The organism is Type-F symbiont of Plautia stali (assembly GCF_059731105.1).
The window spans coordinates 3365440-3423110 of the sequence record NZ_AP035909.1 but is presented as its reverse complement, the minus strand read 5'-3'; the positions used below and the strand labels follow the sequence as shown (position 1 = coordinate 3423110).

Sequence of the window (57671 nt, the reverse complement as noted above, 5' to 3'; positions counted from 1 at the left end):
ATAGGGAACGGTATTGCTGAAATTGGGCAGCTTCAGGTTGCGGGTGGTGGTGTAGTTATTGCCCTGATTGATGCTCATGCTCAGCGTGGTGCCGGGTGTGCAGGCGAGATTGATGGTCGTGCTCTGCAGAAAGCTGGCGTTGACGGTCGCTGTCGCCACGCCAGACTGCGTGCCGAAATTGAGCGTGCCGAAAACGCCGGTATTGGTACCGGATATCACGCAGCCTGCCACGATCGATGCGGAGACCTGAAAGGTGCTGGTGGGCAGCCCCCAGGCGCTGACGCTCCCTGTCAGCAGAGGCAAAGCACGTGCGATCATCAGGCAGGATCGCCAGAGAACCACCCTCATTGACCTGCGGCTGCAGTTAATAATTCACGGCGACGTTAATGGTATCGGTGTAGGTTCCGGCCGGAATCAGCGGGTTAAAGCCGCCGCCGACCACCCGGCCATAGATGGCGTAGTTGGTGCCCAGCGTCGGATCGTTGGTGCCGCTGGCGGCAATCGGCGTATTGTTGGCGATCGCGGTAGTGAAGGAGGCATCGCTGTAGAGGGTATAGGCGATGCCCTGCGCATTGTCCGATCCCAGCAGCAAATAGCGCGGTGACGCAGAGGCGGTGCCATAGATAGTCGCTGGCGCCGCGTTGCTGCTGGTCACCACCACGTTATAGTCCTGACCGGTGGTGCAGCGCACGTAGATGCCGTTACCGGCGGCGCCCACCAGGGTGGCGTTCAGCGTATCAAAGGTGGCGGCGCTGCTACCAAAGTTCAGCGTACCGAAGTTAACACCTGCCGTGGCGGACTGACCGTTGACCAGGCAACCGGTGGTCAGCGTGAGGGTGGCATTGATGGTCCCGGAGGTGGTTGCCGCCTGGGTTAAGGTCGGAAGTGACAGCGTTAATCCCGCAGCAGCACACAGAAAAAGCTTGAGTTTCATAATATTTCCTTACGGATTATCAGGAGTCAGTGCTTTTTCACCTGGTATTAATTAACGATTTGGCCCAAAAATAAGAAATAAATAAAGCAGTGCCCGCAACGGGGCTGTCTTAAGAAAAATCTTAGACTTAAGGGTGCTGATTTATATCAGTTTTACTTACTATAGAACAGTTAACGCGTCTGGCGAAGTGCTCCTGATTATTTTTCACTAATCTAATGGTCACTTCAGCCGATAACCCAGTAATAGCAAGGTGTGTAAGCGTAACGGGAAAGCAGAAATTCCTGTTTTTTTCCTCGCGTACAGGCTTTCCGCTTCGGTAATATGTTGCTGTATCAATCAGACATAATAACGATTAACCGGCTCGCTTAGCGGATGCGGGAACAGGATGCTGCGCATCGTTCTCCTGCGCTGGCGGGCGGGTTTTGCCGGAAATAATCCCTGGCGAAATACCGGCATTAAATAACTTTCACCCCCGCGGGGGTTTTCAGATGACTTATCAGACTTTACACAGCACCCGTTCAGCACGGGTGGTGAGGAGTGGCACATGCTGCATATCACCTGGGATAACGTCCTGATCGGCATTTCGCTGATCGTGGCGTTTGTTGCCTCTTTTACAGCCCTGGATACCGCCGGACGTGTGGCGGTCTCCCAGGGCTGGCCTGCCCGATTCTGGCTGCTGGTCGGCGGCACCGCCATGGGAATTGGCATCTGGGCCATGCACTTTATCGGCATGCTGGCGATGATGATGCCGATGACGATGCGCTATGACGTACCGCTGACGGCAGGCTCGCTGCTGGTGGCGATTCTGGCCGCCATGCTGGCTTTCGGACAGACGGTGGGAGGCGTACATCTCACCCGTTTCCGGCTGCTGCGCGGCAGTCTGATCCTGGGCGCGGGGGTGGTGGTCATGCACTATCTCGGCATGTCTGCGCTGCTGATTGAACCGGGACCTGACTGGAATCCTCTGCTGGTCGCCCTCTCTGTGCTGATCGCCTTTGTGGCCTCTGCGCTGGCGTTGTGGCTGGCGTTTCATCTGCGCCAGGGGGAGCAGCATCTGCTGCTGATGCGCAGTCTGGCTTCCCTGGTGATGGGGATCGCCATCGCCGGTATGCACTACGTGGGCATGGCCGCCGCACGGTTCAGCCCGAGCAGCACCATGCAGCCGCATGGCCTCAGCAATCCGGGGCTGGCGGTATGGGTAACGCTGATTACCCTGCTTATTCTGAGCGTCACGCTGCTGAGTTCCATGCTGGATGCTCAGCTGCGCGCGGCACGGCTGGCGGCGCGGCTCAATCGTGCCAACCAGGAGCTGCGCCAGCTGGCGATGCACGACAACCTGACCGCGCTGCCGAACCGGGTCATGCTGGAGCAGCAGCTCGATCTGGCGATTAAGCAGGCGATGCTGCAGGAGAGCCGCTTTGCCGTGTTCTATATGGATCTGGATGGCTTCAAAGCGGTGAATGACACCTGGGGACATCACGTCGGTGACCGCCTGCTGGTCGCAGTCGCGGAGCGGCTGCGCAGCCAGCTCACGACCACGATGCTGCTGGTGCGTCTGGGCGGCGATGAGTTTGTGCTGATGGCAGAGGCGCTGGATATCACGCCAGCCCGTCAGCTGGCGCAAAAGCTGGTTAAGGTGATCAGCACCCCCTTTGAACTTGACCGCTATGTGCTGCACGTATCACTCAGCGCCGGCATTGCAATCTTTCCGCTGCACGGACGAAACCGGCATGAGCTGCTGTTTAATGCGGATGCGGCGATGTATCACACCAAACACAACGGGCGCAATGGCTGGTGCCTGTTTGAACCGGCGATGAGCGATGCGACTCAGCATCAGCTGGAGCTGGCGAACGATCTGTGGGAGGCGATAGAGCGCCAGCAGATGCGCCTGTTCTATCAGCCCAAATTCAGTTCCGGCGGCACCCTGTTACTGGGATTCGAGGCGCTGCTGCGCTGGCAGCATCCGCTGCGCGGGTTACTGACGCCGGAGCTGTTTCTGCCGCGCGCCGAAAAGACCGGCCAGATCGTCGCGCTTGGCAACTGGGTGATCGAGGAGACCTGCCGCCAGCTGAGAAGCTGGCACAATCAGGGCCACAGTGACTGGACGGTGTCGGTGAACCTCTCCGCCCTGCAGTTTCATCAGCGCGATCTGCTGACCACGCTGACCCGGACGCTGGCGCACTTCCAGCTGCCAGCCAGCGCGCTGATGCTGGAGATCACCGAAACGATAGCCATGCGTGACCCGCTGTTCAGCCAGCAGCGCATCCGCGAACTGCAGCAGGCGGGTATCAGCGTCGCCATTGATAATTTTGGCATCGGCTATGCCAACCTGCTGCATCTCAAAGATCTGGATGCCTGCGAACTCAAAATCGACCGCAGCTTTATCAACTGCCTGCGGCCCGGCAGTGAAGATGCAACGGTGGTCAGCGCCATGCTGACGCTGGCGCAGAGTCTCAACCTGCGGATGGTGGCGGAAGGGGTGGAAACCGAAGAGCAGCAGCATTTACTCACCAGCTTAGGCTTTGATGCCCTGCAGGGGTATCTGCTGGGTAAACCGACCCCGGCGGATCGGGTTGACGCGTTCCGTTTCGCCTCACGGCGGCAGCCGGTGGCGTCACTCTCGGGCTGAACGTCACGATAGTTTTCAGCAATCAGAGTAAGTGAAAGCACGCAGCCTGCGCGGCTCATTAACCGCCGGGCGGTGCCGATAACAAAAAAACACTGTCAGAACTCTCTGTCTAACCACAAGCACGGCTTTTCGCGGGAATGCACTATGTTAGCGACCTCATACGACTCTTTTATTGTTATCGTCTCGATTCTGGTCGCGATGCTGGCTTCGTTTACCGCGCTGGATATGGCAGGACGGGTGGTGCATTCGACCGGCAAAGTCGCGCTGGTCTGGCTGTTCGGCGGCGGTTTTTCCATGGGGATCGGCATCTGGGCGATGCACTTTATCGGCATGCTGTCGATGAACATGGATATGGTGATGAGCTACAACGCCTCACTGACCGCGCTCTCTGCCGCCATCGCGGTGTGTGCGTCGATATTTGCGCTGTGGCTGGTCTGCCATAGCGATCTGCCCTGGCCGCGGCTGGCGGGCGGCGCGCTGATCCTCGGCAGCGGCGTGGTGGCGATGCACTACACCGGCATGGCGGCCCTGATGTTCTCGCCCGGTATCGTCTGGCAGTGGGGCTGGGTAGGACTGTCGGTAGTCATCGCCCTGGCGGCTTCTGGCGCGGCGCTGTGGCTCGCCTTTAACCTGCGCGAGGGGCAGACCAGCCGGGTCACGCTGCTGCGGATTGGCGCCGCAGTGGTGATGGGGTTTGCCATTGCAGGCATGCACTACACCGGCATGATGGCCGCCGAGTTTCCCGCGCACAGTCATTCGGTGGGGCAGGGCGTCAACAGCAACTGGCTGGCGATTCTGGTCACCGTAGTCACCCTCTCTATCCTGGGAATTACCCTGCTGGTCTCCATGCTGGATGCGCGGATGCAGGCGCGCACCTCGATTCTCGCCAGCTCTCTGGCGGAGGCGAATCGCGAGCTGGCCCAGCTGGCGCTGCACGATAACCTGACACGGCTGCCAAACCGCATCCTGCTGGAAGATCGGCTGGAGCAGGCGATCAACAAAGCGAACCGTGAACAGACGCAGTTCGCCCTGATGTTTATGGATCTGGATGGCTTCAAGGCGGTTAACGACGCCTTTGGTCACCATATTGGTGACAGTCTGCTGGTTGGCGTAACCGAGAGAATGAGTCAGCAGATGACCGGCTACTACACGCTGGCGCGGCTTGGCGGCGATGAGTTCGTGCTGCTGGTGGAGATTGACGATCCCAATGATGCCGCGGCCGTCGCCGATAAGCTGGTCAAAGCGGTGGATCGTCCGTTTGATATCTCCCGCTATGAACTGGTGGTTTCCCTGAGTCTCGGAATTGCCGTCTATCCCGGCGACGGAGTGGATGAGCGGGAGCTGATGTTCAATGCGGATGCGGCGATGTACCACACCAAAAATAATGGCCGCAACGGCTATACCTTCTTTCAGCCCTCCATGAATATCCAGGCACAGAGTCAGCTGCAGCTGAATAACGATCTCTGGCAGGCGCTGGATAATGATGAGCTGCGCCTGTTCTACCAGCCAAAATTCTGCGCCCCGCGTGGTCCGATCCTCGGTTTTGAGGCGCTGCTGCGCTGGCAGCATCCGCAGCACGGCCTGCTGTCGCCCGACAAATTTCTGCCGATGGCGGAAAAGACCGGGATGATTGTCAATATCGGAAACTGGGTGATTCAGGAAGCCTGCCGCCAGCTGCGCCAGTGGCATCTGCAGGGGCACCCGCACTGGTCGGTGGCGGTTAACCTCTCGGCGTTGCAGTTTGAGCAGTCGAATCTGGTGGAGACGGTGGTTGAGGCGCTGGCAAAACATCAGATCCCGGCCGAGCTGCTGACCCTGGAGGTGACAGAAACCACCGCGATGCGCGATCCCGATGAGAGCGTGCGTATCCTGACCGAGCTGACCCGGCTGGGCGTGAAAGCCTCGATTGATGATTTCGGCACCGGCTACTCGAGCCTGCTCTATCTGAAGCGATTACCGGCCAGCGAACTGAAGATCGACCGGGCCTTTGTGAACGAGCTGCAGCATCAGAAAGAGGATGCCACCATCGTGTCGGCCATCGTGGCGCTGGCGCAGTCGCTGCAACTTAAAGTGGTGGCTGAAGGGGTAGAGACCGCCGAACAGCAGGCATTTCTGACCAGCCTGGGCTGCAATACGCTGCAGGGCTATCTGCTGGGCAAGCCGGTTCCGCCGGAGCGGGTGCCGGAGCTGACCGACTTTGTGGCGGCAGAAACTGAAGAAACGGTGGCCAGCACGGGCCTGACTGCGGATGTTGATCGGCCGCTGACGCCAGAGGTGGCAGCGGTCTGACGCACGCGTCGGGGCTGAAAAAGCGTCCCGTGCGCGTTACGTCAGTGCGACGGGGCTGTATAAGCGGTTCATGCCGCCTGTCATTGGCCGCCGCGCGTGGTAAAGTCACGCGGTCAGACAAGGAGAGATGAGCCGTGGCGAAATACCAGCGATTGATGGATGAGATTCAGCAGCAGATAGAGGCCGGCATCTGGCTGCCGGGCACACGCTTACCCTCATTGCGCCAGCAGGTGGCGCAGCAGGGCGTCAGCCTGATGACGGTGCTGCACGCCTATGAGCTGCTGGAGAGCCAGGGCTGGATCGTCTCCCGTCCCCAGTCGGGATACTACGTCGCACCCCGCGCGCTGGCACCCGCGCCCATGAGCGTGGCGATCAGCGAGCAGGTGGATATCAACGACTTTGTGTTTGATGTGCTGCAGGCAACGCGCGATCCGGCGATTGTGCCGTTTGGCTCCGCCTTTCCCGACCCCGCGCTGTTTCCGCAGCGTCAGCTGATGCGCTCGCTGGCGAATGTCTCCCATCACCTCACGCCAACCGATGCGCTGCATAACCTGCCGCCCGGTAACGCCACGCTGCGACAGCTGCTGGCGCAGCGCTATGCGCGTCAGGGCATCACGCTGTCACCGGATGAAATTGTCATCACCAGCGGAGCGCTGGAGGCGCTGAATCTCAGCCTGCAATCCCTTACCGAGCCGGGCGATTACGTGGTGATTGAGCATCCCGGTTTTTATGGCGCGCTGCAGGCGATTGAGCGGCTCAAGCTGAAAGCGCTGGCGATCCCGGTGGATGCAAAACAGGGCATCGATCTCGTTCAGCTGGAGGAGGCGCTGCAGCGCTGGCCGGTAAAAGCCTGCTGGCTGATGACCACCCTGCAGAATCCGCTCAGCGTCACCCTGACCCCGGAACGCAAACAGCAGCTGGTGGCGCTGCTGGCGCGCTATCAGGTGCCGATGATTGAAGATGATGTCTATGCCGAACTCTGGACAGGCGATGTCGCGCCGCTGCCGGCCAAAGCCTGGGATCGTCAGGGCAACGTGCTGCACTGTGGGTCATTTTCAAAATCGCTGGTGGCGGGATTTCGCGTTGGCTGGGTGGCGGCGGGACAGCATGCGCAGCGCATTCAGCGGCTGCAACTGATGAGCACGCTCTCGACCAGCGCGCCCATGCAGCTGGCACTGGCGGATTTTCTGGCGACACGGCGTTATGACACCCACCTGAAGCGCCTGCGGCAGATCCTGGCGAAGCGACAGCAGATGGTGCGCCAGGCGCTCCTGAAGGTGCTGCCACCCCAGGCCACACTCAGTGAGGCGCTCGGCGGTTATTTTCTCTGGGTGACGCTGCCGGAACGGATCAATACCACCCGGCTTTATCAGCGCGCGCTGGCGCAGGGGATCAGTATTGCACCGGGACAGTTATTTTCGGCAGGAGAGCAGTTCAGTCACTGCTTCAGGCTGAATACCGCCTGGCCGTGGGACAGCCGGGCCGAGGCGGCAATCGAAACGCTGGGTCGGTTAATGGCGGAAAGCGGGGCAGATTAAACCCGCGCCGCTTCCTGATGGCCCCAGGTCAGGTAGTAGACATCATAAAAATCGACTTCGCCTTTTTGCGACAGCAGACGCTGGATGCCGCTCTTCACCCGTTCCGGCGTCTCGGGCAGCGACAGAATCCGCGAAACGGCCTGCTCGCGCACCGGCTGAACGTAATACCATTCACCGTTGTAGCAGACGCGCAGATCGAGTGCGTCGATATCCTCAAAGCGATATTTCGGGTTGATGTCCATCAGCATCAGCAGGCTCATCACCAGGACAAAGATGGTCGCAAACCAGAAGGCGGGCCAGCCGAGCATCTCGGTCGTGAAAATCAGCGCAACGCACAGGCCATAGCACAGGTACATCACCGCCCAGAGGCCGGGATGGTTTTTCAGAAACGAGAGGCTGAAGCGCGGCAAATTGTCGCGACGTTCTTCGCGGTTAAGCGTGGCGATCTCGTCAATCAGGATTTGTTTAATAGCGTCCATTGGTTACCTCTCTGTGATCTGCTAGCGATTAGAACAGATAACAGTCAAGGATATCAGAAACAGATCTGTGCGATTTTTATATAACAGTTGAACCGTGACCAGAGTCCTGCTCCGGGCGGCCTGACATTTTGCAACATTTTACCGCAGTCAGAACCGCTTCCCGTGGTGGTGCAGGGCGGGTAACACCCTGTAGTTAACGCCGCATTTGGCTTTAGTCAGCAATATCAGTCAATTATCTCAATTCTGTCGCCTGGCGCACATTGCATTATGGCGCAGGTTTGCCACACTGATAAAAAAGCGGAGAACCTGCATGCGTACCCCATCCTCCAGTCTGTTATTGATGATGTCTTTTGCCGCTGGCACCTTTTCGGCCGGGGCGTCTGACAATCCTCAGCACCTGATGCTCGCCATTCCGTCGGGCGGCGTGCCGAATAACCCGTTACCTCTGATTATCTGGCCACGCGTGGTGCCGGAAGAGGAGGAGATCGCCGCATGGTTTGAGAAAACCTTCGAAGAAAACGGCTGGCCACCCGCCTGGCGCTATCCGATTTTTCCTTACACCCACTACCACCCCAACACCCATGAGCTGCTGGGTGTGGCTGAAGGCTGGGCGGAAGTGCTGTTTGGCGGTGACAGTGGCCGGATGGTGACGCTGCGCGCCGGCGATGCGGTGCTGATCCCGGCGGGCGTCGGCCACCGGCAGGTCAGCGCCAGTGAAGACTTTATGGTGGTCGGAGCCTATCCACGCGGGATGTCGCCCGAGACACTGCGCGATGAGCCAGCGAAACTGAAAATGGCGCAGGAGCAGGTGAAAAAAGTGCCTCTGCCGACCCAGGATCCCTTCACCGGTAAAGAGGGCGCACTGACAGAAATCTGGCAGCCGATTGCCGCCATGCAGCCGCAGCCATAAGGGAAGGTGCTTCAGACACGCTGCTGAATAACGATGCGCGAGCCCGCCTCGCGCTTTTCCCTCTCTTCCCGGAATCCCGCTCTGCGCCTTAGGCGCGCGCGCTCACCCCGATCGCGACACCATTGAACATTTGCTCACCGCTGCCGATAACTCCCCTGTTAAGATTAGTTATTCTTCTTAATACACTTGTCTTCACAGCCCATTTCCGCTGTAGTCTCCGCAGATGTATTAAGAACATTCCTAAGCCATGACCAGGCTACCGAGCAGCAGGCAAATAACAATGGATAATAACTCTGATGTCATCTATCGCATGCTGGTACAAAGCGTGATCGACTACGCGATCGCCATGCTCAAACCGGACGGAACCGTCGCCAGCTGGAATGAAGGCGGGCTGAACGTTCTGGGTTACAGGCCAGAAGAAATTATGGGTCAGCATGCCGCCGTGTTTTACAACGAAGAGGATCGTCGTCGCGGTCTGCCGCAGCGGGAACTCGATATTGCCGCCACCGTGGGACGTTATGATTACGAAGGCTGGCGCTGCCGTAAAGATGGCAGCACCTTCTGGGCGCATGTGGTGATCTATCCCATCCGCAATGATGTGGCGCAGCTGGTTGGCTTCGCTGTGGTCTGCCGCGACTGTACACGGCAGCAGGAGCAGCAGCGCAAAGAGCGGGAACAGGAGGCGCGCTTCCGTCTGCTGGTGGAGGGCGTCACCGATTACGCCATCTATATGCTGGATATCGACGGCAACGTCGTGAACTGGAACGCCGGCGCCCAGCGCGCCAAAGGCTATGTAGCCGAAGAGATTGTCGGCCAGCATTTTTCCCGTTTCTACAGCGCGCAGGATCGTCTGAATCACGTTCCCAGCCAGAACCTGCAGATCGCCTATCGCACCGGCCGGTTTGAAGATGAGGGCTGGCGCTACCGCAAAGATGGCAGCGCCTTCTGGGCGCACGTGGTGATCGACACGATCCGTGACGATCAGGGTAAGCTGCTGGGTTACGCGAAGATCACCCGCGACTGTACCGAACAGCAGCGCGTACGCAATGAGCAGCGCGAGCAGGAGCGACGCTTCCGGCTGCTGGTGGAGGGCGTCACGGATTACGCCATCTATATGCTGGATATCGACGGCGTGGTGGTGAACTGGAACGCCGGTGCCGAGCGCGCCAAAGGTTACCGGGCTGAAGAGGTCGTGGGTCAGCACTTCTCGCTGTTTTACAGCGCTCAGGAGCGGCTGAACAGAACGCCGGAAGCTAACCTCGGCATTGCGCTGAAGACCGGTCGCTTCGAAGATGAGGGGTGGCGCTACCGCAAAGATGGCAGCGCCTTCTGGGCGCACGTGGTGATCGACGCGATTCACGACGATGACGGCAAGCTGATCGGCTTCGCCAAGATCACCCGCGACCGGACGGAACGCCGTGAGCAGGAGCAGCAGGTGCTGCGCGCCCGCGATCTGGCGGAAGCCCAGAGTACCCAGAAAACGGCGCTCTCCCGCTTTCTGGATAACATCATCGCCAACATCCCCTCCTGCGTGATTGTCGAAGATGCCATTACCCGCGAGATTCTGCTGGTCAACGACCGTACCCAGCAGCTGTTTGGCCTGTCGAAATCGCTGATCGTCAACAAACGGCCGCACGAGTGTATGTCGCCTGAGTTAAGCGACTATTTCAACAATCTGGCGGATGTGGCGCTGCGCAGCGAGGGGATGCATGAGCGTGAACAGCTGCTGATGACCGCCAGCGGTGAGCGCATCCTGCACACCCGCGCCACCGCGATTAATGGTCAGGATGCACGGCGTAACTATCTGATGCTGCTGGTGGAAGATGTGACCGACCAGCGCGCCGCAGATGCCCGCATTCACCACATGGCGCACCATGACAACCTCACCAGCCTGCCGAACCGTATCCTGTTCCGCCAGCGCCTGAGTGAAGCGCTGCGCAACGCCGGTCAGACGCCGCGTCAGACCGCCGCGCTCTGCCTGGATCTGGACAATTTCAAGAATGTGAACGATGCGCTGGGCCACCAGATAGGCGATGAGCTGCTGCGCAGTGTGGCGAAGCGGCTGCGCAACGTGCTGCGCGATCAGGATACCCTGGCGCGTATCGGCGGCGATGAGTTCGCCATCGTGCTGCCGTCGGTTGCCAGCGGTGACGAGGCGAGCGTAGTCGCGCAGCGGCTGATCGAGGCCATTCGTCCGCCGGTCAACATCGAAGGTCATAACCTCTCGGTCGGGCTCAGCGTCGGTATTGCGCTCAGCACCACCATCACCAACACGCCGGAACAGCTGCTGCGCTGTGCCGACATGGCGCTGTATGAGGCCAAACGCAACGGCCGTAACCGCTTTGAGCACTTCACGCTGGAGATGGACGACGTGGCACGCAGCCGCCGCCTGATTGAAAATGATCTGCGCGATGCGATCAGCGGCGGGCATCTGCGGCTCTACTACCAGCCCATCACCAATGGCGACCACCACACCATTATTGGCTATGAAGCGCTGATGCGCTGGCATCATCCCATCCGTGGCCTGATCATGCCCAACGACTTCATTCCGATTGCGGAAGAGACCGGCCTGATTCATATGCTGGGCGCGTTTGCGCTCTATGAAGCCTGTCGTGAAGCGGCGAGCTGGGAAGGCAACCAGTCGGTGTCGGTTAACCTCTCACCGCTGCAGTTTAAAAACAGCTCGCTGGTGCCGGTGGTGGAGGGCGCACTGCAGGAATCCGGGCTGGATCCGGCGCGGCTGGAAGTGGAGATCACCGAATCGGTGCTGCTGGATGATTCGCTGGGGAATATCCGTACCCTGCAGAATCTCAAGGCGCTGGGCGTGCAGATTGCGCTGGATGATTTTGGTACCGGCTATTCGTCGCTGAGCTATCTGCGATCCTTCCCGTTCGACAAAATCAAAATCGACAAATCCTTTATTAACGACATGGGGGACAGCCGTGAGGCGCTGGCGATTATCCGGGCCATTACCGGCATGAGTCGCAGTCTGGATATCCAGATCACCGCCGAGGGGGTGGAGAGCGATGAGCAGTTTATGAAGCTGCGCGATGAGGGCTGTACGCTGTTCCAGGGCTTCCTGTTCGGGCGTCCTCAGCCGTCGGAACTGCGGCTGAAAACGCTGGGTTAGTCGTAAAGGCCATGCTGCTGAACCGGCGCATGGCTGAGGTTGTCGCGGATGCGGCGCACCGATTCGCGCACCACCAGCCGGCCATTCAGCAGCAGGGTGCCGGCCGGAGTGGCAGGATTAAGTCGCATCTCCTGCAGCACTTTCACGGCGGCGGCCCCCAGCTCATCACGCGGCACCTGCACTGAGGTCAGGGGAATATCGTGGATGGCGGCCAGGTTAAAGCCATCCATGCTCATGACCGAAATATCCTGCGGCACCCGCAGGCCCGCCTGCTCCAGCGCGCTGACCGCACCTGCGGCAATGTAATCACCGCTGGCCAGAATGGCGGTCGGGCGCAGCACGTCCGGGCAGTGGCGCAGATATTCACCGAGCCGTTCCGCCGCTTCATTGCTGCTGAAGCTGTTCAGCGTCAGCAGATGCTGACGGCTGTCGAAGCGCAGATTCATCGCATGCCAGGCGTCACGCACGCCCTGCAGCCGCTGCTCCATGGTATAGCGGCGCAGGCAGTGCAGCGACAGGATCTGCCGGTGCCCCTGCTCAAACAGGTAGCGGGCTGAAAACTCCCCAATCAGCTGATGATCCGGCGAAACCGAAGGCAGCCGCATACGGCGATCGCGGGCGTTAATCAGCACGCAGGGTTTGTTCATCTCCGCCGCCAGCTGATGAATGTGCTCATCATCAATGCCGATCAGGATTGCCGCTTCGGTCTGCTGCATCTTGTCGATAAACAGCGCCGCGTCACTCTCCACCTCTTCCAGCGGAGAGTAGCGCAGCCGCACCTCGTGCGGCTCCACCGCCTGGCTGATCCCCTGAATCACTTTGTAGTAGAAGATATCACTGCGCACGTCGAAGGCACGCGGCGGCGCGAAGACCATCAGATTATTCAGCAGCAGGCGACCGCTGTGCAGGTTATCCAGCACACCCTGCTGCTGCGCCACGGCCAGCACCTTGTCGCGGGTGGCGGGGCGGGTATTGGCTTTGCCCGCCAGTACCCGTGACACCGTGCTGATCGAAACGCCGCTCAGCGCCGCAATTTCGCTTACTTTCAGCCTTTGTTTCATTCTGTGATCGCCTTCAAATCTGCCAGTGAAAAATTTTTCATAACCTGCTGAATCGCGTCAGATGGGCGTTCCAGTGTCATTTCCTGCCGGTAATCAGCCTGCCATGAAAAGAGTTGCAAAAAAGAGGCTGTACCCACGTTTCGCACTTTTCTAAGTTCGCTAAAAGGACACGCGGTACGCCAGCAGGCGGTGTGATTTATCAATGGAAATCAGGAGTGGCACTATGAGCCTCGAATCGACAACCAAACCCGTCAGTGCTTCACGCACGGTGCGCGTGATTAAAAATTTACGCTGGTGGATGCTGGGGATGTTCCTGCTGGGTGTGACCGTTAACTACATCACCCGCAACTCACTCGGCATTCTGGCACCGGAACTCAAAACCAGCCTCAACATGAGTACCGAACAGTACTCCTGGGTGGTGGCGGCGTTCCAGCTGGCCTACACCCTGTTTCAGCCGGTCTGCGGCTGGCTGATCGATGTGATCGGCCTGAAAATGGGCTTCCTGATCTGTGCGCTGGTCTGGTCGGTCACCTGTCTGCTGCACGCCGGGGCCGGAAGCTGGCTGCATCTGGCGCTGCTGCGCTTTGTCATGGGGGCGTCTGAAGCGGCCGCCACGCCAGCTAACGCCAAAGCGATTGGTGACTGGTTCCCGAAAAAAGAGCGGCCGGTGGCAGCAGGCTGGGCGGGCGTCGGCTTCTCCATCGGGGCGATGCTGGCACCGCCCATTATCTACGTTTCCCACATCAACTTTGGCTGGCAGGGCGCCTTCCTGCTGACGGGCGGCCTGGGGCTGCTGTGGGTGCTCTTCTGGTGGTGGGGCTATCACGCTCCGCAAAGCCATCCGCGCCTTTCTGCTGAGGAGCGCGACTTTATCAATCAGGACAACGAAGCCATCGGCGAGAAGCTGCCGTTCTTCAAAGCGCTGAAAGTGATTGGTAAAGAGAAGAAGTTTTACGGTATTGCGATTCCGGCCTTTCTGGCTGAACCCGCCTGGGCGGTGCTGAGCTTCTGGGTGCCGCTCTACCTCGCCAATGAGCGCGGCATGGATCTGAAGCAGATCGTGATGTTTGCCTGGCTGCCGTTTCTCGCAGCTGACCTTGGCAGCGTCGCCAGCGGTTATCTCACCCGCATTTATGTGCGCTGGTTCGGTTTTACCCGCGTCAACTCGATTGTCGCCAGTTCGGTGACGGGCGCGCTGTTAATGGTTTCGCTGGCGCTGATGACGCTGGTGAAAGATCCCCTGCTGGCTATCGCGCTCATCTCCATCGGTGGCTTCGGGCATCAGGTCATCTCCTGCATGCTCAGTGCGCTGGTGGTAGAGCGTTTCGATCGCCGTCAGATGGCGACGGTCAACGGCATGCGCGGCTCCTGCGCCTGGATTGCCAGCTTTATCTTCTCGCTGATTATCGGCGTCACCGCCGACACCATCGGCTTTAATCCGCTGTTTGTGGCGATGGGCTTTTTTGACCTGATTGGTGCCGTTTTCCTGGTGATGCTGATCGCCGAACGACGCCAGCGCCCGGCTAACCCATAAGGATATCGTGATGAAAACCCTGAAGAACTGGACGCTGCATCAGCAGGCTGACCACTTTGTTGAACTCAAGGTCGAAGAGCGGCATCACCTGCGGCTTTACGTGCTGGAGGAGAAGCTGATGCGCGTTCTGCTGAAGCGCGATGGCGAGCTGGCGCTGGACCGCACCTGGAGCATTGCGCCGGTCACGGATGTGCCCTGGCAGGGACGGGATCGTGAGGCGCTGGACGGCTTTACGCTGCCGCCCTTTCAGGTTGAGCACGATGCCCAGCAGTTGCGCCTCAGCACGTCACGGCTGCGGGTTACGGTGCATCAGCCGCTCTGCCTGAGCTGGGAGCAGTTTGATGGTGAGAGCTGGCAGCCGCTCACCGCCGACCGTCACACCGGCGCCTATCTGCTCAATGCGCACGGGGATGGGGTGGAGCACTATCAGCGTCGTCAGCCCCAGGATCGGGTTTACGGTCTGGGCGAGAAGAGCGGCGACCTGAACCGCGTCAACCGTCGCTTTGAGATGCGCAACCTCGACGCGATGGGCTACAACGCTGCCAGCACCGACCCGCTCTATAAACATATTCCCTTTACCCTGACGCAACGCGATGGCGTCAGCTTCGGTTTGTTTTATGACAACCTCAGCAGCAGCTGGCTGGATCTCGGTAACGAACTGGATAACTACCATCTGCCTTACCGCCGCTACCGCGCTGAGGCGGGCGACCTTGATTACTATATGATGCTGGGCCCGACGCTGCTCGACGTCACCAAAGCCTTTGTCCGCCTGACCGGACGGACACTGTTTCAGCCGAAGTGGAGCCTGGGCTACAGCGGCTCGACCATGCACTACACCGACGCGCCGGATGCGCAGCAGCAGCTGCAATCCTTTATTCGCCTGTGTCACGAGCATGAGATCCCCTGCGACTCGTTCCAGCTCTCTTCCGGCTATACCTCGATCAATAACAAGCGCTACGTGTTCCACTGGAACTATGACAAAGTCCCGAATCCCGACGGCCTGAGCGCGGCGTTTCACGATGCCGGGATGAAGCTGGCGGCTAACATCAAGCCCTGTCTGTTGCAGGATCATCCACGCTATCAGGAAGTGGCGGCCCGGGGGCTGTTTATTCGGGACTCTGAGCAGGATCGCCCTGAGCGTTCGGTGTTCTGGGATGATGAGGGTTCGCACCTTGATTTTACCCATCCGGAGGCGGTGCGCTGGTGGCAGGAGAACGTCACCCGACAGCTGCTGGAAAAGGGTATCGACGCCACCTGGAACGACAATAACGAATATGAGGTGTGGGATGGCGAAGCACGCTGTCACGGCTTTGGTCAGCCGATCGCCATCAAGCATATCCGGCCGGTAATGCCGCTGCTGATGATGCGCGCCTCCATGGAAGCGCAGCAGCAGTTCGCCCCGAACAAGCGTCCCTATCTCATCTCACGTTCCGGCTGCGCCGGGATGCAGCGTTACGTGCAAACCTGGAGCGGGGATAACCGCACCAGCTGGCAAACCCTGCGCTATAACATCCGCATGGGGCTGGGCATGAGCCTGTCAGGGCTGTTTAACGTCGGACACGATGTCGGCGGATTTTCGGGCGACAAGCCCGATGCCGAGCTGTTTGTGCGCTGGGTTCAGAATGGCGTGATGCATCCGCGCTTTACCATTCACTCATGGAATGATGACCACACGGTGAACGAACCCTGGATGTACCCGGAGGTGACGCCGATGATCCGCGAGGCGATCCGGCTGCGCTATCGTCTGATGCCTTATCTCTACACGCTGGCCTGGCTCGCCAGTTCAGAAGATGAGCCGATGCTGCGTCCGACCTTCCTCGACCACGAGCAGGACCCGCGAACCTATGAGGAGTGTGATGATTTCATGCTGGGTCGTGATCTGCTGGTCGCCAGCGTGGTGGAGCAGGGCGCGCGCAGCCGTCAGGTCTATCTGCCCCGTCATACCGGTGGCTGGTATGACTGGCACAGCGGCAGGGCGTTTGCGGGCGGCGAGACGATCACACTGGATGCGCCGCTCGATCGGCTGCCTTTGCTGGTGCGGGCCGGTGCGGTTATTCCGCTGGGTGAGTGTGAAAGCACGACCGATGCGCGGCGCGACACGGTGCGGCAGTGGCAGATATGGCCTGCGCCTGAAGGGGTAACAACGCAGGGGCAAACCTTTGACGATGATGGTGAGAGTCACGGCTGGCAGCAGGGGAACGCCCTGTGGCTCAGCTGGACGTTGTGCAGCAGCGCCACGCGCATCGATCTGACGGTGGAAAAACGCGGTGATTATCAGCCTGCCTGGCGGGAGATCGCGTTGTTACTGCCTGCGGGTGAAGATCGTGAGCTGTGGGTGAATGGCGAGAAAGCGGCGAGTTACCGGCTGCAGTAGCTGTGTTGAGGTGGCAGTGAAGGAAAGTCCGGCCCCGAAGCGGGGCCGTTAAGGGCAACAGCAAAACCGGACCTGCTTCGCTGTGAGATCGTGCCTGAGCAGGAAATACGGTCAGATCGGAAAGACGCAAAAGCCGTCATCCATGACACGCTCGACCCGCGCCATCCATGGCGCGGGACGCTTTCCTCTTCTGACCGTATTCCCTGCTACCTGAGCTTTATCATGGCTTCCTGAAAGCGTACCAAGGAAGTATCAGCAGTCGGAACCGACCTGAAAGAGATTACTCTGCGTGGTTCTCGGTGCTCATGCGGCCCAGATCTTTGTCGACCAGGAAGAGACCGTTGCCGCTGTTGCTTACCAGCGCCAGTTTATCCAGCACGGTTTTAAACAGCTTCTCTTCTTCGTGCTGCTCGGCAACATACCACTGCAGAAAGTTGAAGGTGGAGTAATCCTGTGAGGTCATGGCGGCATGTGCCAGCTCATTGATTTTACGGGTGATAAGCTGCTCGTGCTCCAGCGCCTGCTCCAGAATCTCATTGAGTGAGTTAAAGGAAACCGGCGGTGCCGCGATGGTTCCCAGTACCGGCATTGCGCCGGTGTCGCTCAGGTAGTCAAACAGACGCTGCATGTGCTGCATCTCTTCACGTGAGTGCATTTTCAGGAAGGACGCGGCGCCTTCAAAGCCTTTGTCACAGCACCAGGCACTCATTTGCAGATAAAGATTGGCAGAGAAAAATTCCAGGTTCAGCTGGTCGTTTAAACGTCCAGTCATTTCAGCAGTCAGCATGGCCGAGTCCTTTTTACGAAGATGTTAATTAAACAGGCAGATGCGGCGAATTATGCATCAGATATGTTAGTAATGTGAAGCCTTTTTCGCAAAACAGGGAAATTTATCTGTTTGATTTAAATAGAATTATTCAGCAATTTGAATGCGACCAATTCTCATTTTTTATTACAGGTTATCGGCCTGAAAACAGAGGGGGGCGGCACCACGCTAGTGCATCTGTACAGCATCCTGCTGGTGCAATCGCCCTGATGGCGGCATACGAGCGCGGTTACCGGATACGGCCAGCAGGCACGCATCCGCAGCGGACACAAAAATAAATTTCCGTGCCGTCGCACATATCGCGGGGATGGAAGAGCCGGAGAGGCGAAACAGGGCAGGAATTAAGGCTGACTGTGTCAGCACTGGCATAAATCCTGCTTAGAACTCAGTTCCATATATTGAAACTTGCCCCGACAGGGAACAGGGGCAGGTCAGGTGATCAGGAGAAAATCATGTCAGATGAAACCCGCGTTACACCGATGAAAATGACGGCGACCCGAGGCAGTTATGTCGCGTTAATTTTTGCCATTCTGTTTTTTTCCGGGCTCTTTTATAACGTCGACGGCCTGAAATGGCTTGGCGCGTTTGATTTCACCACGCTGGGCGGCAGTTTTGGCACCATGAAAGATCCCGCCAGCAACACCTTTCTCGGCGCAGGCGGGCTGAGTGCCAAAGCCGGCTTCCTGTTCGCCCTGTCGCTGACGCCTACCGTCATGCTGGCGCTGGGCGTGCTGGAGATCTTTACCCACTACGGCGCGATTCGGGCGGCGCACCGGCTGCTGACGCCCTTACTCCGACCCCTGATGGGGCTGCCTGGGCATTGCGGGCTGGCACTCATCACCGACCTGCAAAGCACCGACGCGGGTGCTGCGTTAACGAAAGAGATGGCCGATCAGAAGCAGATCGGTAAGAAAGAGGTGGTGGTCATGAGCGCCTGGCAATATTCCGGGGCCGGGTTAATCAATAACTACTTCGCCATCGGTTCCGCACTCTTTGCCTCAATGACGCTGCCGATCATCATTCCGCTGTTAGTTATGTTCGCGCTGAAATTTGTCGGTGCGGCCATCACGCGCGCTGTGCTAAACAGTGTTTATAAGAAGGATTTTATCGATGGAAAATAAAAGCGTTACTGCCAGCAGCAATCCGTTTGACGTATTTGTTACCGGCGCACGGAAAGGTTTTCATATCGCCATCCACAACCTGATGCCGAATGTGGTGATGGCCTATGTGCTGGCGGAGGTGCTGAATCTGCTGGGCATCATGCAGTTCCTTGGCCATGTTTTTGCGCCGGTGATGGGGCTGTTCGGCTTGCCAGGTGAAGCGATCACGGTGCTGCTGACGGCCTGGCTCTCGTCGTCGGCGGGAACCGGCGTGGCGGTCAGCCTGCTGACCAAAGGGCTGCTGACCGGGGCAGATATCACCATCCTGGCGCCGGCGATTTTTCTGATGGGATCGCAACTGCAATATATGGGACGGCTGCTGGGTGTGGCCGATGTACCCAAAAAATACTGGCCGCTGCTGATGCTGGTCAGCATCATCAACGCGCTGATTGCCATGTCTGTTATGCGTCTGTTTATTCAGGAGTAACGTTTTGACTAAGGTACTGGAGCATTATCACACGCTGCATGAAATCCCGGAGCTCGGTTTTCAGGAGTTCAAAACCTCGGCCTATATCGCTGATCAGCTGGAGAAAGCGGGCCTGAAGGTGACGCGCAACATTAACAACACCACCGGTATCGTGGCGGAGATTGACAGCGGTGTCCCGGGGCCGGTGCTGGCGCTGCGGGCGGATATGGATGCACTGGGACACGTGATCGACGGTGTCCCCTGCGCGCGGCACACCTGCGGTCACGATGGTCACTCGTCGGTGGTGCTGACGGCGGCCGCGGCTCTGCTGCAGGAGGGCACAGTGAAACGTGGCCGGCTGAAGATCCTGTTTCAGCCCGCCGAGGAGCTGGGCGCCGGTGCGCTGTCGATGATCGAGGGGGGCGCGCTGGATGATGTAGAGATGATTCTGGGCTTCCATCTGCGTCCGCTGGAGGAGTGTGTCGTTGGGCAGGCGGTGCCTGCGGTGCTTTACTCCGCCTGCAGCACGCTGGAAGCGACGATTAAAGGCCAGCCTGCCCACGCGGCGCGTCCGCATCTGGGCGTGAATGCGCTCGATGCCGCCGTTCAGGCGGTGCAGGCGGTCAACGCCCTGCATCTCTCTCCCGGCCTGACCTGGAGCGTTAAAGCGACCCGTTTCCTGTGTGACGCCGGTGTAACGAACTCGGTGCCGGATGAAGCCCGTGTGGTGTGGGATCTGCGCTCTCAGGAGAATGGACCGATGACCCAGCTCAAAGAGCAGGTCACGCGCGCTATTACCCACAGCGTGGCGGCGCTGGGGGCCAGCGCCGAGGTCCGGGTGCTGAAAGAGATGCCTGCGGCCGAGATCGATGATGAAGCCACGGCGGTGATCCGCGCCGCTATCGTTGAGGTACTGGGCGAAGCGGGTGCACTGCCGGCCCGCACGACGCCAGGCAGCGAGGACTTTTTCTACTATCCGGTGAAGCGTCCGGGAGTGAAAGCGGGGTTCTGGGGGCTGGGTACCAACCTGACGCCAGGACTGCACCATCCCGATATGCGATTTGACCTCAGCTCACTGGAGATCGGCGTGCAGATCTTCAAAGCCTGCGTCAGAAAGGTGCTGGGATAACGAAAACAGGGCGGGCGCGGGTCAGCCCCGCCCTGAGCCACTCTTCAGCGCGCTATCTCCGCTAAATCCCGCCCCTTCCCCTGTAGGCCGCGCGCGCAAAATATTGTATGCTATGCCGCCTTAAAGCTGACCAGGTAACCGGAATTCACGCCAATGTAACTTCGCGCTGACCCGCCAGCGATAAAATATCGTTCTGGCACCGTTTACCCGCCGGTAAGGTTCTGCCGGCCACCGTGATTTATCAGCAGCGCCTGTGACCCGCGCTGCTCCATTGAGAAGAATTCATGTCTAATCCCTTTTTAGAAGAGGTGGCACGCCGCCGCACCTTCGCGATCATTTCGCATCCGGATGCCGGTAAAACCACGATTACCGAAAAAGTGCTGCTGTTCGGACAGGCTATCCAGACCGCCGGTACGGTTAAAGGCCGCGGCTCTAACCAGCACGCTAAGTCGGACTGGATGGAGATGGAGAAACAGCGTGGTATCTCCATTACGACCTCGGTGATGCAGTTCCCTTACCGTGACAGCCTGGTGAACCTGCTGGATACCCCAGGTCACGAAGATTTCTCGGAAGACACCTACCGCACCCTGACCGCCGTGGACTGCTGTCTGATGGTGATCGATGCCGCGAAAGGCGTCGAGGATCGTACCCGTAAGCTGATGGAAGTCACCCGTCTGCGCGATACGCCGATCCTGACCTTTATGAACAAACTTGACCGTGACATCCGCGATCCGATGGAGCTGCTGGATGAGGTGGAAAGCGAGCTGAAAATCGCCTGCGCACCGATCACCTGGCCGATTGGCTGCGGCAAGCTGTTCAAAGGGGTTTATCACCTCTACAAAGATGAGACCTACCTCTACCAGTCCGGTAAAGGGCACACCATTCAGGACGTGCGCATCGTGAAGGGGCTGAATAACCCGGAACTCGACAGCGCCGTCGGTGAAGATCTGGCGACGCAGCTGCGTGAAGAGCTGGAGCTGGTGCAGGGTGCCTCGCACGAGTTTGAGCAGGAAGCGTTCCTGAGCGGCGAACTCTCGCCGGTCTTCTTCGGGACCGCGCTGGGTAACTTTGGCGTGGATCATATGCTGGATGGCCTGGTCTCCTGGGCGCCGCGTCCGATGCCACGTCAGACCGACACCCGCACTGTAGAAGCGCAGGAAGAGAAGTTCACCGGCTTTGTCTTTAAGATCCAGGCAAACATGGACCCGAAACACCGTGACCGCGTCGCCTTTATGCGTGTGGTTTCCGGGAAGTATGAAAAGGGGATGAAGCTGCGTCAGGTGCGTACCGGCAAAGATGTGATGATCTCCGATGCGCTGACCTTCATGGCGGGCGACCGTTCCCATGTGGAAGAAGCCTATCCTGGCGACATCATCGGCCTGCATAACCACGGCACCATTCAGATCGGCGACACCTTTACTCAGGGTGAAAATATGAAGTTCACCGGGATTCCGAACTTCGCGCCAGAACTGTTCCGCCGTATCCGTCTGCGGGATCCGCTGAAGCAGAAACAGCTGCTGAAAGGGCTGGTTCAGCTGTCGGAAGAGGGCGCCGTGCAGGTGTTCCGCCCGGTGCACAACAACGATCTGATCGTGGGTGCGGTCGGGGTGCTGCAGTTCGACGTGGTCGTCGCACGCCTGAAGAGCGAATATAACGTCGAAGCGATCTACGAAGCGATCAACGTCTCTACGGCGCGCTGGGTTGAGTGCGACGACGTGAAAAAGTTTGATGACTTCCAGCGTAAAAACGAAGTTAACCTGGCGCTCGATGGCGGCGATAATCTGACCTATATCGCGCCTACCATGGTCAACCTCAATATTACCCAGGAACGTTATCCGGACGTTCGTTTCCGCAAAACGCGCGAGCACTGATCGCGCTGTTTCCGGGCCATTCCAGCAGGGAATGGCCCTGTTTTCCCCGCTACAGACTCCTCCTAAAAACCCTGTTTTTCTGCTGTTTTAACGTGCGATCAACCAGTTAGCCAGGCAAATCACAAAATGCCGACTATGATTATTCTATCGGACGGCGAAAGAGACTTCTCTTGTCCTTACGTCCTGTAACGCAGCGGCACCTGTGCTGCTGTTTCGCCCACAGTTTTGGGTGAGTTAACTGATAGAAGGAAGATATCGATGAACAAGACTAAGATTGCTAAAACCCTGATGGCCGCCATGATTGGCTCTGCACTGATCAGCGGCAGCGCCCTGGCTGACGAATCACTTTCTCAGAAAGCGTCTCAGACTGCCGACAGCGCGGGTTCGAAAATCGATAGTTCTATGAAAAAAGTCGATGGTTATATGGATGACAGCGGCATCACCGCCAAAGCCAAAGCGGCACTGGTGGATGACGACGCCATTAAAAGCACGGATATCTCGGTAAAAACGCATCAGGGCGTCGTGACCTTAAGCGGTTTCGTCACCTCACAGGATCAGGCTGAAAAGGCTGTGGCTGTGGTGCAGAAAATCGAAGGTGTTAAATCCGTCAGCGACAAACTACACGTCAGAGACAGCAAAACCACTTCTGTGAAAGGTTATGCGGGCGATGCCGCAACGACCAGCGAAATTAAAGCTAAGCTATTAGCGGATGACATTGTTCCGTCGCGCAACGTTAAAGTTGAAACCACCGACGGCGTTGTTCAGCTTTCAGGGCATGTGGCGAGTAAAGCACAGTCAGACCGTGCAGAAAGCATCGCTAAAGCCATTGAAGGCGTGAAAAGCGTTAAGAATGACCTGACGGTTAAATCTTAATGGCTGCAGTGCGGTCACGGTTGTGGCCGCACGAATAAAAGAGACCCATCCGGGGATGAAATAAGCAGTTCGAATTTAAATAGGGTAAGGAGAGGCTTATGTTTCGTTGGGGCATTATTTTTCTGGTGATCGCACTGATTGCTGCAGCGTTAGGTTTTGGCGGTTTAGCGGGTACAGCAGCATGGGCAGCTAAAGTTGTCTTCGTTGTTGGTATTATCCTGTTCCTCATCAGCCTGTTTACCGGCCGTAAAAAGCTTTAGCCGATGAGTCCTGCAGTGTAATGCAACGCAAAGCATAGAGCGGAGACCAGTCATCGTCAGCGACAGACGTGAAGAGAGGGACACCTTCATATCGCGACGGTGGTAAGCCTGCCTGGCAGGTTTACCGGTTAAAGGAATAGAGGACTGGTTCTCCGGAATGCTGCCGCTGCAAGCGGATTGCTCCCTCAGCCTGCCCGGAGCCCTTCTGAGGTTCGCACAGTGGGTATACGCATTCCTGTCACGCTTGGTGCCATTGAACCTCTGGCACTGATCCCCTTTAAATCGCAGAAGATTGCCCTGGTGTGTGAAGGCGGCGGTCAGCGCGGTATTTTCACCGCCGGTGTCCTGGATGAATTTCAGCGCGCCCGATTTAACCCGTTTCAGCTGATGCTTGGCACCTCTGCCGGTGCACAAAATCTCTCTGCCTATGTCTGTGGTCAGCCCGGCTATGCCCGGCGCGTCATTACCCGATATACCACCAGCAAACTCTTTTTCGATCCGCTGCGCTTTGTGCGCGGGGGAAATCTTATCGATCTCGACTGGCTGATTGAGATAACCCGCAGTGAATTTCCGCTGGCGATGAGCAGTGCAGAGCAGATGTTCTCCAGCGGCCGCGAATTTTATATGTGCGCCTGCCGCAGTGACGATTACACCCCTGGCTACTTCACGCCCACTGCCGACAACTGGCTGGATCTGATCAAAGCCTCCAGCGCCATCCCCGGCTTTTACCGGCTGGGGGTCAATCTGGAGGGGATCAGCTATCTCGACGGCGGCATCAGCGATGCCATTCCGGTGCGGGAGGCGGCCCGTCGCGGGGCTGACACCATCGTGGTGATCCGCACCGTGCCGTCGCAGATGTTCTACACGCCGAAATGGTTCAGGCGGATGGAGCGCTGGCTCAGCACCGGCGCGTTGCAGCCAATGGTGAATGTGGTCAACCGGCACGAGCAGAGCTATCGGGAAATTCAGCAGTTCATTGAGAATCCCCCCGATGATTTGCGTATCATCGAAATCTTTCCGCCGCATGCGCTGGCCAGCAGTGCGCTTGGCAGTCGCATCAGCTCACTGAATCAGGATTATCATCTGGGACGGCGCTGCGGCCGCTATTTCCTCGCGACGCTGGGGCAGTGGCTGAGCGATGCGGAACCGCTGACCTCGCCGCGCATCGTCACGCCGGCTGCCCCGGTGGCGAACGCGCCCGATACCCGCCAGATTATCACGCCGCCGCTGGCGGATAACGATGAGCATTACGACAAAGGATCGCTGGCATGAAGTTTATCGACACGCACTGCCACTTCGACTTTCCGCCGTTTGAGGGGGACATTCCCGCCAGCCTGGCGCGCGCCGCTGAGGCGGGCGTGGAGAAAATCATCGTTCCGGCGATTGATGCCAGCCGCTTTGAGCGGGTCTCTGCGCTGGCCGCGGCGCATCCGGCCTTATATGCCGCGCTGGGGCTGCATCCGATTGTGATTGAAGCGCATCAGGCCTCCCATCTCGACCAGCTTGAAACGCTGCTGCAACAGCGACCGCGTAAGCTGGTGGCGATCGGCGAGATCGGGCTGGATCTCTATCGCGACGATCCGCAGTTTGATAAGCAGCAGCGCTTTCTTGAGGCGCAGCTTAAGCTGGCGAAAACCTATCAGCTGCCGGTGATCCTGCATTCACGGCGCACGCATGACAAACTCGCGCAGATCCTGCGTCGTCACGATCTGCCGCGCCGTGGCGTGGTGCATGGTTTTGCTGGCAGCCTGCAGCAGGCGCAGGCTTTTATCCGGCTGGGCTATGCGATTGGCGTTGGCGGCACCATCACCTATGAGCGCGCCAGCAAAACCCGTCAGACCGTGGTGCAGCTGCCACTCTCTTCGCTGCTGCTGGAAACCGATGCCCCTGATATGCCGCTGCAGGGCTTTCAGGGTCAGCCCAATCGTCCTGAACGGGCGCGTCGGGTGTGGGAGGTGCTCTGTAGCCTGCGTGACGAGTCACCTGAAGAAATTGCCGATGCCCTGTGGCACAACAGCCAGCAGCTGTTCCGGCTCGATCCCGCCTTTCCGGCGCTGCGCCCATAAATGTGATAATAGTAACATCGCATCGCCTGACGTATAATGGCCATTAATCCGCGTTATCTGCGATTTTTGTCACAGCCTGCGTGGTAATATTGCACCAATTTCTTATTTCTATGTGACTGCTGGCACATATCAGGCCGCTTCAGAGTGTTATTATTGTAACATTCCGCCGGCGAGCCGGTGGGTTGCACCCCGATTCTTTGGAGAGCCTCATGACCGATATCAAACACCTCGCCCTGCGCGCCCTGAAACTGATGGATTTGACCACCCTGAATGAGGACGACACCGATGCAAAAGTGATCGCCCTGTGCCATCAGGCCAAATCCCCGGCAGGCAACACCGCCGCAATCTGCATCTATCCGCGTTTTATTCCGATTGCGCGTAAAACGCTGCGCGAGCAGGGCACGCCGGAGATTCGTATCGCCACGGTGACGAACTTCCCGCACGGCAATGATGACATCGACATTGCGCTGGCCGAGACCCGTGCCGCAATCGCCTACGGTGCCGATGAAGTGGATGTGGTGTTCCCCTATCGCGCGCTGATCGCCGGGAACAGTCAGGTCGGCTTCGATCTGGTCAAAGCCTGTAAAATGGCCTGTGCCGAAGCGAATGTGCTGCTGAAAGTGATCATCGAAACCGGTGAGCTGAAGCAGGAAGCACTGATTCGTCAGGCGTCAGAAATCGCCATCGACGCCGGTGCCGACTTTATCAAAACCTCTACCGGCAAAGTGCCGGTCAACGCGACGCCCGAAGTGGCGCAGATCATGATGAATGTGATCCGGGATAAAGGCGTCAGTGAGCAGGTTGGCTTTAAACCTGCGGGCGGCGTGCGCACCGCGGAAGATGCCGCAATCTATCTGCAAATGGCGGAAGAGACGCTGGGCGCCGACTGGGCCGATGCGCGCCATTTCCGCTTTGGTGCCTCCAGCCTGCTGGCGAGCCTGCTGAATACCCTGGGTCACGACAGCGACACCAGCAAAGCCGGTTACTGATCCTTCTGGCGGTCGCTGACCGCCTTTCCCCACCGCATCTTTTCTGAACCAGGGGGCTTTCGTGTTCCTGCCACAAGAAATTATTCGTAAAAAACGTGACGGCCATGCGCTGACTGAAGAGGAGATTCGCTTCTTCATCAACGGCGTGCGCGATAACAGCGTTTCGGAAGGCCAGATTGCTGCGCTGGCGATGACCATCTATTTTCACGATATGACCCTGCCTGAGCGGGTGGCGCTGACGATGGCGATGCGCGACTCCGGTACGGTGCTCAACTGGCAATCACTCCATCTCAACGGCCCGGTGGTGGACAAGCACTCTACCGGCGGCGTTGGCGATGTGACGTCACTGATGTTAGGACCGATGGTGGCGGCGTGCGGCGGCTATGTGCCGATGATCTCCGGGCGTGGATTGGGCCACACCGGGGGCACGCTGGATAAGCTGGAGGCGATTCCGGGCTTCGACATCTTCCCCAGCGATGACCGTTTTCGCGAGATCATTAAGCAGGTGGGTTTGGCGATTATCGGCCAGACCCGCTCGCTGGCCCCTGCGGACAAGCGTTTCTACGCCACGCGTGACATCACCGCTACCGTTGATTCCATTCCACTGATTACCGCCTCGATTCTGGCGAAGAAGCTGGCCGAGGGACTGGATGCACTGGTGATGGATGTGAAAGTCGGCTCTGGCGCATTTATGCCAACCTATGACGCCTCTGAGCAGCTGGCGCAGTCGATCGTGGGCGTCGCCAATGGCGCAGGCTGTCAGACCACAGCTTTGCTGACCGACATGAATCAGGTGCTCGCCTCCTCCGCAGGTAATGCGCTGGAAGTGCGTGAAGCGGTGCGTTTCCTCACCGGCGAGCAGCGCAATCCGCGCCTGCTCGAGGTGACGCTGGCGCTCTGCAGTGAAATGCTGATCTCCGGTAAACTGGCTGCCAGCGACGCCGAAGCGCGTCAGAAGCTGATGGCGGTGCTGGACAACGGCAGCGCGGCCGACTGCTTCGGGCGTATGGTCGCGGCTCAGCAGGGGCCGGCCGATTTTGTCGAACGCTACGACACCTATCTGCCACAGGCGATGCTGAGCAGACCGGTATATGCCGACCAGCCAGGCATCGTCAGCCGTATGGATACCCGTGCACTGGGGCTGGCCGTGGTTGCGCTGGGCGGCGGACGTCAGCGTGCCAGCGACAGTATCGATTACAGCGTCGGCCTGAGCGACATGATCACCCTGGGCGAACGGGCCGACGCACAGCGTCCTCTGGCGATGATTCACGCCAGCAGCGAAGAGCAGTGGCAGCAGGCCGCCGCCGCGGTGAAAGCCGCGCTGGTGCTGGGTGACAGCGCCCCGGCTGAGACGCCGGTTGTCTATCGCCGTGTGAGCGATATCCGCTAACTGGCCCGTAACCCGTGCCAGCCGCGATGCATTCAGGTATACTGATCTGATCGCTTTTTTTTGACTTGTCACGCGCCAATGCGCAGGAGACTTGCATGAAACGTGCTTTTATTATGGTTCTCGATTCCTTTGGAATTGGCTCCAGTAAAGATGCCGATAAGTTCGGTGACGCAGGTTCAGATACCCTTGGTCACATCGCTGAAGCCTGTTTTAAAGGTGAAGCAGACAAGGGACGTAAAGGCCCTCTGCATCTGCCTAATCTTACCGCGCTGGGTCTGGGCAAAGCCGCGGAGCTGTCGACCGGTCGCTTCCCGGCCGGTCTGGACCCTGAGGCGACGATCACCGGCGCCTACGCCTACGCCAGCGAGCTGTCGTCGGGCAAAGATACGCCGTCAGGCCACTGGGAAATCGCCGGTGTGCCGGTACTGTTTGACTGGGGCTACTTCAGCGACAAAGAGAACAGCTTCCCGCAGGATTTGCTGGACAAGCTGGTGGAGCGCGCTGACCTGCCGGGCTACCTCGGAAACTGCCACTCATCAGGCACCGTGATCCTCGATCAGCTGGGCGAAGAGCATATGAAAACCGGCAAGCCGATTTTCTATACCTCGGCAGACTCGGTGTTCCAGATCGCCTGTCATGAAGAGACCTTTGGCCTCGACCGCCTCTATGCGCTGTGTGAAATCGCCCGTGAAGAGCTGACGGAAGGGGGCTATAACATCGGCCGCGTGATTGCCCGTCCGTTTGTGGGCGACAAAGCGGGGCAGTTTGAGCGCACCGGTAACCGTCACGACCTGGCGGTTGAGCCACCTTCAGCCACCATGCTGAAAAAGCTGGTGGATGAGAAAGGCGGACATGTGATTTCCGTGGGTAAAATCGCCGATATCTATGCGGAGCAGGGCATTACCAAAAAGGTCAAAGCGACCGGTCTGGATGCGCTGTTTGACGCGACGATCCAGGAGATGAAAACGGCGCCGGATCAGGCGATTGTTTTCACCAACTTCGTGGATTTCGACTCCACCTGGGGGCATCGCCGCGATGTCGCCGGTTATGCTGGCGGCCTGGAGCTGTTTGACCGTCGCCTGCCTGAGCTGATGGCGCTGGTCGGCGAAGATGACATTCTGATCCTCACCGCGGACCACGGCTGTGACCCGACCTGGCAAGGCACCGAGCATACGCGTGAGCACATACCGATTCTGATCTACGGACCGAAGGTGGAGCCGGGCTCACTGGGCTACCGTGAGACGTTCGCCGATATTGGTCAGACAATTGCACACTACTTTGGCCTGTCCGACATGGACTATGGCAAGAACATGCTGTAAATCAGCACTTTAATAAGGATTTAAACCATGGCTACTCCTCACATCAATGCTGAAATGGGCGATTTTGCCGATGTTGTTCTGATGCCCGGCGATCCGCTGCGTGCAAAGCACATCGCAGAAACCTTCCTGGAAAACCCGGTTGAAGTGAACAATGTGCGTGGCATGCTGGGCTATACCGGCACTTACAAAGGCCGCAAAGTCTCTGTCATGGGTCACGGAATGGGTATCCCTTCCTGCTCCATCTACACCAAAGAGCTGATCACTGACTTCGGCGTGAAGAAGATCATCCGTGTTGGCTCCTGTGGTGCCGTGCGTCCTGACGTCAAACTGCGTGACATCGTGATTGGTATGGGTGCCTGCACCGATTCCAAAGTGAACCGTATGCGTTTCAAAGATCACGACTTCGCGGCGATTGCTGACTTCGACATGGTGCGCAACGCGGTGGATGCGGCGAAAAACCTGGGTGTTGAAGCGCGCGTCGGTAACATCTTCTCTGCCGACCTTTTCTACACCCCGGATCCGCAGATGTTCGACGTGATGGAAAAATATGGCATCCTCGGCGTCGAGATGGAAGCGGCAGGCATCTACGGTGTGGCCGCTGAGTTTGGCGCCAAAGCGCTGACCATCTGCACGGTATCAGACCACATCCGCACGCATGAGCAGACCACAGCGGCTGAGCGTCAGACGACGTTCAACGACATGATTAAGATCGCACTGGAATCTGTCCTGCTGGGTGATTAATCCCTCTGGCGGGCGCTGTCGTCCGCCATCTGTTCAGATCCTCTTTAACCGGAGGATCTGCCTCACTCCCCCGCGCTGTCCCGTAACATTCACATCAAATGACACACTTTTGCCGAGGCTTGTGCATCTTCGTGCTGGCACCGCCGCGAACGCGCTTTATTATGGTGCGCAACAACAGATAATAATTAATCGCCTGATAATGCCCCCTGATGAATTTTCGTAACTTCGAAGCTGAAGAGAAGCTCTTTGCCCGCCGTGCTGCAGTTGCCTTTGCTCTGGTCTGTCTCTGTTTCACTATTCTTGGCGTGAACCTTTTCCGCCTGCAGGTGCGCGATCACGGCTATTACCAGACGCGCTCCAATCAGAACGACATCAAGATGATCCCCATCGCGCCGACGCGCGGATTGATCTATGACCGCAACGGCATTCCGCTGGTGCGTAACGTCAGCTGGTACGCCATCACGCTGACGCCGTATAAAATCAGCGACATGGAAGCGACGCTGCGCGAGCTGACGCCGCTCCTGGATCTGACACCTGATGAGATCGACACCTTCCGCCATGCGCTGAAGCAGACCAGCCGCTACAAGCCGGTGGTGCTGAAAGAGGAGCTGACCGAAGAGGAGGTCGCCCGCTTTGCGGTGAATCAGTTTCGCTTCACCGGTGCCAGCCTTGAGACCTACCAGGATCGGGAATATCCCTACGGAGCCGATCTGGCACATGTGGTCGGTTATGTTTCGAAAATCAACGACAGCGACTACAAGCGCCTGAATGAAGAGGGGATCGCCGAAAACTATGCGGCGGACCATAACATCGGCAAGCAGGGCATTGAGGGCTATTACGAAGCGCTGCTGCACGGCAAGCCGGGCTATCAGGAAGTGGAAGTGGATAACCACGGCCGCATTGTCCGGGTGCTGAAAGAGGTGCCGCCGGTGGCAGGCAAGAACCTGACGCTGACGCTGGATCTCCATCTGCAGCAGTATGTGGAAAGCCGCCTGGCGGGGCAGCGTGCGGCGTTGCTGATTGAAGATCCGCACGACGGTTCGGTGCTGGCGATGGTCTCCAGCCCCAGCTATGACCCCAATCCGTTTGTCAAAGGCATCAGCTATCAGGCCTACAAAAAGCTGCTTCAGGATAAAAACCTGCCGCTGATTAACCGCGTCACGCAGGGACTCTATCCGCCCGCCTCGACGGTAAAACCTTACATGGCGATGTCGGCTCTGCTGACCCATGTGATTACGCCGCAGACGCAGTTCTTTGGCGCGCCGACCTGGACGCTGCCGGGCACCGACCGGCGCTATCGCGACTGGAAAAAGACGGGCCACGGTATGCTGGATGTGACCCGCGCCATTGAAGAGTCTGCCGACACCTTTTTCTATCAGGTGGCGTTTATGATGGGCATCGATCGCATTCACACCATGCTCAGCCAGTTCGGCTATGGCAAATCGACCGGTATCGATCTGAATGAGGAGTATAACGGCCTGCTGCCGAGCCGCGAGTGGAAACAGAAGGTGCATAAAAAGCCGTGGTATCAGGGCGATACGGTCTCCGTCGGCATTGGCCAGGGCTACTGGATTGCGACGCCGATTCAGATGGTGAAAGCGATGGTGGCGCTGATCAACAACGGCAGGGTGATTGCGCCGCATCTGCTGGAGAAAACCCAGCGCGGCACCCTGGTAGAGAACTACCATCCACCGCTGCGCGAAACACAGATTGGCGATCCCCATTCTCCCTACTGGGCGCTGGTGCGCCGTGCGATGTTTGGCATGGCGAACTCACCTAACGGCACCGGCTATAAATATTTCCACACGGCGCCTTATGGCATCGCCGCGAAAAGTGGCACCTCGCAGGTTTTCAGCCTGCGCCAGAACCAGACCTATAACGCGAAGATGATCCCGGTCCGGTTGCGTGACCATATCTTCTACACCGCCTTTGCGCCCTTTAACGACCCGAAGGTCGCAGTGGCCCTGATTCTGGAGAACGGCGGCGGGGAAGGGGTGACGGCTGCGCCGGTGATGCGGGATATTCTGGACCATATCTTTATCCCGCCCGCGCCAGAGGCGACGGTGTCCGCCACCCAGACCGCGCAGACCGTGCAGTAAAAGGGGGCAACAGCCCCCGCAGCCACTCAGGCCTTAAGCGTTCTGGCGACCTGGCCGATGGCACGCACCACATCGGTTGCGCCTTCGCGGATTTCGGCGATGACGCCGCCCGCTTCCTGGGCCAGCTGCACGCCCTGATCCGCCCGCTTCAGGTTCGATTCGATCCCCTTCAGCGCGCGGCTCGCCAGCACGTGGTTTTGCTGTATCCGGTTTTCGATGTCGGTAGTCGCGCGGTTGATGTTCGCCGCCAGCGTGCGCACTTCGTTTGCCACGACCGCAAAGCTGCGGCCATGGCTGCCCGCTCTTGCGGCCTCAATGGCGGCATTTAGTGCCAGCAGGTTGGTCTGATCGGCAATGCGCCGGATCCCTTCGACAATCGCGCCGATACGATCTGATGACTCGCTCAGGCCGGTAATATCGCCGGAGATGCCCTGCAGTTCACCCGCCAGCGCATTCATGGTCTGAACGCTGCTGGCAATCACATCGGCACCCAGCCGTGTACTCTCATCCGTCTGCAGCGCGGTGTGGTAAGCCTGCTGCGCCGCGTCATGCTCCTGCTGATTCTTTTCCACCTGAGCGGTGACATCCGTCGCGAATTTGACGATTTTGTAGAGCCGGCCCTGTTCGTCAAACACCGGGTTGTAGGTTGCGCGCAGCCAGATGGTCTCACCGGCCTTGTTGACGCGGGGAAACTGACCGGAGACAAATTCACCCCGGTTGAGCTGCTGCCAGAATTCGCTATATTCCCGGCTGTCGCGCAGCGCCTGCGAGCAGAAGTGGCTGTGATGGATACCTTCGATCTCCTCCCGGCGGTAGCCCATGGTTTTCAGAAAGTTATCATTGGCTTTGAGCACCTCGCCCTTGAGGTTAAAGGCGATCACAGCCATAGAGCGCTCAATGGCGGTCGTGATGGCGCGCTGCTCCTGGGCGTCGTTGATATGGCCGGTAATGTCGGTGGCCAGCTTAACGATTTTGATCACCCGGCCATGTCGGTTCTGCACCGGGACATAGTTGGCTTCGAGCCACACAGGGCGGCTGTTTTTGGCTACGCGCAGAAACTTGTCGCTGAAGCTCTCTCCCCGGTTCAGTCGCAGCCAGAAATCCTGATAATCTTTCGACTGTAACTGCTCTGCGGTGCAGAACAGGCTGTGGTGCTGGCCTTCTATCTCTGCCAGCGTGTAGCCCATACGCGCCAGAAACAGCGTATTGGCGCTGAGAATGGTGCCGTCAGGCGAAAATTCGATCATGGCGATAGATCCGTTAAGCGAGCTCAGCGTGGCTGCTGAGTGTGCGCGTTTCTGCCAGCTGTGACGTGCAGCGATTCCTGATGTAATGGTGGAAAACATAGCGATCCTTATTATTAGTGTGGGATTCGCCTTATTTATCGGCATCCGCGCGGCACAATGGAGTCTTTACCGCTCCGCTGACTACAATTTATCCTGACGACAGTCACGTTTTTGGTCTCAGAAGAGCCACAGCGGGCGGGTTGATGGAAAAGCGGGCAGTCGATCTGATTTTGGCGAAAAGCGTTTGACGCTGCCGGGCCGCTTTGGTTTAATGCGCCCCGTTGCCCGAATAGCTCAGTCGGTAGAGCAGGGGATTGAAAATCCCCGTGTCCCTGGTTCGATTCCGGGTTCGGGCACCAAAATTTGAAACCCTCGCTTCGGCGGGGGTTTTTGCTTTTCAGCGCCACATCCCACCTCATAACCCGCCACTGATTTGCCCGCGTTCCCTCACTCACCCGGTCACCCGCAAGAAAGATTTCACGGCGAAACTAATTTACCGTCTCGCCTCTGTGCTGTAATGCCAGGCTGCCACCGCCTGATATTCTGCTCAGCCTGCAATTGGCCGCGACTAATCGTGTTTTATACGCCTCTCTTTACAGAATCACTCTGACAGGCACAATACCCCTTTCTCAATCCTGTCTTACGGTCATGTCAGAAGAAGCGCTGCGTCTGCAGATACAGAACCTGAAAAAGCATAATGCGCGGCTGAAGCGTATAGCGCATGACGCCCGGACAAAACTCAATGCGGCGCTGGATGGCACCGGGCTGTTTCTGTGGCAACTGGACATTCCCAGCGGCAAGCTGGTGATCTTCAACCGGCGCTGGGGTGCCATGCTGGGCTTCCAGCCGAAAGAGACTGACGCCACGTTTGAATCCTGGAAAGAGAGCCTGCATCCCGATGATGCCGCCGAGGTTTTACGCGCGTTTTACGACCACATTACCGGGAAAGCGCCCTACTACGAGGCCCTGCATCGCATGATCGCTAAAAACGGCAGCATCGCCTGGGTACTGGATCGTGGCCGGGTCAGCGAGTGGAATGACGCGGGGCAGCCGGTCAAAGTAATCGGCACGCATATCGACATGACCAAAGAAAAGCAATATGAAGAGCAGCTCGCGCTGCTGGCGCTGCACGATCCCCTGACATTACTCAACAATCGTCATGCACTGCAAAGCGCCTTCTGCGACCTCAAAGCGCAGGGGCCGCTCTGTGTCGTCTTTATCGATCTGGATAACTTCAAGCACGTCAATGATACGCTGGGTCACCGCAGCGGTGACGAAGTACTCATTGAGCTGAGTCAGCGGCTGACGCAAAGCGTTCCGGAAGCGGTCATCACGGGCCGGCTCGGTGGGGATGAGTTTGTCCTGTTGCTGCCCTTTGCCATCATTCATCCGCAGGTCAGAGCGCTGGCCCATGCCTGCCTGGATGCGGTTCTGACGCCGTTTGAGATGGCAAACGGGCACGCTATGATCGGGGCTTCTGTGGGCGTATCTCAGGTACAGGCCAGCGATGATTTCGACACCGCGCTGGCGCGCGCGGATGAAGCGATGTACCGCATCAAGAAAAACGGCAAACGCGGTGTGGCTTTTGATCCTGACATTACCCGACTACTGTGACCTGATATAGCCGGCTGTGTGCGCTCTCCATCAGGCGTAACGGCACACCTCACCCGATCTTCTCTTTTACACTTCATCACACTCCTGCCTGTGACGCAGAGCGGCAGGGTTGATGCCAGCCTCCGCAGAAAACACTTTTTAGTACTATTCCGAAAGCCTCACCTTCACTGTCCACATGCTTAAATTATACCGCTTCGCTTAGTCATTAATTTCAGGGCCGGAAATGGCCTATGATTTTAATTAAAACTCTCGTTAAACCATGATAATTGATCATTTATTGATCAAATTCACCATTTTAAACCTGATGCTCATAATGCCGTGCGCTTCGCTTAATTCTGATCCTGAAAAGACGCGGCCTGGATTTATTTCGCGCTTCGCTTAGGTAAATTGATCGTTTGTTGATCATCTTCACCACCTGATATTGAAGAAGTTATGTTGCAGCCGCTTCGCTTACGATTTTTTCAATTGGACATTTTTCGAAAAAGATCGATTAATAGGGCGCGGCGAATTTGTTTATAAAGTTTTGACACGCCGTTGCGCTTTTTTGAATAGGAAAAGGCGATAGTTGAAATGCGTTATCAATCCGGATGAGGGCAGAGCCACCAATAAACCAGAGCGATGACGGATTTTTATTTGGCTCGCTTGATCGGTCCGATTTTCTGTCTACATTTAGATTGCTGAATCGGCCTGATGAAGCATTAACTGTGCAAATTCTGATTTTTAATTCAAAGAGGAACACAGAATGACTCAATATCGTGGTGGGGCCGGAAACTTTGCGGCTGACAAAGAGCGCGCGGCTGAAGCCGGGCGCAAAGGCGGCCAGAAAAGCGGCGGGAACTTTAAGAATGACCCGGAGCGGGCCATTGAAGCAGGGCGCAAAGGAGGTAAGGTCAGTCGCCGTAGCTAAACCCTTTAATGCTGTCACCACAGCAGGTTAAGAGGTTAAGCGGGCTAAAGAGATTCTCTTTAATTTTCCTTAAAGATAATTACCTCCTGAATGATGTCGCTGCTTAATGACCGGTAGCAACAGATATCCTTAATTAAACCGGATAGGTTTTCCTGTCCGGTTTTTTTATTTCCGTCTCGTTAAAGCTATACGCTTTATTAAAACTCTGTACAGGTAAAGTTTTGCCTGGTGCATTTTTTATGCGCCGGATTCCGGAAATTTATACAGTGATTTATAACCTTGTACAAATTACGATGCTGCTAGCGAAGCCGTAAGCCAGAAAAGAATTTTCAGCTAAGATGCTGCTGCAAAAAGGAAAATGCATTTTACATGCCACTTTTGTCTTAAATTCACACTGCCTGAGCGTGCGATATTAAGAATCTCCACTAGACTTTCCAGGTGTCAACGATATGACTGGCGTTGCGTTATTACTGACGCAGCTTTTTAATCAATGAGGCTATCTTATGACAGTGAAAACGTTAAACGATCTGTTCATCCATGACCTGTCCGATGTATACAGCGCTGAGAAACAGATAACCCGTGCATTGCCTAAAATGGCGCGTGCTGCCAGTGACGAAACGCTTGTTGCTGCGTTTAATCAACACCTGGAAGAGACCCGGGTGCAGATTGAACGCCTCGACGAACTGGTAGAGGTAACACCTGAAGTTAAAATTAAACGTATGAAATGCCATGCGCTTGAAGGTCTGGTTGAGGAAGCGCAGGAGATCATCGACTCGGTCGAGAAGGGCGAAGTCCGCGATCAGGGGCTGATCGGGGCAGCGCAGAAAGTTGAGCACTATGAGATTGCGACTTACGGCACCCTGCATGCGCTGGCGTTAAAGCTGGGCTACACCAAAGCCGCCGAGCTGCTGGAAGCGACACTGAATGAAGAGAAACAAACGGATGAAAAGCTGACCTCGGTCGCTGAGTCGATTACCGTCTCTTAAGGAGTGACACATGACTGCAATTGAGCATTATCATGACTGGCTGCGCGATGCGCATGCCATGGAAAAACAAGCGGAAAGCATGCTGAGCAAAATGTCGGGCCGTCTTGAACATTATCCGGCGCTGGAACAGCGCCTGGCCCAGCATCTGGACGAGACAAAACATCAGCTGACATTGCTGGAACAGCTGCTCGACAGCCACGGTATCGATCATTCCGTGATGAAAGATGCGATGGGCAAAATGGCGGCCACCGGCCAGGCCGTGGGCGGCATGTTTAACTCTGATGAAGTGGTGAAAGGCGCTATCAGCGGCTATGTGTTTGAGAATGCCGAGATCGCCAGCTATACCAGCCTGATTGCGGCGGCAGAACAGGTAGGGGATACCCAGGGTGTACGGATCCTTAGCGAAATCCGTGACCAGGAAGTGGCAATGGCAGAGTGGCTGTTGCAGCATCTGCCTGAAGTGACGCAGCAGTTCCTGCAGCGGGCGTCACAGCCAGGCACGGAAGCGAAGAAATAGCGCAGAGCAGTCTGCATAAAAAAGCCGGGATGCCCCGGCTTTTTTGCGTCAATGCTGTTCTGTGTGTCAGTCTGCCATCAGATGACCATACATCGTCATCAACTTGCGGGTTACCCCGTTGGTCCAGCCAAAGCCATCCTGTAACGGATATTCACCGCCGCCACCCGGACGGGCGCGATCGCCGCTGATGTCATATTTCTCGACCAGCTTATGGTGCAGCTGATAAAAGTTGTTGACCGTGTTGAGCCAGTTAACCGCCACTTCACTCGCCAGCGTCTCTTCGCCATAGTTATTCAGGCCAACCACGGCCATCCACTGCATCGGCGCCCAGCCGTTTGGACGGTCCCACTGCTCGCCGCTTTCAACCATAGAGGTCAGCAGACCGCCGTTGCTCAGCAGCAGATGGCGCAGCGAGATCGCCTGCAGATGTGCCTGATGCGGTGTAGCCAGCCCGACAAACAGCGGCACGACTGACGCTACCGTAAAGGCCCCAAAGCGCTCACGCCGCCAGTCATAGTCGCGGAAAACGCCTGCGGTGCTGTCCCACAGATAGCGGGTGATGGCGCGTTTACGCGCTTCCGCTTTTTTCTGCCACGCCAGCGCCGTCAGCTCTTCGCCTTTGGCATGCGAAAGCGTGGCGATCATCAGTTCCAGCTTGTAGAGAAACGCGTTGAGATCGATCGGGATGAACTGCGTCGTCCGGATGCTCGACAGCCGTTTCGGGTTACGCAGCCAGCGCGAGGAGTAATCCCAGCCCGATTCCGCCCCGGCGCGCAGGTCGCGATAGACCTCGCTGGCCGGACGTTTAGATTCACGCGCGGTTTCCACATCTTCGCTCCAGGATTCATCACGCGGCGTATCGCGGTCATCCCAGTAGCGGTTGAGCAGTGAGCCGTTTGGCATGCGCACCACATGACGATAGGCCTGGTTCGGCATCAGTGAACCGGCGCCGTCCATCCAGAACTGATACTCCTTCATCAGCTGTTCCTGATAGCGTTTGGCACCGCGCACGCCATCTTCTTCAAACAGCTCGACCATCAGGGCAAATACCGGCGGCTGAGAGCGGCTCAGGTAATAGGTGCGGTTGCCGTTAGGCACATGACCGTAGTTATCGATCAGCCACGCAAAGTTGTCCGCCATATGACGCAGCAGGTCATCGCGGCCCGATTCTGCCAGACCGAGCATCGTAAAGTAGGAGTCCCAGTAGTAGGTTTCACCAAAGCGTCCGCCGGGGACCACATAGGGTTTAGGCAGCGGCAGCAGTGATGAGTGCGGCATATGCTGCTGCGGCATTTTAGTCAGAACCGGCCACAGGTCATCGATATGCTCGTTGAGCGTTTTATCCGGGTTGGAGACATAGAAGCTTTCATTTACGCCAGGCAAATAAAAGTGATCGGCGACAAAACGCGACAGGTCGAAGTCACTGCTGCGTTTCTGCCGACGATAGCGCATCAGCACATCCAGCGGATCGTACTTTGGCGAACAGTCGGGGAAGGTTTTGCTGTCCTCGAAAATTCGCGACATCTGGACATGTTCAAACAGTTCCAGATAACGATCGGCAGGCGTCAGCGCATCCGGCGCCGGCAGGCCTTCGATCAGCTCCGGTTCCGGTTCAGAATCCTGCATGCGATCCAGTTTCAGTTCATGGGGATCGTATTGATACTCAACTTCCGCCCCGGCACGAACCTCTTCAAGTGCATTTTGTTGCTGGCGATAAGTATTAATAGCGGCCTCCTGAGCGGTCATGGTTGCACAAAGGACAAATTATAGACCTCTCAATCTGCGGAACAACAATGCAGATTGCCTATGAACGTAATAAAAATTGTCTATTAATTGAGGTTTTTGAATAAATTCCAGACAATTCAACCAAATATGCTGCTGTTCACAAAAAACGCATTTCAGATGAATCTCTTAGGTAACTAAAGAAAAAAATTTAAGCTGAAGAAAACAGGCGCCTGTTTACATTTTGTAAAGAAACCAGAGGCCCTGGCAGGGTGCAAAAAGTGGCATACCCAACGGAAGAAGGAGGGAAACGGACAGGGAGCGGAGCAGGCTGTCCGCTCCCTGCCATCAACATCACTGTTTCGCCAGCGTCGCGGCAATCACCGCCTGCCAGGTGGTCGTCGGGCGACCGATTAGCTGACTCAGCTGGCGGGAATCATCAAACAGGCCGCCTTTCTCTGCGCCGGCGTCGGAATCCGCCAGCATCTCCGCCAGGCCGTCTGGCAGACCGGCGTTTTTCAGCGCTGCGGCGAAGTCACTCTGTGAGAGATTAACGTAATCGACCTTCTCGCCGCTCTGGGCGGCAATCTCCGCAGCGAATTGCGCCAGGGTGTAGCTCTCATCACCGGCCAGTTCGTAAACCTTACCGGCCTGATCGTCACGGCTCATGACTTCTGCCGCCGCTTCCGCATAATCCTGACGGCCTGCCGAGGCGATACGGCCTTCGCCCGCCGCACCGATAAAAGCGTGGTGCGCCAGTGACGGAGGAATGCTGGCTGCATAGTTCTCGCTGTACCAGCCGTTGCGCAGCAGCGCAAAGGGGATGCCAGAGGCCTGCAGCAGCGCCTCGGTCGCGCGGTGCTCAACCGCTAACCCCAGCGGTGAGCTGTCGGCATGCAACAGACTGGTGTAAGCGATAAAACCCACACCCGCCGCCTGCGCCGCCTCGATAACGGCTTTGTGCTGCGCTTCACGCTGGCCCACTTCACTGCCGGAGATCAGCAGCAGCTTATCCACGCCCGAAAACGCGGCCCTGAGGGTTTCTGGCTTACTGTAGTCAGCCTCACGGACAGTGACACCCTGCGCCGCAAGATCCGCCGCTCTGGCGGGCGTGCGCACCGCAGCGATGATCTCTCCCGCCGGGACTTTTTTCAGTAAGGCATCGATCACGAACCGGCCCAGCTGGCCGGTAGCTCCTGTTACGGCAATCATGTTATCTCTCCTGTGACGGTTGGTGAAAATCAGACTACGGGATAGACTAATTTTTAGTAAGTACTTACAGAATTGTTAGTTTGAACGGAGCGAAGTAAATGTCTGAAAAACTGAGTGAAAGATTTAGCCGGGGTGAGCTGCTTAACGTTAACTGCCCGTCCCGTGACGTGCTGAAGCGCGTGACCAGCCGCTGGAGTGTGCTGATCCTGTTAGCGCTGCAGGGCCAGACGCTGCGCTTCAGCGCGCTGCGCCGGACGGTGGGGGGCGTCAGTGAGCGGATGCTGGCGCAGAACCTCCGCTATCTGGAAGAGGATGGCTTCGTGCAGCGTATCGCCTATGACGTGGTGCCGCCGCATGTGGAATATTGCCTGACTCCGCTGGGTCGCGAAGTCGGTGAGCAGGTTGTCGGGCTGGCCGACTGGCTGGAGCTGAACGTGAGCCGGATTCTGGCGCAGCGCGAAAAATCCGCCGCAGAGTAGTTCCCCTCTGTTTTCCGGCCTCCGTCTCCACGCGACGACTCACTCTTCAGGCGCTCGCGCAGTTCTCCGGCTGCATCCGCTGTGACAGATTCTCTTCGGTGACAAAACGGCAGAGCGCAACGGCGGCACAAATAACCCCAGCGGCCCGTTGCCGCTTATTAAACCGTTTTTTCTCGCGCGGGTCCGGAATAATCGTCGGCCTGCGTGTGACGTTTAATTCAGCTCTGCTTTTTGACTCATTTTATTAACATTTACAGCTGCGCTTAAATCGCTTTCCTCCCGGTTTTTCTATGCGGTTTTAATGGCGGTATTAGCAGGGTTATGCGAAAAAGCAAACAAAGCGGCAGAGATAAAAGCTTGCGGTTTTAACCTGTTAAAAAACCAAGCGATTTAATTTTCCCTCTCTCATTTTTGACCTTTCCCTGAGTGGGGTTTATAACAAAATAGTGTCTGAAAACAGGCTGTTGAAGACCTTTTTCATGCAGGCCTGACTCAGGCCAGTCTCTCTTTTTACGGGTGGTGTTACTGTAACATTAGCGACACATAAGTGCGCTTAAATTAACCTTTAAGCCTTATTTTTAAATAAGTAATTCCTGCTAAAAACAATGATCAGAATCAACAAATACTGTTATAGTTTTCATTCATCCCACTGTTTCTGTTTCCGCGTCGCAAATAGTTTTAAATTTGCGGCGGGAATTTCAATAAGCGCAGAGAAACCCGCGCATCAGGCTTAAGTTGTTAATTATAAGTAAATACATGGTGTTCTATGTGGCAAAGAGGTAAGCAATGTTCGGATTAGATGCCTTTCATCTGGCCAGGATTCAGTTCGCATTTACTGTGTCCTTCCATATTATCTTTCCCGCCATCACTATCGGTCTCGCCAGTTTCCTGGCCGTACTCGAAGGTATGTGGCTCAAAACCCGCGATCAGTCTTATCGCGATCTCTACCATTTCTGGTCCAAAATCTTTGCCGTTAACTTCGGTATGGGTGTGGTCTCAGGACTGGTTATGGCGTATCAGTTCGGGACTAACTGGAGTGGCTTCTCGGCTTTTGCCGGGAGTATCACCGGCCCGCTGCTGACCTATGAGGTGCTGACGGCGTTCTTCCTGGAAGCGGGTTTCCTGGGCGTGATGCTGTTTGGCTGGAATCGCGTGGGGCCGGGTCTGCACTTCTTTGCCACCTGTATGGTTGCCCTCGGAACACTGATTTCAACCTTCTGGATCCTCGCCTCTAACAGCTGGATGCATACGCCACAGGGCTACATCATTCAGAATGGCATCGTGGTTCCGCAGGACTGGTTCAAAATCGTCTTTAACCCCTCTTTCCCTTACCGGCTGTTCCATATGTCGGTGGCGGCATTCCTCGCGAGCGCGTTTTTCGTGGGATCGTCGGCGGCCTGGCATCTGCTGAAGGGCAACAACAATCCGGCTATCCGCCGTATGTTCTCGATGGCGCTGTGGATGGCACTGATTGTCGCGCCGATTCAGGCGATGATCGGTGATGCGCACGGCCTGAACACCCTGGAACATCAGCCTGCCAAAATTGCAGCGATTGAAGGGCACTGGGAAAACCCGCCGGGTGAAGCCACACCGCTGATCCTGTTCGGTATTCCCGATATGGAGCAGGAGCGGACGAAGTATGCGCTGGAGGTGCCGTACCTCGGCAGTCTGATCCTGACGCACAGCCTGGACAAGCAGGTTCCGGCGCTGAAGTCGTTCCCGAAAGAGGACCGTCCCAACTCAACCGTCATTTTCTGGTCCTTCCGCGTAATGGTGGCGCTGGGCCTGCTGATGATTACGCTGGGGGTGGTCAGCCTCTGGCTGCGTTTCAAAGGACGTCTCTATGAGTCGCGTCCTTTCCTGTGGTTTGCGCTGCTGATGGGGCCATCGGGTCTGATTGCGATTCTGGCTGGCTGGTTTACCACCGAAATTGGTCGTCAGCCGTGGGTGGTTTATGGCGTGCAGCGCACCATCGATGCGGTGTCGGCGCATGGTGACATTCACATGAGCATCAGTCTGCTGGCCTTTATTCTGGTCTACAGCTCGGTGTTCGGGGTGGGCTACCACTACATGATGCGTCTGATTAAGCAGGGACCGGTTACTGGCGAAGGTCATATCACCGAAGAGGGTGGACCCGGTCAGAAGAAAACGCCGGCGCGTCCGCTTTCGGCTGCCACCTTTAAGGATGGAGACCACTAAGATGATCGATTTTTCTATTATCTGGTTTGTGATTATCGTCTTCGCAACCCTGATGTATATCGTGATGGATGGCTTTGACCTGGGTATCGGTCTGCTCTTTCCGTTCAATAAAGATGCCGGTGAGCGCGACATGATGGTGAACACCGTCGCGCCGGTCTGGGATGGTAATGAAACCTGGCTGGTGCTGGGCGGGGCAGGCCTCTACGGCGCGTTCCCGCTGGCCTACGCGGTGATTGCCGATGCGCTGACCATCCCGCTGACCGCCATGCTGATTGGTCTGATATTCCGCGGCGTCGCCTTTGAATTCCGCTTCAAGGCGGTCGAAGGTCATCGCGCCTTCTGGGACAAATCATTTATTGCCGGTTCGATCATCGCTACCTTCAGTCAGGGTGTGGCCGTGGGCGCGTTGCTGGATGGCATTCCGGTTGAGGGACGCCGTTTCGCCGGTTCCGCCATGGACTGGCTGGCACCGTTCCCGCTGTTCTGCGGCGTCGGTCTGGTGGTGGCCTATGCGCTGCTGGGCTGCACCTGGCTCATCATGAAGACCGAAAATGAGCTGCACCGCAAAATGTCCGCGCTGGCGACACCGCTGGTCATCGCCCTGTTAGTGGTTATCGGGATTGTCAGCCTGTGGACGCCGTTTGCCCATGGCGACATCGCGCATCGCTGGTTCAGTAAGCCAAACCTCTTCCTGTTCCTGCCGGTTCCGGTGCTGGTGCTGCTCTGCTCGTGGGGCATTGTGCGCGCCATCAAACGTGAAGCGCACTATTCTCCGTTCCTGCTGACGCTGGCGCTGATCTTCCTGGGCTTCTCCGGACTGGGCATCAGCATCTGGCCAAATATTATTCCACCGTCAGTGACCATCTGGGCCGCCGCGGCACCGCCACAGAGTCAGGCCTTTATGCTGGTGGGTAGCCTGCTGATCATCCCGATGATCCTGGGCTACACCTTCTGGAGCTACTACGTGTTCCGTGGAAAAATCAAAGCAGACGCAGGATATCATTGATATGAAAAGTCTCAGCAGCATGAAAAGCCACAACGAAACGAAAGCTGGCAATGACGCGAAAGCACCCTGGTGGAAGCGCGTCATGTGGCTGGTGTTTATCTATGCCGCCAGCGTACTGGCGCTGGGTGTTGTTGCCTCTCTGTTCCGGATGATGATGACGGCGGCGGGGATGCGCAGCCATTAATTGTCCTTGTAACGGCGGTGGGTGCTGCTAACGCGCAGGCTCAGTGCGGCGCAGATTTTTTTAATCATCAGGAGGCTGGCGCGAGCCAGCCTTTTTTAGTTAGTAACCTAAGCAATTAATGCGAAATCGCCCTGCACGGGCGTGTTCGCCTTACCCTTTCCTTACACCGATTCGCGATTTTTGTTATTCTTTTGTAACGAAATTCTCAGTCTTAACCCGCGTCGTAAATCGCCATCATGCTCAGCCAGGCCATCAAAAAACAGCACATTCACGACTTAGTCGAATGGATAGAAGCCAATCTTACCGACGACCTCAATATCGATCAGATCACCCTGAAATCGGGCTACTCCAAATGGCACATGCAGCGCATGTTCAAGGAGATGACCGGACAGACGCTGGCTGCCTATACCCGCAAACGGCGTCTGACAATGGCCGCCATGGCGCTCCGGCTGACGCGCATGACGCTTATTGATATCGCCGTTCGCTTTGGCTTCGATAACCAGCAAAACTTCACCCGCGTATTCAAAGGGCACTTCTCGCTGACGCCCGGCGCGTTTCGCCGTTTTCCTCATCTGCCGGTTAAAAACTTTCACGGCCGTATACTGGCGCGTTCGCTGGATGAGCGCGCGACGCTGGTGGAGCGCGAGGAAGCACTGCCTCTCTGCGGTGAGACGCTGGAGTGGGAGTGTCAGTTCGGTAATTACATCGCCGACCGCGAACACCGGGTAGCCGACCAGGCGCGGCAGCTGGTGGCGCTGGCGGGCAGTCATGTGAAGCAGGGGTGGTTAGGCTTTCAGTACGGTCCCGGCCACAGCTCGGCTGACCAGCAGAATATCAGCCTGTTTCAGGCGCTGGAGCCGCAGCATGCGGCGCTGCTGGGCGAGCATACCGTCAGCTGGCGCGAAGAGCGGGGCCTCTATGCGCGCATCCGCTGGAGCGGCAGGCCAGAGCAGCTGACGCGTTTTATTGAAGATATCTATTATCAGCATCTGCCCGGACTGGGTGTGTCACGCCGTCAGGGCAAAGATCTGCTGAGTCTCGATTTTACGCAATGTCAGCCCGACTGGCTGAGCGGCGTTTTTTCCATTCCGGTTACCCGGGCGTAGTCAGTGGAGCAGGGCACACTGCCAGCGGCGTGCCGGATGCATCTTTCGTGCGGTGAACCGTGATAAACCGCACGATTTTATAAAATAACTCCCCGTTCTGGCGTAAAATTCTCCTCCGAAACCCTGCTGTACCTTAATCATCGTGCATCTGTAGCAGGGCTGGAATAATCATCTGCATTTCAGGCCGTTCACGGCCAGAACACAAACGAAGACACCTATGCGACGCTTAATAATCTCACTGATTCTGGCATTGCCCGTTATGGCAATGGCACAACAGGCTGAACCCTTCTCACCGCCAGCCGGACTGCATCCGCACTCTCAGAGCGCCGGTCATGAAATTGTGGGTGATGGTGAGCTGCCGGAACAGAACAGCAGTAATCACTGCTTCTCCGGATTCGGCGATACCCTGTAACTGTGAATGCGCGGCCAGCCCCGGCGGCGCAGATGTTGCCCGGCTCATCAGGAGCCGGACAGCCTGACCTCTTTCTATTCACATCCGCTCTTCTCTGATTTGCCGCTGCCGCGTCTGACGCTTCGTTTCCGGGCCGTCTCTGCGGCGCGTCCGGCGAGGCCTGCTCTGCGGCTGACCTTTGTTCTTAACGCCTTCCCGCTCCCTGTTGAATCCAGGGCCTGCACTCATCGCGTCGTTATAAAATATATCTTAAACCGTCGGATCGCATTTTTCGTCATTGTGCTCAAGATATATCATCGCTTATCTTCTGGCTTCAGATGAGAATGATTGTTATTAACTAATCATCGCCAACCCTTTGAATAACGGGTATCTGTCCCGTTCCAGGAGAGACATTTTGCCAGCATCAACGAATCCGCGCGTGCCGCAGCGCGTCCGAAACGAACTGCGTTTCCGTCATATTCAGGTCGAAAGTAAAACTCAGATTGCCGGGCACTTCTGGCGCATCCGCTTCAGTGGCAGCGATCTGGCGGGCTTTACCTCACCTGGTTTCGATGACCATATCAAGGTTTTCTTCCCGACGGCAGAAGGGGCCGAACTGGCGCTGCCGCAGATCACCGATGGAGCGATTGTCTGGCCCGAGGGCGAGCGTCCACCGGCCCGCGACTACACGCCGCTGGAATTTGATGGCGAGTCGTCACTGACGCTCGACTTCTATATTCATCAGCAGGGTGTCGCCAGTGACTGGGCAACCCAGGCGAAGCCGGGCGACCGCTTAGTGATCGGCGGGCCACGCGGTTCGCTGGTGGTGCCGACCGATTACGCCTTCCAGCTCTATGTCTGCGACGAAACCGGGCTGCCCGCCTTTTCACGTCGTCAGCGCGACGCCCGGGCGCAGGCCCTGCATCTCTACGCCTTTACCGATGAGGCAACGGGCCGTGACTACCTGCCGGACACCACCGGCGTGACGCTGAACTGGCTCGGCAGCGGTCAGATGCAGACCGCGCAGCTCAGCCAGCTGATTGCCCGGCTGGATCAGGTGACATTCCCGGCGGAGGATTACTTTATCTGGCTGACCGGTGAAGGTGAGTTTGTGAAGGCGCTCTGCGACTACTTCACGATGCAGCGCGGCATCAACAGTGACTTCGTGCGGGCGGTGGCCTACTGGCACCAGAAGTAACCGGCGCTGACAATTGAGTTTTGCCTGGCGGCAGACTACCATCAGGCTCCTTTTTTCGCAGGCCAGACTATGAAACAGCACCCCACGCCCTTTTCCGCTGACGACCCGAGTGCCCGCACAGGCGGTTGTGGCGGGCGGCGAAAACGCCGTGAAAAAATGCTGGAAGCGAGTGAGATTCGTCTGCTGATGCTGCATTTTCTGTCGCAGCATGCGGCACACGGTTATGAGCTGATTAAGTCGGTTGAGGAGCTGTCAAAAGGGGAGTACACCCCCAGCCCGGGGATCATCTATCCCAACCTGACGCTGCTGGAGGAGATGGAGGCGATTGAGGTAGTGGATGCTCAGGCCGCGCGCAAAGCGTACCGCCTGACGGCGGCCGGTAAGGCGCTGCTGGCAGATAACCGCGAAACGGTCTCCCGCCTGATCACGCGTCTCTCCACGCTGGCGATTCTGGTCAACAATCGCAGCATTCCCGCCGTCGAGCAGGCGATTTACGGACTGAAAGTCGCTCTGAACCAGCGGCTGGCGCAGGAAGATATCTCTGATGCCGCGTTGCAGACGCTGATTGCGGCCCTGCACGACGCGGCAGAGAAAATTACTCACAGCTGAGCCGGGTAGCTTAGCCGATCTCCGTTTTGTTTTTATCGATGTGACCCAGCGTGCGATCCGGGAAACAGATGTCGCGCACCCGCTGTTTCAGCGTGGTCGCATCAGGAAAGCCGCCATCCCGCTTACGTTCCCACAGCAGATGCTCATCCAGCATGATCTCAAACACACCGCCGGTGCCGGGTTTCAGCGTCACCTCCGCCAGATCCTCAGCAAAGGTATGCAGAAGTTCCTGTGCCATCCACGCTGACCGCATCAGCCAGTTGCATTGCATACAGTAGTGAATAACTACCACAGGTTTTTGCGCCATAACTCTCTTCCTTACGTATTGATAAATGCCAGTGCATTCAGGTTAAAAAAGTGTGCGCTGTGGTTGTTTATAAACTCATAAAGCTATTTAAAACAGTGATTTAATTCCATCTTCTCGGGTCAGAGTCTCGCTCAGTGTGCTGTTCTGCTTTTTTGCGGCTTTTATGCAGCGCCGTCTTTGTCATGTCAGCAAGCAGGTGAATACTAACAAGTAATCAAAGGATTCGCTGCTCTGTTACCTCATTTTTGGCGAGGGAGGTAACGACGCTGGCGTAGCAGGTGCTCATCCGGGCCGCTTTTTATCGCGGCTCTGAGAGAGATCACGACAGGAATAAACACCGATTTGCGAAGGCTGGCGGACTACTCTCATCCTGTTTCGCTGAAGGACGCTTTGATTAACTGAACGCCTGTTTTTCTGATCGGCAATCTGACCGTTTCGCTTTAAAAACATTGCCTTGCGTCTATTTGTTCACGGATTTTGCGCTATACCTGGAGTTCCGGACTGACGATTAAGGAAACCATAATGGCAAAATCATTAGCGCAAACGGCTGAACAACTGGGCACACTTTTACTCTCTTCCGGACTGCATCTGGCGACCGCCGAATCCTGTACCGCCGGGCTCATCAGCATGACGCTGGCGGCGGTGGAAAGCAGCGGTGACTTCTACACCAGTGGATTCGTGACCTACAGCGATAACGCCAAAATCCGTCTGCTGGGTGTGCATCCCGCCACGCTGAAACAGCACACGGCGGTGAGCGAACAGACGGCGCGGGAGATGGTTCAGGGGGCCTGCGCACGCTCGGGTGAACCGGTGGGATTGTCGATTACCGGCTATGCCGGGCCGGATGGCGGTGAAGATGGCACCCCGGCAGGCACCATCTGGTTTGGCTGGGTCCTGCCCGACGGCCGGGATGAGGCGGAGTGCCACCAGTTCAGTGGCGATCCGAAATCGGTGATGGAGCAGGGCACGCAGTTCGCGCTGGAGGGACTTATCAGACGGTTGCAGCAGAGCACGCTCTGAAGGCGCGAAGCGCGCCTTCAGAAGCCGTCAGCGGCAGTCGACAATCAGCCGGCCCTGCACTTTTCCGTCCAGCAGATCCTGCGCACCCTGTTTCGCCTCACTCAGCGGGATGACCCGGCTCAGCCGGCTGAGCCGTTCGCCATCCAGCAGCTCACCCAGCCGCTGCCACGCCTGCTGGCGAAGCGGTGTCGGGCAGAGCACGCTGTCCACACCGGCAAGCGTGACGCCGCGCAGAATAAAGGGCGCGACGCTGGCAGGCAGGTCGAGACCCTGCGCCATACCGCAGGCGGCGACCGCGCCGTCCCGCCGGGTGGCGGCCAGCACGTTCGTCAGGGTGTGGCTGCCCACGCTGTCTATCGCGGCAGCCCAGCGCTCTTTTGCCAGCGGCTTGCCTGGCTGCGACAGCTCATCACGATCGATGACTGAGGCCGCCCCCAGGGTGTCGATCAGGTAGGCATGGTCGCTGGCGCGTCCGCTGGAGGCGATAACCTCATATCCCAGCCGCGCCAGCAGGCTGACGCTGTAGCTGCCGACGCCGCCGCTGGCACCCGTCACCAGCACCGGCCCGTGGTCAGGCGTGATGCCCTGTTTCTCCAGCGCCATCACACAGAGCATCGCGGTCAGTCCCGCGGTGCCCATTGCCATCGTCTGTAGCGGAGTGAGAGAGGCGGGAACGCGCACCAGCCAGTCGCCGCTGACGCTGGCTTTCTGTGCCAGGCCGCCCCACTGTTTTTCGCCCACCCCCCAGCCTGTCAGCAGGGCCATATCTCCCTCTTTCCAGTCGGGATGGCGGCTGGCAGTGACCCGGCCCACAAAGTCGATACCCGGCACCATCGGGAACTGGCGCACAATCGGGCCTTCGTTGCAGATAGCCAGGGCATCTTTGTAGTTCAGGGATGAGTAGCTGACGTCGAGCGTGACATCGTGGTCGGGCAGTTGCGATTCGGGGAGATCTTTGAGCAGGGCGCGGTAACCCTGCTCGTCATTTTCAATGATCAGTGCCTTGAACATGCATCCTCCAGGAGTGTGACAGTGAGGATGAGTGTACGCCCGGCAGAGGCAATGCGGTAGGGCAAGGGTCAGGCCAGGGGGCAGTGAATCCCGCTCACGCGCATCGTCAGCCGTCGATCGCGCTCTGCATAAATCTGCATATATTTCATATAATTAATCGTGCTGTTAATTTTAAAATGTAAATTATTCATTAAAAACAGTGTGTTATATTTTTTGTCGCCTGCCGGATAATTGCCTGGCTCGGGTTGTCCACGTAAAAAAAAGATGACATCATGACCGCCACTTTTTGGCCCTGTTTATACATCACAGAGGACGTCGCCATGTCCGGTTCACCGCGCACCCGCCCGGATTACCGTTCGCTCTTTCCGGCGCGCACCGGTTTTTCCTCTTTCCTGAATACGCTGCGGTTCCCCATGCGGTGAGGCCAGCCTGGCAGCGGCCGGTTATCTGCTCTTCAACGGCTGCACAATGCCTTCTGACGGTTTTCACTGACATTCTTCGCCGGGGCGCTGTCCCCATGATTGTGCCACGGGCACCTCCTCCCTGCCGTTAGGGACGCTTTATGACTCCACTGAAAATTGCTGCCAGCGCCGCTGTGGCGCCCAGTCTGACTCTGAACACCGCGCGCGACGTGGTGACGCTGGATAACACCGACTTTACCGATGTCGCGGCGGTTGTCGTCTCGCTGGCGGATACCCGCAGCGGCATACTGACACTGCTGCGTCATACCGGATTCGACCTGCCGGTATTTGTCGCCAACGCCTTTGAAGAGGAGGTGATGCACCTGCCCGGCGTCAGCGGGGAGCTGAATGGCGATCCGCAGGAGTGGATTGCGCTGGAGGCGGCCGCGCAGGCCTATGAAGCGGCGCTGCTGCCGCCCTTTTTTGAGACGCTCTCCCGCTATGTTGATATGCAGAACAGTACCTTTGCCTGCCCCGGTCATCAGGGCGGCGCGTTCTTCAGGAAACATCCGGCGGGTAAACAGTTCTATGACTTCTATGGCGAAAATGTTTTTCGCTCGGATATGTGTAATGCCGACGTCAAACTGGGCGATCTGCTGATCCACGAAGGATCGGCTAAAGATGCACAAAAGTATGCGGCAAAGGTGTTTAACGCCGACAAAACCTACTTTGTGCTCAACGGCACCTCAAGCGCCAATAAAGTGGTGACCAATGCGCTGCTGACCCGGGGCGATCTGGTGCTGTTTGACCGCAACAACCATAAGTCGAACCACCATGGCGCGCTGATCCAGGCGGGGGCCACGCCGGTTTATCTGGAGGCGGCACGCAATCCTTTCGGCTTTATTGGCGGCATTGATGCGCACTGCTTTGATGAGGCCTATCTGCGCGAGCAGATCGCGGCGGTTGCGCCCCAGCGCGCAGAAGAGGCGCGGCCTTTCCGTCTGGCGATCATCCAACTGGGCACCTACGACGGCACGGTCTACAACGCGCGTCAGGTGGTGGATCGCATCGGTCATCTGTGTGATTACATCCTGTTTGATTCCGCATGGCTCGGCTACGAGCAGTTTATCCCGCTGATGGAAGGCTGCTCACCGCTGACGTTAGAACTGAACGAGAACGATCCCGGCATTTTTGTCACGCAGTCGGTGCACAAGCAGCTGGCGGGTTTTTCACAGACTTCGCAGATCCACAAAAAAGATAATCACATTCGCGGACAGCGCCGCTTCTGTCCGCACAAGCGTCTGAATAACGCCTTTATGCTGCACGCTTCAACCAGTCCGTTTTATCCGCTGTTTGCTGCGCTGGATATTAACGCCCGGATGCATCAGGGCGAGGCGGGGCGTCGCCTGTGGGATGAGTGCGTCACGCTGGGGATCGATGCGCGTAAAGCGATCCTGGAGCGTTGCGAAATGATCCTGCCGTTTGTGCCGGAGCGCGTGGCCGGGCAGCGCTGGCAGGATGCGCCCACGGAGACGATCGCCCGCGATCTGCGCTACTTCAGCTTCGAACCACAGGAAAAGTGGCACGGTTTTGCCGGTTATGCGCGCGATCAGTATCGGGTCGATCCCTGCAAGCTGCTGCTGACCACGCCGGGGATCGACGCCGCCAGCGGGGAGTACAGTGATTTCGGGATCCCGGCCACGATTCTGGCGAACTATCTGCGCGAAAACGGCATTGTGCCGGAGAAGTGCGACCTCAACTCGATCCTGTTCCTGCTGACGCCAGCAGAGAGCCCGGAGAAGATGGCGAATCTGGTGGCGATGCTGGCGCAGTTCGAGCAGCACGTCAGGGATGATGCGCCGCTGGCCGAAGTGCTGCCGACGATCTACCGTAAAAATGCGCAACGCTATGCCGGTTACACTCTGCGTCGCCTCTGTCAGGAGATGCACGATCTTTACGTCAGTCACAATGTGAAGGATCTGCAGCGCCTGATGTTCCGCGCCGCGGAGTTCCCGCCGGTCAGGGTTAATCCGCAGGATGCCCATCAGGCGTATATTCGCGGTGAGGTCGAGCTGGTGCCGATAGCCGAGGCCGCAGGACGGATTGCCGCCGAGGGCGCGCTGCCTTATCCGCCGGGTGTGCTCTGCGTGGTGCCTGGAGAGATCTGGGGCGGCGCGGTGCAGCGCTACTTCCTGGCCCTGGAAGAGGGGCTGAACCTGCTGCCAGGCTTCTCGCCAGAGCTGCAGGGCGTTTACACCGAAGAGGATGAGCAGGGACGTAAATATCTGGTGGCCAATATGATGGTGAGGGGATAGTTTCGCTGCGCGAAGGGGCGATGAGATTCTTTCGCCTGCCTGGCGGTGGGCTGGCTCTGAGAAGGTTTCGCCCGCCAGGCATGAGGGAGTTTCAGCCTGCCCGTGCAGGCGGACGCGTCAAGGGGCGGACGCCCGCCCCTTAACAATCCCGGCGTCCGGCAGCCTCCGCGCCCCGCGTAGCGGGGTGCCTTCGTCACGCCCTGCGGCCAACGGACCGTCCGGACTCGCCATCCCTGGCTCGTGCCGTCCTCTCGCCGACGTCCTGTCGGCTCATCCTGGCCTCCGGTTGTTCCTCAGCGCGCCGGATGCCTCTCCCACACCCCCGCCTTTGATATCTTCTATTTTCTGATGTGAAGCATCGTCTGCTGGCCTGAAGGCTAAAGCAGTCCCCTAAACGCACCGCGATATGAGAGCCAGATAGATAGAAAAGTTAACAGCGGGGGAGGGAGGCCGTCTGAGCCGCTGAGCGGATGAGGGATTTCAGGACGAGCGACAGGGATGTCGCGAAGAGGCAGGGTCGCGCCAGGGATGGCGCGTCCTGCCGGTCCGTGAGAAATCCGGAAGAAGCGAAGGGACCGCGGAGCGGCGGTGAAGCAGGCCGGAGCCCGGGGTCAAGGGGGCGCGGCGACTGGCGCCCCCTTGTCGGTCGCCTGCAGAGGCGAAACTGAAACTGCCCAACCTGTTGGGCGAACGAAACCTTCTCATAGCCCGCTCGCGCAGCGAACACCCCCGGATCCAGTCAGAACCCCCGATAACTCCGCTGTGCGGTACTCACCTTATACAGATAACGGCGCGACTCCGCCGACGGATGCTGGCTGGTCAGGATCTGATAGACCCTGTTCGGCGGCAGGTCGTTAATCATCGCGAATGCCCGATCTTTATCGCTGGAGAAGACGCGCAGAACGCTGCCTGCACCACCGTTGTAGGCGGTGATCACCGCATAGCGGCGGGACAGCGGATCCTGAATGCCGCCCAGATAGCTGCGCTGCAACAGCGACAGATAGGCGGTGCCCGCATCGATATTGTTCTCCGGGTCCAGCAGATAGCTGCGGCTTGGCTTGCCCCATTTCCCCTTCATGCGGAACACGTCAACACCGGCGGTGTGCTGCACCACCTGCATCAGGCCCAGTGCATCGGAGTGGCTCACGGCGTAGGGGTTAAAGCTCGATTCGGTCTGCATAATCGCCAGAATCAGCGATGCATCCACACCATACTGTTCGGCGGCTTTGCGCACCATCGGCAGGTATTTGTGTGCACGCTTATCCAGGTGGTTCGGCACCATCGGAATTGTAATGGTGTAAATCACATGCAGACCCGACGTGCGGCGCTGCAGTTTGTGCTGGATCAGATAGTCAGCAAAGGCTTCAGCGCGGCCCTGCCAGCGGATCGGCTGCCCGGTGTTATCCAGCACCTGACCATAGAGCAGTGGCTCTTTACTGATCACGATATCGTTGGCATCGGAGTAGAGATCGACATTGCCCGGATCGTCGCCAATCAGCAGGGTGGTCACGATCGCCTGACGCAGGCTGGCCATGGGGTCGGTGCCCGAAATCGTCTCGATAGTCAGCTTACCGCTTTCAAAGTTGATGTGGCTGCGGGTGTAATAGTTGTCGCTGTATTTGACGTAATCTTTGGGCCCGGCGATCAGGACCTCATTGATACCCCAGATATTCTCAATATTGTGAGCAAACTGCCCCATCAGAATATCAAAGCCGTTAGTGTCTTTTACCCACTCTTCGTGGAACTGCTGTTTTTTCGACCCGGAACAGGAAACCAAAAGTGGTGCTATCACCAGCAGGGCGATTAATTTTTTATTCATTGGGAATGCAAGCCTGACCTGGATAACCGGCCCCAGCGATGAGGCCCGAAAATTTACGCTTCTGGCGGTGTATAGCCTTCGATGTGAACGTCTTTGCCTTCGAACAGGAAGTTGACCATCTCCTTCTCCAGGACTTTACGATCCTCAGGATTCATCATGTTGAGTTTCTTCTCGTTGATCAACATGGTCTGCTTCGCCATCCACTTCTGCCAGGCTTCTTTCGAAATCTCGTTGTAAATGCGCTTACCCAAATCGCCCGGATAGAGCTGAAAATCCTGTCCTTCCGCGTCGCGCTGTAAAAACGTACAAAAGATGGTGCGGCTCATTCTTCTTCCTCATTAATCTCACAACTGTCCAAAGCCAGTTGTCGGGGATGGCGCAGCTCGTGCAGCAGGCGCTCAACGGGTGCAGCTAATCCCACAGATGGTGGCAGCGCTAAGTTATACCAGAGACCGCCTGCTTCATCCATCGCCGCCCCGACAGAAGGCCATGCCAGCCACATTGGCACAATATCGAGATGGAAATGGCTGAAGGTATGACGAAAGGCCGTCATCTGCTGCGGTCTGGCGTGGATGCCGCGTGCCGCCAGCCAGTCGTTCAGCGCCGCTTCGGTGGTGAATTGCGGGAAGCAGAACAGCCCTCCCCATAAACCCACGGGGGGACGCTGCTCCAGCCAGACATCATCGCCATCCTGAATCATCAGGAACCAGCCGCTGCGCTCCGGCAGCACCTGTTTAGGCTTCTTACCGGGATAGCTGGCCCAGCTGCTGCTGGCATAGGCTTCACAGCCGCTGTTCAGCGGGCAGATTTCGCACTTCGGTTTCGAGCGGGTGCAGACCAGCGCGCCCAGATCCATCATCGCCTGGTTAAACTGGCTGACGCCCTCAGCGGGGGTGACCTCTTCACTGATCTGCCAGAGCCGCTTCTCGACCTCTTTTTTGCCCGGCCAGCCGCTGACGGCATAACAGCGGGCCAGCACGCGCTTGACGTTGCCATCCAGAATCGGGAAGTGCTGTCCCAGTGACAGCGACAGGATCGCCCCCGCCGTCGAGCGGCCTACGCCGGGCAGGGCAGAGACATCATCGAAATTCACAGGGAACTCGCCCTGATGAACATCGACAATCTGTTTTGCCGCCTTGTGCAGGTTACGCGCACGGGCGTAGTAGCCGAGGCCGGTCCAGAGATGCAGAACCTCATCCAGCGGTGCCGCCGCCAGATCGCTGACTGTGGGGAAGCGCGCCATAAAGCGTTCGAAGTAGGGAATAACCGTGGCAACCTGGGTCTGCTGTAACATCACTTCAGACAGCCACACCTTGTAAGGCGTTTTCTCCAGCTGCCAGGGCAGGGTTTTGCGGCCAAAGCGCTGATACCAGTCCAGCACCTGTTGCGCGAACTGCGGCGCTTGCATCATAAGAAGGAAAATTTCCGTGTTTACTCTACACTCAGGCAGGAATTCCAGCACATGCGCACCTGGGTGTAAACCGGAAGATTGCAAAGGCTTGCTTCTGCTTATGAACTTTGCATAATGCCCGTTTCCCGGAACAGGCTAACCAGCAGGCTTTTACATGATTAATGACGTCATCACCCCAGAATTTGATGAGAACGGGCGGCCATTGCGCCGGATCCGCAGCTTTGTGCGCCGCCAGGGTCGCTTAACCAAAGGCCAGCAGCAGGCGCTGGACACCCTGTGGCCGGTCATGGGGGTGGAATATCAGCCGGAGCCGATCGATTTAGTCGCGCTGTTTGGCCGCGAGGCACCGGTGACGCTGGAGATTGGCTTTGGTATGGGCGCGTCGCTGGTCACCATGGCGCAGAACACGCCGCATCAGAACTTCCTGGGTATTGAAGTGCATGCGCCAGGCGTGGGAGCCTGTCTGGCCGCCGCGAAAGAGGCGGATGTACAGAACCTGCGGGTGATGTGTCATGACGCGGTGGAAGTGCTGGAGAAGATGATCCCGGATAACTCGCTGCGCATGGTTCAGCTCTTTTTCCCCGATCCGTGGCACAAAGCGCGTCATAACAAACGCCGTATCGTCCAGGTGCCTTTCGCCGAACTGGTGATGCGTAAACTGAAGCTGGGCGGCGTTTTCCACATGGCGACCGACTGGGAAGCCTACGCGGAGCATATGCTGGAAGTGATGAACAGCATTGATGGTTACCGCAACCAGTCAGAACAACAGAATTATGTGCCGCGTCCTGAGACGCGTCCACTGACCAAGTTTGAGCAGCGCGGGCAGCGTTTAGGCCACGGCGTATGGGATTTAATGTTTGAGAGGGTGAAATAATGGCCACACAACGCAGCCGCCGTTTACGCAAAAAACTGCACATTGATGAGTTTCAGGAGCTGGGGTTCTCGGTTGCCTGGCGCTTCCCGGAAGGCACCAGCGAAAGTGAAATCGATGAGACGCTCAACCAGTTCATCAACGAAGCGATCGATCCTAACGGTCTGGCTTTTGATGGCAGCGGTTACCTGGTGTGGGAAGGTCTGGTCTGCCTGCAGAAAACCGGCAAATGCACCGAGGAGCATCGCGCTCTGGTTCGCAAATGGCTGGAAGATCACAAGCTGCAGGATGTGCAGATGACGGAACTCTTCGACGTCTGGTGGGACTAAAGGTCAGGTCGGTCAGGCTGCTGGTCTGCCATCCCGGATGGGGCAGAACATCAGTCCGCCGGCCCGGTTTTAAGAAACACGGTGTCGGGCTGAGGCCCGATTGCTGAACGGTTCCGCACCAGATGTTAGGGAGTAGATATGATGCGTAAAGCGCTTCTTGCTGTGCTGCTGGCAGCAGCGACCCAGGCTCAGGCAGCCTATGAATGCAGCGTTAAGCCGCAGGATGATGTGGTGATTAAGCCGCAGAGCGTGCAGGTGGTCGGTGCCAACGGCAATCTTGAGATCTCGCCGCAGGGCGACGTGCAGTTCAACGGGCAGAAGGTGTCGCTGAGCACAGCGGAACGCCAGAAAGCGATCGATTACCAGAACGCGCTGCGTCGCGATCTGCCGTGGATCGACAGCGGGGCGACCTCACGTCTGGAGAAAGGACGTGCGGCACTGGATCGGGTTATCGTGGAGAAACTGGGCACCGACAGCAACGTCCGCAATCGCCTGAGCACGCTGAATGGCCAGCTGAAACAGCAGATGAACCGCATCATCGAGCACCGTGACGACGGGCTGACGTTCCACCATCAGGCGATCGATAAGGTGCGCGCGGAAGGGGAGCGGCTGGTTCAGTCGACGCTGGGCGGCGTCATGCAGGATAGCCTGAATGAGATGGGCAGTAAGCAGGGCAGTGGCGGCAGCAATCCGCTGCAGGCGATTATGGGAAATCTTGGCGGTCTGCAGCAGTCGATTCAGGCTGAGTGGAGCAAGCAGGAGCA

Annotated in this window: 50 protein-coding genes and 1 tRNA gene (2 of these 51 only partly in view); 38 read left to right on the top strand and 13 right to left on the bottom strand. The window is 57.5% G+C overall.

Features of this window, described 5'->3' with window-relative positions:
* Both AC6I7A_RS16220 and AC6I7A_RS16215 read right to left on the bottom strand, forming a co-directional pair.
* Nucleotides 1-318, bottom strand: the 5' portion of a protein-coding gene (locus AC6I7A_RS16220) for a Csu type fimbrial protein (protein WP_009087239.1). It extends 174 nt beyond the left edge of the window; 318 of the gene's 492 nt are visible here — the first part of the coding sequence; it begins with the start codon at nucleotides 316-318; the stop codon falls past the left edge of the window.
* A gap of 46 nt (nucleotides 319-364) precedes the next feature.
* Nucleotides 365-934, bottom strand: a complete 570-nt coding sequence (locus AC6I7A_RS16215; protein WP_009087237.1) for a Csu type fimbrial protein — start codon at nucleotides 932-934, stop codon at nucleotides 365-367.
* 544 nt (nucleotides 935-1478) lie between these two features.
* Between AC6I7A_RS16215 and AC6I7A_RS16210 the strand changes: the two genes are divergently transcribed.
* From AC6I7A_RS16210 to AC6I7A_RS16200, 3 genes are all read left to right on the top strand, one after another.
* Nucleotides 1479-3563 (top strand): putative bifunctional diguanylate cyclase/phosphodiesterase, encoded by a 2085-nt coding sequence (locus AC6I7A_RS16210; RefSeq protein WP_058956421.1) that lies wholly within the window; start codon nucleotides 1479-1481, stop codon nucleotides 3561-3563.
* A 144-nt stretch (nucleotides 3564-3707) separates the two neighbouring features.
* Nucleotides 3708-5852, top strand: a complete 2145-nt coding sequence (locus AC6I7A_RS16205) for a putative bifunctional diguanylate cyclase/phosphodiesterase (protein ID WP_058956420.1) — start codon at nucleotides 3708-3710, stop codon at nucleotides 5850-5852.
* Between the two features lie 134 nt (nucleotides 5853-5986).
* Complete coding sequence (locus AC6I7A_RS16200; protein ID WP_009087230.1) at nucleotides 5987-7390, top strand: aminotransferase-like domain-containing protein; 1404 nt, start codon at nucleotides 5987-5989, stop codon at nucleotides 7388-7390.
* Here the strand turns inward: AC6I7A_RS16200 and AC6I7A_RS16195 are convergent.
* Nucleotides 7387-7869, bottom strand: coding sequence for a YlaC family protein (locus AC6I7A_RS16195; protein WP_009087228.1), 483 nt, complete (start codon nucleotides 7867-7869; stop codon nucleotides 7387-7389). The two genes, AC6I7A_RS16200 and AC6I7A_RS16195, sit on opposite strands and share 4 nt — an antisense overlap.
* A 310-nt stretch (nucleotides 7870-8179) precedes the next feature.
* On the opposite strand from AC6I7A_RS16195, the gene AC6I7A_RS16190 reads away from it, so the two are divergent.
* Together AC6I7A_RS16190 and AC6I7A_RS16185 are read left to right on the top strand one after the other, a co-directional pair.
* Nucleotides 8180-8779 (top strand): cupin domain-containing protein, encoded by a 600-nt coding sequence (locus AC6I7A_RS16190; RefSeq protein WP_009087226.1) that lies wholly within the window; start codon nucleotides 8180-8182, stop codon nucleotides 8777-8779.
* A 280-nt stretch (nucleotides 8780-9059) separates the two neighbouring features.
* Entirely contained in the window at nucleotides 9060-11909 is a 2850-nt protein-coding gene (locus tag AC6I7A_RS16185) for an EAL domain-containing protein (RefSeq protein ID WP_498003940.1), read from the top strand.
* On the opposite strand, the gene AC6I7A_RS16180 is transcribed toward AC6I7A_RS16185, so the two are convergent.
* Nucleotides 11906-12970 (bottom strand): LacI family DNA-binding transcriptional regulator, encoded by a 1065-nt coding sequence (locus tag AC6I7A_RS16180; RefSeq protein ID WP_058958356.1) that lies wholly within the window; start codon nucleotides 12968-12970, stop codon nucleotides 11906-11908. The two genes, AC6I7A_RS16185 and AC6I7A_RS16180, sit on opposite strands and share 4 nt — an antisense overlap.
* Before the next feature lie 223 nt (nucleotides 12971-13193).
* Between AC6I7A_RS16180 and AC6I7A_RS16175 the strand changes: the two genes are divergently transcribed.
* Together AC6I7A_RS16175 and AC6I7A_RS16170 are read left to right on the top strand one after the other, a co-directional pair.
* The gene (locus AC6I7A_RS16175; RefSeq protein WP_058958355.1) at nucleotides 13194-14504 is read left to right on the top strand and encodes an MFS transporter; all 1311 of its coding nucleotides are present in this window, start codon (nucleotides 13194-13196) and stop codon (nucleotides 14502-14504) included.
* Nucleotides 14505-14514: 10 nt separating this feature from the next.
* A complete protein-coding gene (locus tag AC6I7A_RS16170; protein ID WP_058958354.1) occupies nucleotides 14515-16878 on the top strand; it encodes a glycoside hydrolase family 31 protein in 2364 nt (787 codons plus the stop codon).
* 280 nt (nucleotides 16879-17158) lie between these two features.
* Here the strand turns inward: AC6I7A_RS16170 and ftnA are convergent, their stop codons facing one another.
* On the bottom strand, nucleotides 17159-17665 hold the full coding sequence (gene ftnA, locus AC6I7A_RS16165) for a non-heme ferritin (RefSeq protein WP_009087216.1): 507 nt from the start codon (nucleotides 17663-17665) through the stop codon (nucleotides 17159-17161).
* Between the two features lie 491 nt (nucleotides 17666-18156).
* On the opposite strand from ftnA, the gene AC6I7A_RS16160 reads away from it, so the two are divergent.
* The 13 genes from AC6I7A_RS16160 to mrdA all read left to right on the top strand — a co-directional run bounded on the left by AC6I7A_RS16160 (nucleotide 18157) and on the right by mrdA (nucleotide 32007).
* Complete coding sequence (locus AC6I7A_RS16160) at nucleotides 18157-18825, top strand: nucleoside recognition domain-containing protein (protein WP_009087213.1); 669 nt, start codon at nucleotides 18157-18159, stop codon at nucleotides 18823-18825.
* Entirely contained in the window at nucleotides 18815-19291 is a 477-nt protein-coding gene (locus AC6I7A_RS16155; protein WP_009087211.1) for a YjiG family protein, read from the top strand. Before AC6I7A_RS16160 ends, AC6I7A_RS16155 begins: the two co-directional genes overlap by 11 nt.
* A gap of 4 nt (nucleotides 19292-19295) precedes the next feature.
* Nucleotides 19296-20399: a M20 peptidase aminoacylase family protein gene (locus tag AC6I7A_RS16150; protein ID WP_009087209.1), complete on the top strand. Its 1104-nt coding sequence runs from the start codon at nucleotides 19296-19298 to the stop codon at nucleotides 20397-20399.
* A 284-nt stretch (nucleotides 20400-20683) separates the two neighbouring features.
* Entirely contained in the window at nucleotides 20684-22270 is a 1587-nt protein-coding gene (prfC, locus tag AC6I7A_RS16145; RefSeq protein ID WP_009087207.1) for a peptide chain release factor 3, read from the top strand.
* A gap of 258 nt (nucleotides 22271-22528) precedes the next feature.
* Nucleotides 22529-23143 (top strand): molecular chaperone OsmY, encoded by a 615-nt coding sequence (gene osmY, locus AC6I7A_RS16140; RefSeq protein WP_046102542.1) that lies wholly within the window; start codon nucleotides 22529-22531, stop codon nucleotides 23141-23143.
* A 98-nt stretch (nucleotides 23144-23241) separates the two neighbouring features.
* Nucleotides 23242-23403, top strand: coding sequence for a DUF1328 domain-containing protein (locus AC6I7A_RS16135; RefSeq protein ID WP_003848537.1), 162 nt, complete (start codon nucleotides 23242-23244; stop codon nucleotides 23401-23403).
* Between the two features lie 219 nt (nucleotides 23404-23622).
* On the top strand, nucleotides 23623-24675 hold the full coding sequence (locus AC6I7A_RS16130) for a patatin-like phospholipase family protein (RefSeq protein ID WP_046102541.1): 1053 nt from the start codon (nucleotides 23623-23625) through the stop codon (nucleotides 24673-24675).
* Entirely contained in the window at nucleotides 24672-25469 is a 798-nt protein-coding gene (locus AC6I7A_RS16125; RefSeq protein ID WP_058958353.1) for a TatD family hydrolase, read from the top strand. Before AC6I7A_RS16130 ends, AC6I7A_RS16125 begins: the two co-directional genes overlap by 4 nt.
* Before the next feature lie 209 nt (nucleotides 25470-25678).
* Entirely contained in the window at nucleotides 25679-26458 is a 780-nt protein-coding gene (gene deoC, locus AC6I7A_RS16120) for a deoxyribose-phosphate aldolase (RefSeq protein ID WP_058958352.1), read from the top strand.
* A 61-nt stretch (nucleotides 26459-26519) separates the two neighbouring features.
* The gene (deoA, locus tag AC6I7A_RS16115; RefSeq protein ID WP_058958351.1) at nucleotides 26520-27848 is read left to right on the top strand and encodes a thymidine phosphorylase; all 1329 of its coding nucleotides are present in this window, start codon (nucleotides 26520-26522) and stop codon (nucleotides 27846-27848) included.
* 95 nt (nucleotides 27849-27943) lie between these two features.
* Nucleotides 27944-29167 (top strand): phosphopentomutase, encoded by a 1224-nt coding sequence (deoB, locus tag AC6I7A_RS16110; RefSeq protein WP_058958350.1) that lies wholly within the window; start codon nucleotides 27944-27946, stop codon nucleotides 29165-29167.
* A 27-nt stretch (nucleotides 29168-29194) separates the two neighbouring features.
* The gene (gene deoD, locus AC6I7A_RS16105; protein ID WP_009087192.1) at nucleotides 29195-29908 is read left to right on the top strand and encodes a purine-nucleoside phosphorylase; all 714 of its coding nucleotides are present in this window, start codon (nucleotides 29195-29197) and stop codon (nucleotides 29906-29908) included.
* Nucleotides 29909-30117: 209 nt separating this feature from the next.
* Nucleotides 30118-32007, top strand: coding sequence for a penicillin-binding protein 2 (gene mrdA, locus AC6I7A_RS16100; RefSeq protein WP_058958349.1), 1890 nt, complete (start codon nucleotides 30118-30120; stop codon nucleotides 32005-32007).
* A 26-nt stretch (nucleotides 32008-32033) separates the two neighbouring features.
* Here the strand turns inward: mrdA and AC6I7A_RS16095 are convergent, their stop codons facing one another.
* Nucleotides 32034-33353: a methyl-accepting chemotaxis protein gene (locus tag AC6I7A_RS16095; protein ID WP_009087189.1), complete on the bottom strand. Its 1320-nt coding sequence runs from the start codon at nucleotides 33351-33353 to the stop codon at nucleotides 32034-32036.
* 223 nt (nucleotides 33354-33576) lie between these two features.
* Between AC6I7A_RS16095 and AC6I7A_RS16090 the strand changes: the two genes are divergently transcribed.
* From AC6I7A_RS16090 to AC6I7A_RS16070, 5 genes are all read left to right on the top strand, one after another.
* Nucleotides 33577-33652: transfer RNA gene (locus AC6I7A_RS16090), tRNA-Phe, on the top strand.
* A 289-nt stretch (nucleotides 33653-33941) separates the two neighbouring features.
* Complete coding sequence (locus AC6I7A_RS16085) at nucleotides 33942-34907, top strand: diguanylate cyclase domain-containing protein (protein ID WP_058958348.1); 966 nt, start codon at nucleotides 33942-33944, stop codon at nucleotides 34905-34907.
* A 742-nt stretch (nucleotides 34908-35649) separates the two neighbouring features.
* Complete coding sequence (locus AC6I7A_RS16080; protein ID WP_004571242.1) at nucleotides 35650-35814, top strand: con-10 family general stress protein; 165 nt, start codon at nucleotides 35650-35652, stop codon at nucleotides 35812-35814.
* A gap of 503 nt (nucleotides 35815-36317) precedes the next feature.
* Nucleotides 36318-36800: a YciE/YciF ferroxidase family protein gene (locus AC6I7A_RS16075; protein WP_009087186.1), complete on the top strand. Its 483-nt coding sequence runs from the start codon at nucleotides 36318-36320 to the stop codon at nucleotides 36798-36800.
* Between the two features lie 10 nt (nucleotides 36801-36810).
* Entirely contained in the window at nucleotides 36811-37317 is a 507-nt protein-coding gene (locus tag AC6I7A_RS16070; RefSeq protein WP_009087185.1) for a ferritin-like domain-containing protein, read from the top strand.
* Between the two features lie 66 nt (nucleotides 37318-37383).
* Here the strand turns inward: AC6I7A_RS16070 and treF are convergent, their stop codons facing one another.
* Together treF and AC6I7A_RS16060 are read right to left on the bottom strand one after the other, a co-directional pair.
* Nucleotides 37384-39063, bottom strand: coding sequence for an alpha,alpha-trehalase TreF (gene treF / locus AC6I7A_RS16065; RefSeq protein WP_009087184.1), 1680 nt, complete (start codon nucleotides 39061-39063; stop codon nucleotides 37384-37386).
* 330 nt (nucleotides 39064-39393) lie between these two features.
* Nucleotides 39394-40251 (bottom strand): SDR family oxidoreductase, encoded by an 858-nt coding sequence (locus AC6I7A_RS16060; protein WP_058958111.1) that lies wholly within the window; start codon nucleotides 40249-40251, stop codon nucleotides 39394-39396.
* 98 nt (nucleotides 40252-40349) lie between these two features.
* Between AC6I7A_RS16060 and AC6I7A_RS16055 the strand changes: the two genes are divergently transcribed.
* From AC6I7A_RS16055 to AC6I7A_RS16020, 8 genes are all read left to right on the top strand, one after another.
* Nucleotides 40350-40730, top strand: a complete 381-nt coding sequence (locus AC6I7A_RS16055; protein ID WP_009087181.1) for a winged helix-turn-helix transcriptional regulator — start codon at nucleotides 40350-40352, stop codon at nucleotides 40728-40730.
* Between the two features lie 786 nt (nucleotides 40731-41516).
* On the top strand, nucleotides 41517-42929 hold the full coding sequence (locus AC6I7A_RS16050) for a cytochrome ubiquinol oxidase subunit I (protein ID WP_009087179.1): 1413 nt from the start codon (nucleotides 41517-41519) through the stop codon (nucleotides 42927-42929).
* A gap of 1 nt (nucleotide 42930) precedes the next feature.
* A complete protein-coding gene (gene cydB / locus AC6I7A_RS16045) occupies nucleotides 42931-43935 on the top strand; it encodes a cytochrome d ubiquinol oxidase subunit II (protein ID WP_046102528.1) in 1005 nt (334 codons plus the stop codon).
* 19 nt (nucleotides 43936-43954) lie between these two features.
* The gene (locus AC6I7A_RS16040) at nucleotides 43955-44119 is read left to right on the top strand and encodes a DUF2474 domain-containing protein (protein ID WP_482907821.1); all 165 of its coding nucleotides are present in this window, start codon (nucleotides 43955-43957) and stop codon (nucleotides 44117-44119) included.
* Nucleotides 44120-44355: 236 nt separating this feature from the next.
* Nucleotides 44356-45225, top strand: a complete 870-nt coding sequence (locus AC6I7A_RS16035; RefSeq protein WP_058958113.1) for a helix-turn-helix domain-containing protein — start codon at nucleotides 44356-44358, stop codon at nucleotides 45223-45225.
* A gap of 217 nt (nucleotides 45226-45442) precedes the next feature.
* Nucleotides 45443-45637: a hypothetical protein gene (locus AC6I7A_RS16030; RefSeq protein WP_033736052.1), complete on the top strand. Its 195-nt coding sequence runs from the start codon at nucleotides 45443-45445 to the stop codon at nucleotides 45635-45637.
* 394 nt (nucleotides 45638-46031) lie between these two features.
* Nucleotides 46032-46814, top strand: coding sequence for a siderophore-interacting protein (locus AC6I7A_RS16025; RefSeq protein WP_058958114.1), 783 nt, complete (start codon nucleotides 46032-46034; stop codon nucleotides 46812-46814).
* 69 nt (nucleotides 46815-46883) lie between these two features.
* Nucleotides 46884-47423 carry a PadR family transcriptional regulator gene (locus AC6I7A_RS16020; RefSeq protein WP_058958115.1) on the top strand — a complete coding sequence of 180 codons (540 nt, stop codon included), beginning with the start codon at nucleotides 46884-46886 and terminating at the stop codon, nucleotides 47421-47423.
* Nucleotides 47424-47433: 10 nt separating this feature from the next.
* Here the strand turns inward: AC6I7A_RS16020 and AC6I7A_RS16015 are convergent, their stop codons facing one another.
* Nucleotides 47434-47730 carry an Rdx family protein gene (locus tag AC6I7A_RS16015; protein WP_009087166.1) on the bottom strand — a complete coding sequence of 99 codons (297 nt, stop codon included), beginning with the start codon at nucleotides 47728-47730 and terminating at the stop codon, nucleotides 47434-47436.
* Nucleotides 47731-48252: 522 nt separating this feature from the next.
* Between AC6I7A_RS16015 and AC6I7A_RS16010 the strand changes: the two genes are divergently transcribed.
* Nucleotides 48253-48750 carry a CinA family protein gene (locus AC6I7A_RS16010; protein ID WP_009087165.1) on the top strand — a complete coding sequence of 166 codons (498 nt, stop codon included), beginning with the start codon at nucleotides 48253-48255 and terminating at the stop codon, nucleotides 48748-48750.
* A 27-nt stretch (nucleotides 48751-48777) separates the two neighbouring features.
* On the opposite strand, the gene acuI is transcribed toward AC6I7A_RS16010, so the two are convergent.
* Nucleotides 48778-49761 carry an acrylyl-CoA reductase (NADPH) gene (gene acuI / locus AC6I7A_RS16005; protein ID WP_058958116.1) on the bottom strand — a complete coding sequence of 328 codons (984 nt, stop codon included), beginning with the start codon at nucleotides 49759-49761 and terminating at the stop codon, nucleotides 48778-48780.
* A 562-nt stretch (nucleotides 49762-50323) separates the two neighbouring features.
* On the opposite strand from acuI, the gene AC6I7A_RS16000 reads away from it, so the two are divergent.
* Nucleotides 50324-52477 (top strand): ornithine decarboxylase, encoded by a 2154-nt coding sequence (locus tag AC6I7A_RS16000; protein ID WP_046102516.1) that lies wholly within the window; start codon nucleotides 50324-50326, stop codon nucleotides 52475-52477.
* A gap of 739 nt (nucleotides 52478-53216) precedes the next feature.
* On the opposite strand, the gene mltC is transcribed toward AC6I7A_RS16000, so the two are convergent.
* The 3 genes from mltC to mutY are packed head-to-tail and all read right to left on the bottom strand — an operon-like array spanning nucleotide 53217 to nucleotide 55707.
* A complete protein-coding gene (mltC, locus tag AC6I7A_RS15995; protein ID WP_009087159.1) occupies nucleotides 53217-54296 on the bottom strand; it encodes a membrane-bound lytic murein transglycosylase MltC in 1080 nt (359 codons plus the stop codon).
* Nucleotides 54297-54349: 53 nt separating this feature from the next.
* The gene (locus tag AC6I7A_RS15990) at nucleotides 54350-54622 is read right to left on the bottom strand and encodes an oxidative damage protection protein (protein ID WP_009087157.1); all 273 of its coding nucleotides are present in this window, start codon (nucleotides 54620-54622) and stop codon (nucleotides 54350-54352) included.
* Nucleotides 54619-55707, bottom strand: a complete 1089-nt coding sequence (gene mutY, locus AC6I7A_RS15985; RefSeq protein ID WP_058958117.1) for an A/G-specific adenine glycosylase — start codon at nucleotides 55705-55707, stop codon at nucleotides 54619-54621. Before mutY ends, AC6I7A_RS15990 begins: the two co-directional genes overlap by 4 nt.
* Nucleotides 55708-55861: 154 nt before the next feature.
* On the opposite strand from mutY, the gene trmB reads away from it, so the two are divergent.
* The 3 genes from trmB to AC6I7A_RS15970 form a co-directional block, all read left to right on the top strand.
* Entirely contained in the window at nucleotides 55862-56581 is a 720-nt protein-coding gene (gene trmB, locus AC6I7A_RS15980; RefSeq protein WP_046102515.1) for a tRNA (guanosine(46)-N7)-methyltransferase TrmB, read from the top strand.
* Nucleotides 56581-56907 (top strand): YggL family protein, encoded by a 327-nt coding sequence (locus tag AC6I7A_RS15975; RefSeq protein WP_009087152.1) that lies wholly within the window; start codon nucleotides 56581-56583, stop codon nucleotides 56905-56907. Before trmB ends, AC6I7A_RS15975 begins: the two co-directional genes overlap by 1 nt.
* Before the next feature lie 138 nt (nucleotides 56908-57045).
* On the top strand, nucleotides 57046-57671 hold the 5' portion of the coding sequence (locus AC6I7A_RS15970; RefSeq protein WP_009087151.1) for a YggN family protein. The gene runs 91 nt beyond the window's last position; 626 of the gene's 717 nt are visible here — the first part of the coding sequence; its start codon is at nucleotides 57046-57048; the stop codon falls past the right edge of the window.

Excerpts from the sequence above, each read along its gene's own strand:
- AC6I7A_RS16215 (WP_009087237.1), bottom strand. The coding sequence starts at position 934 with ATGAAACTCAAGCTTTTTCTGTGTGCTGCTGCGGGATTAACGCTGTCA.
- AC6I7A_RS16210 (WP_058956421.1), top strand. The coding sequence starts at position 1,479 with ATGCTGCATATCACCTGGGATAACGTCCTGATCGGCATTTCGCTGATC.
- AC6I7A_RS16205 (WP_058956420.1), top strand. The coding sequence starts at position 3,708 with ATGTTAGCGACCTCATACGACTCTTTTATTGTTATCGTCTCGATTCTG.
- AC6I7A_RS16195 (WP_009087228.1), bottom strand. The coding sequence starts at position 7,869 with ATGGACGCTATTAAACAAATCCTGATTGACGAGATCGCCACGCTTAAC.
- AC6I7A_RS16190 (WP_009087226.1), top strand. The coding sequence starts at position 8,180 with ATGCGTACCCCATCCTCCAGTCTGTTATTGATGATGTCTTTTGCCGCT.
- AC6I7A_RS16185 (WP_498003940.1), top strand. The coding sequence starts at position 9,060 with ATGGATAATAACTCTGATGTCATCTATCGCATGCTGGTACAAAGCGTG.
- AC6I7A_RS16180 (WP_058958356.1), bottom strand. The coding sequence starts at position 12,970 with ATGAAACAAAGGCTGAAAGTAAGCGAAATTGCGGCGCTGAGCGGCGTT.
- AC6I7A_RS16175 (WP_058958355.1), top strand. The coding sequence starts at position 13,194 with ATGAGCCTCGAATCGACAACCAAACCCGTCAGTGCTTCACGCACGGTG.
- AC6I7A_RS16170 (WP_058958354.1), top strand. The coding sequence starts at position 14,515 with ATGAAAACCCTGAAGAACTGGACGCTGCATCAGCAGGCTGACCACTTT.
- ftnA (WP_009087216.1), bottom strand. The coding sequence starts at position 17,665 with ATGCTGACTGCTGAAATGACTGGACGTTTAAACGACCAGCTGAACCTG.
- AC6I7A_RS16160 (WP_009087213.1), top strand. The coding sequence starts at position 18,157 with ATGTCAGATGAAACCCGCGTTACACCGATGAAAATGACGGCGACCCGA.
- AC6I7A_RS16155 (WP_009087211.1), top strand. The coding sequence starts at position 18,815 with ATGGAAAATAAAAGCGTTACTGCCAGCAGCAATCCGTTTGACGTATTT.
- prfC (WP_009087207.1), top strand. The coding sequence starts at position 20,684 with ATGTCTAATCCCTTTTTAGAAGAGGTGGCACGCCGCCGCACCTTCGCG.
- osmY (WP_046102542.1), top strand. The coding sequence starts at position 22,529 with ATGAACAAGACTAAGATTGCTAAAACCCTGATGGCCGCCATGATTGGC.
- AC6I7A_RS16135 (WP_003848537.1), top strand. The coding sequence starts at position 23,242 with ATGTTTCGTTGGGGCATTATTTTTCTGGTGATCGCACTGATTGCTGCA.
- AC6I7A_RS16125 (WP_058958353.1), top strand. The coding sequence starts at position 24,672 with ATGAAGTTTATCGACACGCACTGCCACTTCGACTTTCCGCCGTTTGAG.
- deoC (WP_058958352.1), top strand. The coding sequence starts at position 25,679 with ATGACCGATATCAAACACCTCGCCCTGCGCGCCCTGAAACTGATGGAT.
- deoB (WP_058958350.1), top strand. The coding sequence starts at position 27,944 with ATGAAACGTGCTTTTATTATGGTTCTCGATTCCTTTGGAATTGGCTCC.
- deoD (WP_009087192.1), top strand. The coding sequence starts at position 29,195 with ATGGCTACTCCTCACATCAATGCTGAAATGGGCGATTTTGCCGATGTT.
- mrdA (WP_058958349.1), top strand. The coding sequence starts at position 30,118 with ATGAATTTTCGTAACTTCGAAGCTGAAGAGAAGCTCTTTGCCCGCCGT.
- AC6I7A_RS16095 (WP_009087189.1), bottom strand. The coding sequence starts at position 33,353 with ATGTTTTCCACCATTACATCAGGAATCGCTGCACGTCACAGCTGGCAG.
- AC6I7A_RS16085 (WP_058958348.1), top strand. The coding sequence starts at position 33,942 with ATGTCAGAAGAAGCGCTGCGTCTGCAGATACAGAACCTGAAAAAGCAT.
- AC6I7A_RS16080 (WP_004571242.1), top strand. The coding sequence starts at position 35,650 with ATGACTCAATATCGTGGTGGGGCCGGAAACTTTGCGGCTGACAAAGAG.
- AC6I7A_RS16075 (WP_009087186.1), top strand. The coding sequence starts at position 36,318 with ATGACAGTGAAAACGTTAAACGATCTGTTCATCCATGACCTGTCCGAT.
- AC6I7A_RS16070 (WP_009087185.1), top strand. The coding sequence starts at position 36,811 with ATGACTGCAATTGAGCATTATCATGACTGGCTGCGCGATGCGCATGCC.
- treF (WP_009087184.1), bottom strand. The coding sequence starts at position 39,063 with ATGACCGCTCAGGAGGCCGCTATTAATACTTATCGCCAGCAACAAAAT.
- AC6I7A_RS16060 (WP_058958111.1), bottom strand. The coding sequence starts at position 40,251 with ATGATTGCCGTAACAGGAGCTACCGGCCAGCTGGGCCGGTTCGTGATC.
- AC6I7A_RS16055 (WP_009087181.1), top strand. The coding sequence starts at position 40,350 with ATGTCTGAAAAACTGAGTGAAAGATTTAGCCGGGGTGAGCTGCTTAAC.
- AC6I7A_RS16050 (WP_009087179.1), top strand. The coding sequence starts at position 41,517 with ATGTTCGGATTAGATGCCTTTCATCTGGCCAGGATTCAGTTCGCATTT.
- cydB (WP_046102528.1), top strand. The coding sequence starts at position 42,931 with ATGATCGATTTTTCTATTATCTGGTTTGTGATTATCGTCTTCGCAACC.
- AC6I7A_RS16040 (WP_482907821.1), top strand. The coding sequence starts at position 43,955 with ATGAAAAGCCACAACGAAACGAAAGCTGGCAATGACGCGAAAGCACCC.
- AC6I7A_RS16035 (WP_058958113.1), top strand. The coding sequence starts at position 44,356 with ATGCTCAGCCAGGCCATCAAAAAACAGCACATTCACGACTTAGTCGAA.
- AC6I7A_RS16030 (WP_033736052.1), top strand. The coding sequence starts at position 45,443 with ATGCGACGCTTAATAATCTCACTGATTCTGGCATTGCCCGTTATGGCA.
- AC6I7A_RS16020 (WP_058958115.1), top strand. The coding sequence starts at position 46,884 with ATGAAACAGCACCCCACGCCCTTTTCCGCTGACGACCCGAGTGCCCGC.
- AC6I7A_RS16015 (WP_009087166.1), bottom strand. The coding sequence starts at position 47,730 with ATGGCGCAAAAACCTGTGGTAGTTATTCACTACTGTATGCAATGCAAC.
- AC6I7A_RS16010 (WP_009087165.1), top strand. The coding sequence starts at position 48,253 with ATGGCAAAATCATTAGCGCAAACGGCTGAACAACTGGGCACACTTTTA.
- acuI (WP_058958116.1), bottom strand. The coding sequence starts at position 49,761 with ATGTTCAAGGCACTGATCATTGAAAATGACGAGCAGGGTTACCGCGCC.
- AC6I7A_RS16000 (WP_046102516.1), top strand. The coding sequence starts at position 50,324 with ATGACTCCACTGAAAATTGCTGCCAGCGCCGCTGTGGCGCCCAGTCTG.
- mltC (WP_009087159.1), bottom strand. The coding sequence starts at position 54,296 with ATGAATAAAAAATTAATCGCCCTGCTGGTGATAGCACCACTTTTGGTT.
- AC6I7A_RS15990 (WP_009087157.1), bottom strand. The coding sequence starts at position 54,622 with ATGAGCCGCACCATCTTTTGTACGTTTTTACAGCGCGACGCGGAAGGA.
- mutY (WP_058958117.1), bottom strand. The coding sequence starts at position 55,707 with ATGATGCAAGCGCCGCAGTTCGCGCAACAGGTGCTGGACTGGTATCAG.
- trmB (WP_046102515.1), top strand. The coding sequence starts at position 55,862 with ATGATTAATGACGTCATCACCCCAGAATTTGATGAGAACGGGCGGCCA.
- AC6I7A_RS15975 (WP_009087152.1), top strand. The coding sequence starts at position 56,581 with ATGGCCACACAACGCAGCCGCCGTTTACGCAAAAAACTGCACATTGAT.